44 protein-coding genes, 1 pseudogene and 1 CRISPR repeat array are annotated in these 46,835 nt (G+C 32.5%); of the genes and pseudogenes, 12 read left to right on the top strand and 33 right to left on the bottom strand.

Translation table 11 applies throughout. The features are described 5' to 3' along the window. Positions 1-93: 93 nt before the first annotated feature. The 15 genes from D9R05_RS14890 to D9R05_RS14815 form a co-directional block, all read right to left on the bottom strand. Positions 94-420, bottom strand: coding sequence for a tetratricopeptide repeat protein (locus D9R05_RS14890; protein ID WP_162985016.1), 327 nt, complete (start codon positions 418-420; stop codon positions 94-96). 220 nt (positions 421-640) lie between these two features. Further along, entirely contained in the window at positions 641-1,729 is a 1,089-nt protein-coding gene (locus D9R05_RS14885; protein WP_121668023.1) for a tetratricopeptide repeat protein, read from the bottom strand. Positions 1,730-1,935: 206 nt separating this feature from the next. Then, positions 1,936-2,619: a hypothetical protein gene (locus D9R05_RS14880; protein ID WP_121668022.1), complete on the bottom strand. Its 684-nt coding sequence runs from the start codon at positions 2,617-2,619 to the stop codon at positions 1,936-1,938. Positions 2,620-2,906: 287 nt separating this feature from the next. Then, positions 2,907-3,212, bottom strand: coding sequence for a hypothetical protein (locus D9R05_RS14875; RefSeq protein WP_121668021.1), 306 nt, complete (start codon positions 3,210-3,212; stop codon positions 2,907-2,909). Next, positions 3,205-3,924 carry a hypothetical protein gene (locus tag D9R05_RS14870; protein WP_205589297.1) on the bottom strand — a complete coding sequence of 240 codons (720 nt, stop codon included), beginning with the start codon at positions 3,922-3,924 and terminating at the stop codon, positions 3,205-3,207. Before D9R05_RS14870 ends, D9R05_RS14875 begins: the two co-directional genes overlap by 8 nt. Positions 3,925-4,696: 772 nt before the next feature. Next, positions 4,697-5,512 carry a hypothetical protein gene (locus D9R05_RS14865; RefSeq protein ID WP_162985015.1) on the bottom strand — a complete coding sequence of 272 codons (816 nt, stop codon included), beginning with the start codon at positions 5,510-5,512 and terminating at the stop codon, positions 4,697-4,699. A 298-nt stretch (positions 5,513-5,810) separates the two neighbouring features. Beyond that, positions 5,811-7,916, bottom strand: coding sequence for a WG repeat-containing protein (locus D9R05_RS14860; protein ID WP_121668018.1), 2,106 nt, complete (start codon positions 7,914-7,916; stop codon positions 5,811-5,813). Between the two features lie 406 nt (positions 7,917-8,322). Next, positions 8,323-8,634: a type II toxin-antitoxin system RelE/ParE family toxin gene (locus D9R05_RS14855; protein WP_121668017.1), complete on the bottom strand. Its 312-nt coding sequence runs from the start codon at positions 8,632-8,634 to the stop codon at positions 8,323-8,325. After that, complete coding sequence (locus D9R05_RS14850) at positions 8,616-8,858, bottom strand: hypothetical protein (RefSeq protein ID WP_121668016.1); 243 nt, start codon at positions 8,856-8,858, stop codon at positions 8,616-8,618. The genes D9R05_RS14855 and D9R05_RS14850 overlap by 19 nt, the downstream gene beginning before the upstream one ends. 16 nt (positions 8,859-8,874) lie before the next feature. After that, entirely contained in the window at positions 8,875-9,174 is a 300-nt protein-coding gene (locus D9R05_RS14845) for a hypothetical protein (protein WP_121668015.1), read from the bottom strand. Further along, the gene (locus D9R05_RS14840) at positions 9,149-9,694 is read right to left on the bottom strand and encodes a hypothetical protein (RefSeq protein WP_162985014.1); all 546 of its coding nucleotides are present in this window, start codon (positions 9,692-9,694) and stop codon (positions 9,149-9,151) included. Before D9R05_RS14840 ends, D9R05_RS14845 begins: the two co-directional genes overlap by 26 nt. Positions 9,695-9,791: 97 nt before the next feature. Continuing rightward, complete coding sequence (locus D9R05_RS14835; protein ID WP_121668013.1) at positions 9,792-10,253, bottom strand: hypothetical protein; 462 nt, start codon at positions 10,251-10,253, stop codon at positions 9,792-9,794. 174 nt (positions 10,254-10,427) lie between these two features. Next, positions 10,428-10,955 (bottom strand): tetratricopeptide repeat protein, encoded by a 528-nt coding sequence (locus D9R05_RS14830; protein WP_121668012.1) that lies wholly within the window; start codon positions 10,953-10,955, stop codon positions 10,428-10,430. A 193-nt stretch (positions 10,956-11,148) separates the two neighbouring features. Further along, positions 11,149-11,958 (bottom strand): hypothetical protein, encoded by an 810-nt coding sequence (locus D9R05_RS14825; protein ID WP_121668011.1) that lies wholly within the window; start codon positions 11,956-11,958, stop codon positions 11,149-11,151. Between the two features lie 833 nt (positions 11,959-12,791). Next, entirely contained in the window at positions 12,792-13,511 is a 720-nt protein-coding gene (locus D9R05_RS14815) for a L,D-transpeptidase family protein (protein ID WP_121668009.1), read from the bottom strand. 296 nt (positions 13,512-13,807) lie between these two features. Between D9R05_RS14815 and D9R05_RS14810 the strand changes: the two genes are divergently transcribed. Together D9R05_RS14810 and D9R05_RS14805 are read left to right on the top strand one after the other, a co-directional pair. Then, positions 13,808-14,683, top strand: a complete 876-nt coding sequence (locus D9R05_RS14810; protein WP_394340570.1) for a tyrosine-type recombinase/integrase — start codon at positions 13,808-13,810, stop codon at positions 14,681-14,683. A gap of 6 nt (positions 14,684-14,689) precedes the next feature. Beyond that, positions 14,690-15,833, top strand: a pseudogene (locus tag D9R05_RS14805) (IS91 family transposase). 286 nt (positions 15,834-16,119) lie between these two features. On the opposite strand, the gene D9R05_RS14800 reads toward D9R05_RS14805, so the two are convergent. Next, positions 16,120-16,803, bottom strand: a complete 684-nt coding sequence (locus tag D9R05_RS14800; RefSeq protein WP_162985013.1) for a hypothetical protein — start codon at positions 16,801-16,803, stop codon at positions 16,120-16,122. 601 nt (positions 16,804-17,404) lie between these two features. On the opposite strand from D9R05_RS14800, the gene D9R05_RS14795 reads away from it, so the two are divergent. Beyond that, positions 17,405-19,207 (top strand): hypothetical protein, encoded by a 1,803-nt coding sequence (locus tag D9R05_RS14795; RefSeq protein ID WP_121668006.1) that lies wholly within the window; start codon positions 17,405-17,407, stop codon positions 19,205-19,207. Between the two features lie 21 nt (positions 19,208-19,228). Here D9R05_RS14795 and D9R05_RS14790 read toward each other — a convergent pair whose 3' ends face one another. The 3 genes from D9R05_RS14790 to D9R05_RS14780 all read right to left on the bottom strand — a co-directional run bounded on the left by D9R05_RS14790 (position 19,229) and on the right by D9R05_RS14780 (position 21,112). After that, a complete protein-coding gene (locus D9R05_RS14790; protein ID WP_121668005.1) occupies positions 19,229-19,855 on the bottom strand; it encodes a class I SAM-dependent methyltransferase in 627 nt (208 codons plus the stop codon). Between the two features lie 9 nt (positions 19,856-19,864). After that, on the bottom strand, positions 19,865-20,113 hold the full coding sequence (locus tag D9R05_RS14785; RefSeq protein ID WP_121668004.1) for a hypothetical protein: 249 nt from the start codon (positions 20,111-20,113) through the stop codon (positions 19,865-19,867). A gap of 84 nt (positions 20,114-20,197) precedes the next feature. Beyond that, positions 20,198-21,112 (bottom strand): NAD(P)/FAD-dependent oxidoreductase, encoded by a 915-nt coding sequence (locus tag D9R05_RS14780; protein ID WP_121668003.1) that lies wholly within the window; start codon positions 21,110-21,112, stop codon positions 20,198-20,200. A gap of 91 nt (positions 21,113-21,203) precedes the next feature. On the opposite strand from D9R05_RS14780, the gene D9R05_RS14775 reads away from it, so the two are divergent. Next, on the top strand, positions 21,204-21,584 hold the full coding sequence (locus D9R05_RS14775) for a Fur family transcriptional regulator (protein ID WP_121668002.1): 381 nt from the start codon (positions 21,204-21,206) through the stop codon (positions 21,582-21,584). Positions 21,585-21,593: 9 nt separating this feature from the next. Beyond that, a CRISPR array of direct repeats spans positions 21,594-22,246; the repeat unit is 46 nt; unit sequence GTTGTGAATTGCTTTCAGAATTGTATTTTTAATCATGATTTACAAC. Between the two features lie 115 nt (positions 22,247-22,361). On the opposite strand, the gene cas2 is transcribed toward D9R05_RS14775, so the two are convergent. From cas2 to D9R05_RS14750, 5 genes are all read right to left on the bottom strand, one after another. Beyond that, positions 22,362-22,709, bottom strand: coding sequence for a CRISPR-associated endonuclease Cas2 (gene cas2, locus D9R05_RS14770; RefSeq protein WP_121668001.1), 348 nt, complete (start codon positions 22,707-22,709; stop codon positions 22,362-22,364). A gap of 77 nt (positions 22,710-22,786) precedes the next feature. Next, positions 22,787-23,683, bottom strand: a complete 897-nt coding sequence (gene cas1, locus D9R05_RS14765; protein WP_121668000.1) for a type II CRISPR-associated endonuclease Cas1 — start codon at positions 23,681-23,683, stop codon at positions 22,787-22,789. Between the two features lie 71 nt (positions 23,684-23,754). After that, positions 23,755-24,369, bottom strand: a complete 615-nt coding sequence (locus D9R05_RS14760) for a hypothetical protein (RefSeq protein WP_121667999.1) — start codon at positions 24,367-24,369, stop codon at positions 23,755-23,757. Positions 24,370-24,472: 103 nt separating this feature from the next. Continuing rightward, positions 24,473-28,585 (bottom strand): type II CRISPR RNA-guided endonuclease Cas9, encoded by a 4,113-nt coding sequence (cas9, locus tag D9R05_RS14755; protein WP_121667998.1) that lies wholly within the window; start codon positions 28,583-28,585, stop codon positions 24,473-24,475. A 287-nt stretch (positions 28,586-28,872) separates the two neighbouring features. After that, positions 28,873-29,265 (bottom strand): helix-turn-helix domain-containing protein, encoded by a 393-nt coding sequence (locus tag D9R05_RS14750; RefSeq protein ID WP_121667997.1) that lies wholly within the window; start codon positions 29,263-29,265, stop codon positions 28,873-28,875. Between the two features lie 479 nt (positions 29,266-29,744). Here D9R05_RS14750 and D9R05_RS14740 point away from each other — a divergent pair, with 479 nt between their 5' ends. From D9R05_RS14740 to D9R05_RS14725, 4 genes are all read left to right on the top strand, one after another. Further along, complete coding sequence (locus tag D9R05_RS14740; RefSeq protein ID WP_121667995.1) at positions 29,745-30,068, top strand: hypothetical protein; 324 nt, start codon at positions 29,745-29,747, stop codon at positions 30,066-30,068. A gap of 695 nt (positions 30,069-30,763) precedes the next feature. Continuing rightward, positions 30,764-31,879: a mechanosensitive ion channel family protein gene (locus tag D9R05_RS14735; RefSeq protein WP_121667994.1), complete on the top strand. Its 1,116-nt coding sequence runs from the start codon at positions 30,764-30,766 to the stop codon at positions 31,877-31,879. A gap of 714 nt (positions 31,880-32,593) precedes the next feature. Further along, positions 32,594-32,809: a VF530 family protein gene (locus tag D9R05_RS14730; RefSeq protein ID WP_121667993.1), complete on the top strand. Its 216-nt coding sequence runs from the start codon at positions 32,594-32,596 to the stop codon at positions 32,807-32,809. Positions 32,810-33,137: 328 nt separating this feature from the next. Next, positions 33,138-33,584: a KTSC domain-containing protein gene (locus tag D9R05_RS14725; RefSeq protein ID WP_121667992.1), complete on the top strand. Its 447-nt coding sequence runs from the start codon at positions 33,138-33,140 to the stop codon at positions 33,582-33,584. Between the two features lie 100 nt (positions 33,585-33,684). On the opposite strand, the gene D9R05_RS14720 is transcribed toward D9R05_RS14725, so the two are convergent. The 9 genes from D9R05_RS14720 to D9R05_RS14680 all read right to left on the bottom strand — a co-directional run bounded on the left by D9R05_RS14720 (position 33,685) and on the right by D9R05_RS14680 (position 42,477). Then, complete coding sequence (locus D9R05_RS14720; protein ID WP_121667991.1) at positions 33,685-34,320, bottom strand: thiamine phosphate synthase; 636 nt, start codon at positions 34,318-34,320, stop codon at positions 33,685-33,687. Between the two features lie 40 nt (positions 34,321-34,360). Next, positions 34,361-34,975, bottom strand: a complete 615-nt coding sequence (locus D9R05_RS14715; protein WP_121667990.1) for a DEAD/DEAH box helicase — start codon at positions 34,973-34,975, stop codon at positions 34,361-34,363. 120 nt (positions 34,976-35,095) lie between these two features. Continuing rightward, positions 35,096-36,145 carry a ligand-binding sensor domain-containing protein gene (locus tag D9R05_RS14710; protein ID WP_121667989.1) on the bottom strand — a complete coding sequence of 350 codons (1,050 nt, stop codon included), beginning with the start codon at positions 36,143-36,145 and terminating at the stop codon, positions 35,096-35,098. A 134-nt stretch (positions 36,146-36,279) separates the two neighbouring features. Beyond that, positions 36,280-37,743 carry a S41 family peptidase gene (locus D9R05_RS14705; RefSeq protein WP_121667988.1) on the bottom strand — a complete coding sequence of 488 codons (1,464 nt, stop codon included), beginning with the start codon at positions 37,741-37,743 and terminating at the stop codon, positions 36,280-36,282. 651 nt (positions 37,744-38,394) lie between these two features. Next, complete coding sequence (locus D9R05_RS14700) at positions 38,395-39,126, bottom strand: acetolactate decarboxylase (RefSeq protein WP_121667987.1); 732 nt, start codon at positions 39,124-39,126, stop codon at positions 38,395-38,397. 327 nt (positions 39,127-39,453) lie between these two features. Continuing rightward, on the bottom strand, positions 39,454-40,029 hold the full coding sequence (locus D9R05_RS14695; protein ID WP_121667986.1) for a hypothetical protein: 576 nt from the start codon (positions 40,027-40,029) through the stop codon (positions 39,454-39,456). Between the two features lie 98 nt (positions 40,030-40,127). Then, positions 40,128-40,973 (bottom strand): hypothetical protein, encoded by an 846-nt coding sequence (locus tag D9R05_RS14690; RefSeq protein WP_162985012.1) that lies wholly within the window; start codon positions 40,971-40,973, stop codon positions 40,128-40,130. Positions 40,974-41,017: 44 nt separating this feature from the next. After that, positions 41,018-41,746 carry a DKNYY domain-containing protein gene (locus D9R05_RS14685; RefSeq protein WP_162985011.1) on the bottom strand — a complete coding sequence of 243 codons (729 nt, stop codon included), beginning with the start codon at positions 41,744-41,746 and terminating at the stop codon, positions 41,018-41,020. Between the two features lie 149 nt (positions 41,747-41,895). Next, positions 41,896-42,477, bottom strand: a complete 582-nt coding sequence (locus D9R05_RS14680) for an RDD family protein (RefSeq protein WP_121667983.1) — start codon at positions 42,475-42,477, stop codon at positions 41,896-41,898. 327 nt (positions 42,478-42,804) lie between these two features. Here D9R05_RS14680 and D9R05_RS14675 point away from each other — a divergent pair, with 327 nt between their 5' ends. From D9R05_RS14675 to D9R05_RS14660, 4 genes are all read left to right on the top strand, one after another. Continuing rightward, complete coding sequence (locus D9R05_RS14675; protein ID WP_121667982.1) at positions 42,805-43,134, top strand: phosphotyrosine protein phosphatase; 330 nt, start codon at positions 42,805-42,807, stop codon at positions 43,132-43,134. A 434-nt stretch (positions 43,135-43,568) separates the two neighbouring features. After that, positions 43,569-43,742: a DUF1232 domain-containing protein gene (locus D9R05_RS15770; RefSeq protein WP_121668026.1), complete on the top strand. Its 174-nt coding sequence runs from the start codon at positions 43,569-43,571 to the stop codon at positions 43,740-43,742. 180 nt (positions 43,743-43,922) lie between these two features. After that, positions 43,923-44,243 carry a DUF6660 family protein gene (locus D9R05_RS14665; RefSeq protein WP_121668025.1) on the top strand — a complete coding sequence of 107 codons (321 nt, stop codon included), beginning with the start codon at positions 43,923-43,925 and terminating at the stop codon, positions 44,241-44,243. A 137-nt stretch (positions 44,244-44,380) separates the two neighbouring features. After that, positions 44,381-46,835 (top strand): efflux RND transporter permease subunit (locus D9R05_RS14660; protein WP_162985010.1); only part of this gene is annotated, 2,455 nt, incomplete at its 3' end.

Raw genomic sequence — 46,835 nt, 5'->3', positions numbered from 1 at the left:
TCTACTGCTTTCTGTTTAAACTCTAAAGTGTAATGTTTGGCTTTACGTCTCATAAATGCTAAGTTAACAACTTGCAATAATATTCATTCAACTCTATGTCCTGTCTAATGTAGTAATTCCACCTTTAGTCATATAAGCTTGAAGTAATAAATCCTCACCCTGCTTTAAAACAATATCCGAATGCTTTATAGCTCGTTTATACTCTCCCTTTGAAAAATAGCTTAGAGCAATTTCATAGTTTAATAAAGTGGATTTTGGGTCTATTTTTAAAGCTTTTTCGTAGGATTCGATTGCTTTATCATAGCTTCCTTTATCGTGATATTGAATTCCCTCTTTTGTATAGGTTTCAATTTTAGATTGGGAAAAACTACTAAGAGGTAATATTACCATTAGTATAAATCTGAAAAAATTTTTTTTCATGTTCGTTTGTTTAAAAGGTATGTAACGTGTTTGCATATGACAAGTAGTGTGTAAAAAGGACTAAATTTTTTGGTTGAGCCACAAGACAAATTTTTATTTTTAGTTTGATCTTTTTTGTTCTAAGCATTAAAACAAAAATTGATGACTTTCCATGTATACCAAAATTTTCGTTTTTCAAATAACGTATTTATTTGTTATACACGTTTTTGCTTATAATATTTTATTTATAATCTTTTCTTGAATTAAAGTCCTTTTTTCTTATATCAATTTTTTCTCTATTGAACCAATTAACAAAATCCGAAAATTTTTGCTCATTTTCTGAGTACCAATTTTGATATTCAGTTAAACTGCCTTCTGATAATAGCCAATATGTATAGGCTTCAAAAAAGGTGGCTTCTTGAATTTCTTTTTGTATGGAGAACAATTTATTTGGATATATTTGGTTGAATTTCTTTTCTATAAACCAGTAATTTAAAAAATCTTTTCTTACTTGATATAAAGCTTTAATGTCTAATTGTTCCTTAAACCATCCTGTAGTAGCTACAAGTGAAAGGGCAAAAGTTCCACCAAATGGTAATATTCCTTTTTTACTTTTCTCATCGGCAAGATTAATATTGTGCCCTTTTTCAGTTAGGTGAAATACCACAGTTGAATCTGAAGTCATTTCTCGACTTTTTTTATAATTTTCAAATAATAATTTGCTGATTTCTTCCGTTCGTTTTGTATTTGGCTCGAGCAACATAAAATATTCGCCGTAAATTAATGTCCAAATACGTTCTTTTGTGTAAGAAAATAATTTTGCAAGTCTATAATAATTTGAAGAGTAGTTGGGGTCAACCTTAATCCCTTTTTCCCATAAATCCATTGCTTCGTCATATTTTTTATGAGAAAATTTAATTTGCCCCGCTTCCAAATAAAATTTCCCTGAATCAGGAAATTTTTTCATTCCTATATTATAGGTCTCCAAAGCTTTTTCGGGCTTGTCAATATAATCATAGGAATTTCCAAGAAGTTGATAAATGTAGTCGCTTACATCTTTGTGGTCAGTAATTGTATGTAATATTTTAATTGTTTTTTTGTAGTTTTTCTTTTTGTAATAGGCATAAGCTATTTCATATGGATAATCTATTCTGTCAGGATCTAAATTTTCAGCTTTTTTTAACAATTTAATAGATTTATCCAATTGCCCTTCATCCATCAATTTAATTGCCTTTTGTCCTAAATTAATTGCTTTTTCTTTATCGGTCTGACTAATTGCCAATGAACCGATTAGAAGAAATATAATTAAAGAAATATGATTTTTATCCATGTTTTTTTTTGGTCTTATATTTAGGTCAACTCATAATACCCTAACAAATATATTTATTTATTCTGATTGGTAACGGGACTACATAAGTAATTCAATTTTTATTTATTATAGGAAATCTAAGAATGAAAAAACCTAAACGCGGTTTATATTGATGAAGTATTTTTAAAATTTAGGGTTTAGATAACGATTACCATGATAGCAAAATCTTATTTTATTTTTATTAATTCAAATTGATAGCTTCTGTCCATCCAAGTGGTTTTTAAGAAGACGGATTCACTACTATTAGTTAATATCTCATATTCATATACATCACCCTTTTTACTCAACTCTTTTTTCATTGGGTCATTACTTTCTTTAAAAATTAAATCAAACGCGCAATTTTCTTTCCATTTTATATTCAGAAGAGAGTAGGTTTTTCCATTTTTCATTCGTTCTAAAAACATATCATTTGATATCGTAACGAAAGTTGTGTCCATGATTCCGTTTTCAGGTCTTTCGATCAGGTAATAGAAGTCTCCTTTTTTCAAATCGTTGCAATTCAAATCAGGTTGTTTATCAACTTTTTCTTCATCTACCATAAAGCCAGATGAAAAGTTGTCTAACACATATGGACATTCTTTAATCATTTTAGCACCGATTTTATTTCCGAGTTCTTCCAGATTAATTTCGTCCATTGTTTCAGCTTTGTAATATTCTTTGATTTCCTTCCAATTAGTTATCAGCAAATCTTCAAAACAAGGTTTCATTTCATTAACATTTTTAATTTCGTTTTTTTCAGAACACTTGCATAATCTTTTAGATAGTATATCAATAATATCCTGTGCTGATAGATTATAACTGGTCCCAAATAAAAGGATAGATAGTGTGAGAATACGGTAAGTTTCTTTCATAATGTTTTATGACTGGTTTATCTTAACAAAGATATTAATTTGTAACGGGATAACATAAGTAACTCTATTTTTATCATAAGGTTATGGAATCTAAGAATAAAAAACACCAAAAAGCGGTTTACATTCATGAAGTATTTTTGAAAGTTAGGGCTTGTGCAAGGGTTACCGGTGTTGTGTGTAATTTTTTTCATTAATAATTCATTTAATATTAAGATGATAGGCTTTAAAAAGATTGAGGTTGTCCAAAGCCAATAACCTAATAGATATGCTATTATTTTTCCAGAAAATCATCCTTCATTCTTTATTATTTCATCAATCTGCGTAAGAGAAATAGCCAAAATTGAAGCAATCAAGCTTGTAATTAGAGCTAATTTTGACTTCTTGTTAATGAAAAACAAAAACAAACTTGATAAAAATAGAGGGTTTGCTAACCCAATCAATCCAATCAAGTCGAAATTTAACCATCTTAATAGAAATCCAACTAACCCAAATGAACCGATCGAGGCAACTCCGTCAACAAGATAACATTCCATTATTAAAGATGATATGAAAATTATTCCGGTTCCAACTATTTTTCTTCTTTTATTACTCATAGTCAACCATCCTTATCTCTTCGCAAATTATGTGTGTCGAAACTGTTTTGGATTCTACTTGATTAAACTCCATTACTTTATTCCAAATTCCATTGTCGTTTCTATAAAGTCCTGTAAATCCATTTCCGTTACATCTTCTTTTTTTAAATAAAGAAACTATAGCATATTTTTTATTTTCTGAAAATATTGGTTTGGAAAAATGATAATAAACTGTTTCTTCTGGATTGTATTTATCATCCATCTTCCAACTTTCAATAAATTCCGCGTAAAGTTTTTTATTCTTCCAAATTCTATTTTTATTCCAAAACCATTTCTTTTTTAGTATTAATGTATATGGTTCTTTATTTTCGATTAGGCTGTCGTATTTTTTCTGGGCAATATTGTATTTGATAAACTTTATTTTTTTCGTTTGTGGTGGGGACAAGATGTGATTGTAATTGTATTTGTCAGAAACTAATCTTGATCCACTCAGATTATAATTTTTCCAGTTAACAGTCTCATTAATTGGTTGAGCATTGATGAACTTTTCAGGAAAATCTTTGTCAACCTTTCTCAATTCTCGGATTTGATAATTTTTTAATGAATTTTCTATTTTTTCCTGTTCAAGACTTTTAGGAACTAAAAAATAGTATTCAAAATTTTCAGGGACTTCACCTTTAGCAACTTGATTAATCAAATTTTCTATATCTCTTTTTTGTCCGAATAAATTCATAGTCAAAAAGATTGATATTAAAAATAATTTTTGTTTCATTCAAATTACCTACAACGTGTTTCTTTAATTTGTAATAATAACTTTAAAATAGAAAAAAGGAGATGTTTAACATGTTTTAGCTATACAGCTCCACGATAATTACCAGACCTCTCTTTATATACAGATGCAAAGTACCATTTGGAATATCAGAATTTAATCCCCGATAAAGGAAGTAGTTTTTGAATCTATTTATTCACTCTAATTGTAAAAATATGAAAAACTATTCAGAAGTCGTAGGAATTGATGTTTCAAGCTCAATTATACAAAGAATTCTTCAACGAGATGAGTAGTTATATAAAGCTTGTAAAATGGGTTTAAAAAGTTGTAAAACCCTCCGAAGTATTTTACTGTTTTGAGAATACAGGCTATCCTTCCCTAAAATTAGTATTCTATTTAGATAGTGAAAAAGAGGAGAGTTCTTAAAATCAAGCGATCATCAGGAGTGGTCAAAGAAAAAGCAATCATTTAGATGCCAATTTAATAGCTCGCTATGCTTGGTTGTATAGAGGAGAATTAATTCCAAGTAATATAAAGACTACAGCTCACTTAGAGCTATGCAGTTTACTTACTTTGCGAAATCAATTAGTTGGTAATAATGCCGGACTAAAAAGGAACCTTAAAGGAGATAAAGGTGTTTCTATCCAGTCCAATTAAAGATGTGGGTTTAAACCTAATAATTAAGCGTTCGTGAGCTTGGACGACCTAGTATTTACTACACCGTTTTTTTACTTTTTTATTTGGGAAAAAATCTTTCATGATCATATAATTTTTTTTCAGCAATATAATATTTAATCAAATTAGCTTTTTGTTCGGTCATTAAAGTTTTACCATATTTATTGGTAACAATATTTTCTAGTCTATTTAATTCTATGGTTGGTAAATTTTCATAATAAGAAATAACTAAATCTTTATTTTCAAGTTTATCGATATTGATATCGGGAATATTTTCAGTTGTAATATTTTCATTCTTTTTATCTTTAACGACTTTATTTTTTTGAGGATAACCCTTGGATATACCTTCTAATGTTTTTTTCTTCACGAATTTAGTTTGCTTTTGCGGTTTTGGTGTTTTGCTTTTATCTTTATCATTGAAACCTAGAGTTGGATATAATTTTGAATAATCCATACTATAAACTTTTCTGAAAATTAGACCGATTAAAATTACCACGATAGCTTTTGATAAAAATTGAGGTGTATCATTCTCTATTATAAATGTGATAAGGAATGTAAGTATACCGTAAACTATAAAAGAATATCCTAAAATTTGAAATAGTTTCTTTTCTACAACATCTATTTTTCTAAGACGATTTCCTAATAAAATACAAAGCAGAATAATGGCAATATTTGATATAAATAGAAATATTACTCCTGATATCGAAGAAGTTGCGAAAGCTTTTAAGGCATTAAAACTTTCGGTTTCTTCAAGGGATAAATATAATTTTATGGATTTATAAACTATATTTCCTAATAAAATCACAGTAATTGTCAAAAAAATTAGATAAGCGTTAATCAATAAATTTGCTTTACTGTAATTGAGTATCTTATTCAAAAAACGTTTAAAAATAAATAGTATTACTATCCAAATTAAACTATTTATAACTGCAAATCCATTTGTGGTAAAACCGTGAAACCAAGTTCAGTCAACATAAAAAAATTGATTATAAATTATAAAGGCTATTAATATTGTTGCGTAAATAAAAGTTGTTAGACCAGCAATCTGATAAGTATTTGGAATACTTATTTTTTTATCAGAATGACTCATGAATTATTTTATTTTTAATAAGTTTTTTTATCCTTATTTTTTTATAAATGTTCTATAATAACGGTTAGCATTGTCGCCAGTAGTTTTATTCAATGATTTTTCCTTTAGTATTAATTGTTACCAGCTCTCCTTTATACATGACCCTAACTTTTCCATCTTTGAAACCTTTCATTTTTTTTTGATTATTTGGAACATCATATTTAAAGCGTATTACTGTTTTACCATATTTATTTATAAAACCCCATTTGCCCTTAGATTTTGCAGGTATTAGATTGTTGTCGATATCAATTGCTTTAATTTCACCAAAATCATCAAACTTTGGAGGGATTTTCTTGTAATATAAGGTATTAATCATACCTTTTAATCCAGAATTTAATTCTGTTATAATATATTCTGTATTCTCAATATGTTCCCATTTTTTTATTATAGTTTCTTCTTTTTTTCTTATTTGCGGAAAATGTTTTAATTCAAACCCTAAATAATCTAATAGTGTTTTATGTGAGTCTGGAGTTTTTGGATCATAATAATAAAAAATATAAGTATTGGAATCTCTACTTACTTCATAATCTATGATGTAACCTGTTGCCCCTAAAAGTTTATTTCCCGCAGCACTATTATATAATGAGCTATAGATTACCCCATTTTTTTTAGTGTGATAGGTAATAATTTTATTTAATTTTGGTATAGCGTATGCGCTATCAATTTCAATTTTTGTTTTTAATATTTCTCTGTCATCTAAATCTGTAATATATATTTTTTCTCCTTTTGATTTAGAGATATGCCAGTCTTCACTACCTTTAACAGGCATCTGCCTTTTAATCCTAATAAACTCTTCGTGGTCTTTCTTCTCCTTTTCATAGGCTTCCCGTGCTCTTTTTCTCTCATCAAATATTTTATCTATTTCTTCTTGGACATTGTCGGGTTGATATTCATCTAATTTTCTATTCCAAAATTTAATATTTGTAAATTGTTGGCCATCATCATATAGTTCATAATAATATTCTTTTGATGGATTCTCTCGAAAAAATTCTTTTAGATCTATAATAAAACTAATGTAATTAGGAAAAAATATGGCTATTTCATTAGCTAAATTTTTAGATACATACGAATTACCGTTATATATAAAAGCTTTTTTGTAGTTTCCGTGACATCGATAACATTTTTTAGTCTCATTCCGAACATCCTCAATACCTATTCCATTGCACCCATAACATTTAACATGTTTAGTATCAGTATTCCTCGTAAGTCCTGATAGCGTAGTGATCTTTTCTATGGTATATCCTTTACCGTCGCATACATGGCACAATTTCTTATCAATCATATAGCCAAATTTGCACAAACTGCTTGGACATTGACCGTATTCATAATGCTTAGCAATCTCTTGAACTTGTTCTAATTTAGCACTATCATAAGGAATAGATTTATAATAATTAGCTCTTTCTTCCAGAGTAGCATAGAGTTCCTCTAAATATTTTTCAAAAATTATGAGTGATTTTTTGTTTTCACTGGTTTTGTCATGCATTCTTGCTCCAATAAATTTATCTGCTCTTTTATTGAATAAAGATGTAATATTTCTACTTGCATTGTCTATACTGTTGGTCAATTCTTCTTGCATTTGAGTTTCTGACCTTGGTTGATAATCAGGATAATTTGTATTTCCAGAGTTTGAAGATTGGTTTGAGCGATTAGTAGTATTAGCTCCAGAATAACTGGAATTGGCTACATTTTCGGTTTCGGAACTTAAGTTTGCTAAGCATTGCTTGAATTTGTCTATATATCTATTTAGATAAGCCAAAGAATTTTCAACTGCAGGCGCATTCACATTTCTGTAGCGGCAACCAATGTTATGGTTGGAACAATTTTTTTCTGCGTAATCAGTCAAATCTTTAACATAGCTGTTGTACCGAGCTATATCGCCATTTGGTCTTTTCCACTTTTTCTCTATTTCATAGAGCTCATTCAATCTTGAATTAATATAAGTTTCATCTTTATCTGGGGTACAACTCCAGTGAGATTGACGGTCGTAAACTTCTGTAAAAAGACCTTGTTTTTTAAATTCTAAAACTTTAGTATATAATCGACTGCCTTCTTTTTCTACAGTTGTAGCTTGCTCAACAGAAAGGGCTGAATTGGATTGAGAATAGCAAAAAGAGATTGTGAAAAAACATAAAATTATAAATCTTGCTTTCATAATGATGATTTTTAAAAATTAAAAATATTGAATGTATTCCAATAATTCAGTACCTTTTATTGGGTATATATTATTTTTTTAAACGTCTCGTCCTAAAATAGGGCTATAGGTTAAATTGATTTAAGCGGTTAATTTGTATATCGGGTTTGGGGTCCTAAAGTCTAAAGATAAGCGTATAATTTGAAAGAGCAAAGAAGTGGGAGCAGAGGCCGGATAAGCCGAGTAGATAACAAAACACTAAGTTTTTGTGCATTTAATGCATGCACGTTCAACAATGTGCTGTAGAGAAAATATTCATTAATTGCTGTATGCAACACGCTACTAAAACCAGCTTTTACCATAACGACATCAGTACTAATTTATGATAACTCTCATAGAAGTGTTTTAATAAAAAATTAATGCATTTTCATTTGTTTTTTAATATTTTTAAAAGTTTTTTCGAATTTTGTCTATTATCCCAAAAAGCTGTAATGATAATTTCTGTGTCATTAAATTTATAGTAGATACTAAAATTTCCTAATGATGCAACTCTTGTATCTTTAAAATCTGTTGCTTTGTAAATCAGAGGTTTTTCGGCAATCTGTTTTGTTCTTTCCGAAACCAATTTCAAGAGTTTTTTTGAGTAGTTGTTTGATTTGTTTCTTTTAACCCAATATTCTAAAATACCCACGAACTGAATGTCAGCTGTTCGTGTCCAAATTATATTGCGTTTAGCCATTCTAAATTCCTTTTGTTCATAGCTTCTTGAGAAATCAGTTTTCCTTCCTTTATATCTTGTTCACTCATTTCCAGCAATAACTTCTGCTCTTTGGTCAATTCAACCGTTTCAGATTCCGATGAACTCGATGTAATTATTTTATCAAGAGCTACTAAAAAGTCCTTGTTTTTAATCGACAGTATCTTGTCAATCAATCCATTCCGTATATTATCTACTGTTGCCATTTTGTTCAAAATTATTTTATAAATATCCGAAAAATTGCTCGTTTTTCCTAATGTTGCACAACTCCGAATTACCTTTATGTTTAAAATAGGTCATTCCGTCAATCGATAATTTTGTTTTTGATAAATATTCAATTTTAGTCGTATCCGAACCTCCTAATCCAATAAATTCTATTTTCACAGTATCTTTTGGTTTTATTAAGCTTGCAGCAGATTGACAGGATGTTAATTCAATAGTTTTTTGACTTAAAAAACTATTTTTGTATTTAATGTGTTCCCAAGAGCTTGTGTTGTTATTTTTTATTAATTGTTTGTTCAATTGTCAGATTCAAGATTTTTCCATCTTTTCTAAATTTTATAGTTTTAATAGTCAATTCGGGATATTCATAATCCATAACTAAATGGTCTCCCTCATTTGTGTTTTTAATTTTTTTAAAGGAGTACTGATATATAGAGTCGCTTGAATTTTCTAATGAAACTCCGAAGTCTGTTCCAACTCGACCTAGAAATGAAGTTTTTGAATCGTCCAAAACAATAAATACTTCTTTAAAATCAATAGTTTGATCATACGTAAAGATTGTATCATTTCTTTTTCCTATATAAATTGAATCATAAGCCGAAATGTTCAATTTATAAAAGTCCATTTTATCATATTTAATTCTATTCAGGGTGTCAATCTTAAAATTGAAGTCAACTAGTTTTCCGAATTGATTTTTGGCTTGAGTAAAGCTTTTACTTTTTAAAAAATCAGATTGTGGTAAGTAAACTTTTTTTGATTCAGTTTGTGTTTTACAAGAGGTCAAAATTATGAAAATCACTATGTAAATTGTTTTTCGCATTTGTTTTTTTATAATTACACCCAAAAGCAGCTTATATTAATGAAGTTTTCCTAAAAGTTAGGACTTGTGGAAGGCTTAGCATTATTGTGTGTAGTTTTTAATCATACGTTATGTTTTGTTCAATTAAATACCAATCGTTTTTTAATTTTATTGGTTTTTGAGAATAATCAATGAATTTTTCATAGGTCAAAAGCTCATTGCTTTTATTTAATATTTTAATCAAAAAATATTTATCATCACTATCTAGGAAATTGTCGTAGCTATTATTAATACATTGAAATTTATACACAATTCCTTTGTCTTGATAGTATGAAATTCCGCAAAGTTCTGATTTGTTAACTGCTTTTTGCAAAATTGGAAATTCGTTTGTTTTTTTCATTAATTCTGCAAATGATACCATATCCTTTTTCATTTTATTTTTTAAAATAAAATTGTTTACTTTTTCAAAATCATTAATATAACCTCTGATTTTTAATACTTTAAAGTTCACGAACGGAATAGCTAAAATCAGTAAGACTATTATTACAATAGATAAGTATTTTACATTTCTGTTTTTCATCAATTTACACACAACGTGTTTCTTTAATTTGTAATGAATATCTTTTACAAAAAAGTAGGAGAGTGGTTTTAGGTAAGTGTCAGTAACGGGTTTAAAGTTAATGATTTTTGTTTGATTATAGACGTAAACAATTCCGAGTAGATTTGACTACGTCCGATTCCGCCATAATTGCGGTTATACATTATTTTTCGACGTTTTTATTTCCTTTTCAATTCGGTTTGTTTCCAATTCGACTATTGGTTTTAATTTAAGTTGCTTTAATATTTTAATGTATTCAATCGCTTTATTATGATCTTCTCTCAATAGTTCAATATTAGCCAAATTCAATAATACGATTGATTTATCATTTTCAGTTCTTAAACCTATATCCAATGCTTGAGTCAAGTCAGAATGACTTTTTTCGAATTTCTTTTTCTCTAAGGCAATAATTCCGGTCGTAAAATAGTAATAGCTCTTCTCTCTTTTAGTCAGTTTATTTGGATTTTTGACTTTAGATATCAATTTTTCAGCTTTTTTTATATTGTTTTTTTTTATTTGTTGAAAAGCAGCATAAATAGTTCCATATTTGAAATATCCGTAAATAAAAAGACCACACGCTACCAGCATCATTGACATATTTACATAATCCTTTTTTGAGTAAAAATATATAGCCGCAATTAAGCTTAATATGACAAGTACAATTCTTATAATTGGTGTAAACATATTTTCGAGATAGTTTGATTAAATATTGTACAACAGGTATCTTAAGAAAGATATGAATCTGTAATGAGATCAAATAAGTAAGTCAATTTCTTACTTAATCCTATGGGGTGTAAAAATTAAAACCTTAAAAGCGGTTTATATTGATAATATTACTAAAATTTAGGGTTTGTGCAACGACCACTGTTGTGCATAATTATTTTTTTGTCCCCTCTAATGTATTTTGAAGTTCTGAATTCATTTCCTTATCAATGACATTAATTAATTTTCCGGTTTTAAAATCGTATTTTTTAATTATAATTGGTTCATTATAATTTTCATATCTACCATTTTTATTTTTATCTACACCAAATTCAATTATTAAATCCTTAGAGTTATTCAAAAATTTATAATTGTAGACATCCATATTTTCAATTCCGATTTTTTTTGATTGATTTTGAGTAAATGAATAAAAATAAAGCGATTTAAAATCATCTAAATTTATTACTCCATCTTTATGAGTGTCTTTATCAGATGCTTTAATTAGCAAAAGAATATCATCATCGAAATACTCTGTTTTTATATCATTGAAATTAACTCTTTTATTAAATAACTTTTTCTTTATATTATTTATGGAATTATAAACAATTACATTATTGAATTCTCCGTAAAATGCTCTTGAATATCTATTATCTGTCTTTTCATAATTCGCCGATGAAGTAGCATTTAGAAGTCCATTAATATCTTCTTTTTTCTTTAAATTTCTATATGAAACGGGAATAATGTATTTTGATTTTAAAGTATCAATTAATATTGGTGTTTCGTAAGAAATAATTTGTTCACGTTTATTTTCCTTTTGTAGTTGCTCAATTTTTTCGTCCGATAAGATACCTTTATCATTATTGTTAAATCTTCTATTTTCAATTATTGTTATTGATATAAATGCTATTAAAGCAACGATCAAAAAAACTACTATTAAGGTTCCTAAAATGGCTAGAAGTCTTTGGTTATATTTCTCAATTTTCATTTAGATTATAATTTTTTTTTAAAATGACGTACAACAAATCCTAACAAATATATTTATTTATTCTGAATTTTAACGGAGTAACATAAGTAACTCTATTTTTTACCTAAGGCTACGGAATATAAGAATATAAACTGCTAAAAGCAGCTTATATTGATGAAGTGTTTTTAAAAGTTAGGGCTTATGCAAAGGTTACTGAGGTTGTGCATTATTTTTTAATTATTTCTTCAAACTAAATCTAGAGAAAGAATAGGTTAAACTGTCAGATTTAAAGATATTCGAATGTTTAGGGATATATAAGAAATCTTCTAATACTACTATTTTATATTCATATTCTGCATTAAAGTTGAGTTTAAAAATTTTGTCATCTTCTATTCTGTGTAATTCTGAATTATAAATCCACGGCAGAAAGGATTGTTTTGAAATTTCAATATATCGAGGTGGATTATTTAAATCAATAAAAAATGTAGACCTGGTTGAATCACTTGGATCAGGATAATACGGCTTGAAAACAACATCTTTGACCTCTTGAGGAAGATTAGAATACTTTATCGTTTTATTATTCAAATTTCTAATCTCAGTTGAGTTACAGCTCAGAAAAAGAATCAGGATAAAAGAAATTAATAGAAATTTATTTTTCATCAAAAAATGTCCGGTTGGTATTTTGAAATAATGCACAAATCCATGATATATTAACAAATATATCTATTTACCATAACTTGTAACGGGATAAAATAAGCATCTCTTTTTTTATTTAATGTAGAAAACTAAAAATCAAAAACTACTAAAGCGGATTCTATTGATGATATTACTAAAATTTAGGGTTTGTGCAAGGGTTACCCATTGTTAGGTAGCATTTTTATTTCTTTTTCAATTTGTTTATACAATTCGTTCTCCCATTCTATGCCTGCAATATCAGGGTATTCAGGCTTAGTTCGAAAGTCTCGTGGGCTAATAATAACTTTGACTTTGTTGTTTATTGCCTTTTGTGTTAATACAAATAATTCTTCAATCGCTTCGTCTCCAATTGGGATACATCCAATAGTAGCTGATTTTCCGTGTATAAAAATATCTCCACCCATATCAGCAATATTCGATAGTTCAGTTTTTGATTTGTCAAATTTGTTTGGGTAATTTACTTTTATAGAGAGGTAGAATGAACTATTGGGATTTAGATACTCAACTTCATAAATTCCTTCTGGGATCTGTTTATCGCCCTCTTTTAATTTAGGACCAAGTTCACCGCTAAACGCTGTAAATGAATACTCTTTTATTAACTTAATTCCATTGTAGTCCTTAGAGTACACTTGAAGAACTTGTTCTTCTTTAAAAGCTACGAGAATTATCTTCTTGGGATAGTCCATTTTATAACCTGCCAAATTCAAATTGTTTTCAAGTCGATTCCAAACTTCTGCTTGAATGGCATTAATTCTTGACTCAACAGTCTCGTTTCCGTTTAACTTATTTATCATTGGCATGTAGACTGTTCTACCATATTTTAAAAAGATGATGACAGCAATTATTAAGCCTACAACTAAAAGTATCTTTCTGATCATTCTTTCAAATGCTATCTAACTGTTTATACCCTAACAAATATATTTATTTATTCTGATTGGTAAAGGGAATAAATACGTAACTCAATTTTTACCTAAGGCTACGGAATATAGGAATAAAAACGCCAAAAAGCGGCTAATATTGATGAAGTATTTTTAAAACTTAGGGCTTGTACAACGGTTAGCATTGTTGAACTAAACCTAAAGGTAGCTTTCTAGTGAATGTCCTCACCTTTGGCTACCTTTAAGTATCATTAAATCATATAAATATAAAATTATGAAAAAAAAGTAGTACTCTAATTGAAAAAGCATGTTTTTCTGTTCCAGAATTTAAAAACATCTATTTAAAGTTACAACGTGCAGTCTCTGTTTCAGGAAAGAGTCAAAGCACCCTTACTAATTACGCCCGTTGTCTATCTCACATCACCCTGTACTTTAAATGCAGTCCATTAGATTTGGATGAAGAACAAATTTTAGATTACCTGCACGTTTTAAAATCTAAAAACAAAACCCCTTCTGAGAGCTTTTTTAAACATACGGTTTATGGGCTACGCTACCTGTACCGCATCTACGATCTGGATGTTAAGCGTATTGTGCTTCCAGCGATAAAACGCAGCAAGAGACTTCCCGTAGTATTAAGTCAAAAGGAAGTAAAGCAAGTTTTAAAAACCCCTAAATTACTAAAACATCGGCTCATTTTAGCGCTGTTATATGGCTGTGGTCTTCGCTGTTTCGAACTGCGTAACTTAGAACTAAAAGACCTAGATTTTGATCGTAAGACGCTGCATGTGCGCCAAGGTAAAGGGCGTAAAGATCGTTATGTGCCTTTGTCAATCATTTTAATACGCGGACTAAAACGCTATATTACCGCAGAACACCCTAGGCGGTGGGTTTTTAATGGTAATGACAAAACAGGTAAAGCAGTACCATTATCTACCCGGGGTGTACAATGGGTAGTCCGTGAGGCTCGAAAACATAGTGGTATCCCAAAAGAAATTACCACTCATAGTTTTAGGCATAGTTATGCCACCCATTTACTAGAAATGGGTTTGGATATCATGAGCATTAAAGAGCTATTGGGACATGCCGATATTCAAACAACCTTAGTTTACCTACACGTGGCACAGCTAGGTAGACAAAAGCCCTTTTCTCCTTTAGATAAGCTGTATTCTTAAAGGAAGATGAGAACTGCTACCTACGAAGTAGCTCAGGTTTTACAACAGCATAACAACAATTTAAAGGATTATTGCAGTAATAGCTGGCAATACCGAACCCTACACAACATTCGTAAATGTCGTACGGCAGCTTTGGGCGGCCATATAGACCAATGTGATAATCCCGATTGCCAAAGCTTACACCTGAGCTATAATAGCTGCCGCAACCGGCATTGTCCCAAGTGCCAGGGACATCAAAGAGAACGGTGGATCCAAGCCCGAGAAGCCGAGCTTTTACCTGTACCATATTTTCGTGGTTTTTACACTGCCACACACCCTAAATCGTTTATGCCTATATAAACCAAGAGTACTTTATGGGCTACTGTTTAAAGTGGCTTGGCAGGTCATCCAAGGTTTTGGGAACAACCCCAAGTTTTTGGGAGCACAAACAGGTATGATTGCTATACTGCATACTTGGGGACAGAATTTATCTTTACATCCTCATTTACATTGTATTGTTCCCGGTGGAGGGCTTAGCAAATCTGGTAAATGGCAACCTACCAAACAGCAAGGAAAAACTGGCTGCCGCAGGGCACGCTACCTGTTCCCAGTAAAAGCGATGAGTAAGGTTTTTAGGGCACGTTTTGTTGCAGAATTACGGAAAGTGTTAGAAGATACAACTCCAAATTTTTATAATACACTATTTACCAAAGATTGGGTAGTGTATTGTAAGCGTCCTTTTTTAGGCCCAGAACAAGTGGTGGAATACTTAGGTCGATACACCCATAAAATAGCCATTAGCAACCATCGCTTATTAGCAATAGAGAAAGATAAGGTTAGCTTTTCTGCTAAAGATTATCGGCATGGCGGAAAACCCTATGTGCTAGAATTAAGCCAAGCAGAATTTATAAGACGCTTTGCATTACATATTTTACCAAAGGGTTTTGTGCGCATCCGACATTACGGTTTGTTAAGCAGTTACCATAAGCGCGTAAGTTTAAGCAATTTAAAGGCCACTCTAGCGCCTGTTCGTTTAAAAGAAAGACCACCAATATTACATCGAAAATGTTCAAAATGCAAAAAAGGTAATTTAATAACCCTAAGTATTTTTACCGCTAGAGGACCACCAAAATACTGGTTAGAAAAGTTAGATAAGTCCCAAATAAAGTAACGTTGCTAAGCACGTAACAGGACATTATTTGCTCAAATTTAAGATTGAACCAAAAATTAGCATAAAACCAAAAGAAATAAGTGTTATCGAAAATTAAAATGTAAAAAAAACAACTAAATAAAACTCCATTAGGCTAAAACCAACTTCCAATAGCCTAGTAAAACCATACTCAAAACACTTTATAACCAGACTAATCCCCATAGTAGGCTAACCGACCGGCAACCGGTTCAGTCAACAAGGCGTTCATGTTGGGTCGTACCGACCACACGAACGCTAGTTATTGCCATTAGTTTTTTATTGTATAATATAATTTTAAGCCAAGAGTAAATTCCACTCCAATTTTATTTCCTTCTTTTCTGTAATAAGGTGAGAAATGTTCTTCATTAAATTGTCTTGGCATTAAATTCACAAAATTGTTATAACTATTTATTCTATAATTTATGCCCGCACCAGTATACCAATTCAATCCAATTTTGTTGGATAAATTTACAAACATTCCAAATTTTGGGATTAATCCAAATTTTTGCCTCTTATAATCTGCTTTGTTAAAAGTCAGATATTCGTTTTTTTTAGATATAAATGATTGATCTTTAAATACTTCGTTTTGATTTAAATAAAATAACTCGAAAGAAAAATATTTTAAAGTTTTTCTGTTGGGGTTAAGTATGTGGTAATATTCAGGTCGTATTTCCCAAAGCGAATAATTATCAAATGTTTGAATAAGAGAATTGTTAGCATTTCCGTAACCAATATCTATTCCGACTTTTGTTTTAGTATTCAAGTTTTTAATATATCCAATTCGCCAACGAGGTGTTCCGTTATTACTAAATCCGTTTGTATTTCCCTGAAAATAAAATGGTGAAAATAAATCAGTTGTGATATAACTCTCATTTTTAGGTTCAACATCCTTTTTTGTTTGTGCACAAATTCCGCTTGGCAATAACAATAGTAAAAAGACAAGGTTTTTCATAAATTAATGCCAATTCATAACATCCTAACAAATATATCTATTTCTCATAACTTGTTACGGGATAATGTAAGAAAATATACTGCTAAAAAAAGGGCTTATAAGATACTTCCGGCGGTTGTAGTAAATTCATATTCGCAAATCGAATACATCATGAATAATATCCGCAATAAGTATAGCTTTTATAAGTTTAAACTAAGGACATTTAATATATGGATACTTCCTGGATACGCCCTATTGAATCCATACTGAGTCCACACTGCGCTTAGGGCCTAACTACACTTCACCACAATACCGTGTTTTCACTGTGGACTCACTATTTCTTAGGATTTAATTCAATATATGTTTAATACGGCTTTACTATATACATAGCATCAGTAAGCCTTAAAAGAAAGTACTGCTACGGATTAGAAGTAATAAGCTTTAATGCTAACAGGAAATTGCATTGTACAATTATTATTTCTTTTGAGTTTTCAATACCTCCATAGAAGTTGATTAATAGGCATATGGGCTTATTGAAAAACCGAAATATGATAAATGTCAGTTTTTAAAAGCATAGTAAAGGGCATATTTGCAGCTATTAAATTATTAAAATGCCCACATGATGATTTCATCGCAAGCTGTACACAGTTTTCATATTCCGGTTATGGGTTTAGCCTATACCATCGATAGTCCGATTCGAGTGGCTCACTATGGGATTTCTTCCGTAATCTCCATTATTGACGATGAGCTTATGGAAAAAATGAATGCCTTGTACGCTAAGAAATTCAATCTCCCGTATCAAAAAGTTAGTATAAAAGAACACGACTATCGCGCTAAACGTATTACTTCGTATTTAAACTTGGTAGCAAGCATTGTTAAGCATAAGTTTTCAGCATTTAAAAAAGAACTCATACACAGTACTAAAGCTTTAGAAGGTTTTGTTGCTATGTTGCCCAATAACTCTACGATTAAAGCGAGATTTTCTACATTTTTAAAACAAGGGAATGTACCGAAGGCTACGGTCGAAGCCTATTTAGAAAAGTATTTGGTACCGGGAGCGATTGATGTTAACATTATGACTAAAGTAGATAAAGATAACTTTTCTAAGGGCAAGCAATTGCCGGTAGAGTTTAATGATGCCCATGCCTCCCTTCGTGGATTTGCTAAAAGCAATCTAAGTTCTTCCGTAGTTCTTTCCGCGGGAATGAATCCGCGTTTATATAGTTATTTTGAAAATTTCAATGACTTTTTTCCGGATCGCAATGGACGCCTAAAAAAGAAAATCACGCTAAAAGTAAGTGATTATCGTTCGGCGATTATTCAGGGTAAATTTTTTGCAAAGAAAGGACTTTGGGTTTCCGAATATCGAATTGAATCGGGTTTAAATTGTGGGGGTCATGCGTTTGCAACCGAAGGTTTTTTATTAGGCCTCATTTTAGAAGAGTTTAAAACCAAAAAAGAAGCCTTACTAGAAGAGACACACGAGATTTTGGTAAAAGCTTTGCATCAAAAAGGGCTTCCGGTTCCCAACAAAGTTTTAGCGTTAAAAATAAGTGTTCAAGGAGGGGTGGGCACCGCTTCGGAACATGCATTTTTGCAGGAACACTACCGAGTAGATTCGGTAGGCTGGGGGAGTCCGTTTTTATTGGTTCCCGAGGCTACTTCGGTCGATAAAGAAACTAGAGCCTTACTCGTTAAAGCAAAAGAAAAGGATTTATATTTAAGTGGGATTTCACCTTTAGGCGTGCCTTTTAATACGCTTACAGGAACTACGAATGAGTATTATAAGCAAAAACGCATCGCTGCCCATAAAGCCGGAAGCTCATGTCCTAAAAAATACCTTGCTTTAAGCAAAGAATTTGGACCTGAGGGAGTTTGTACCGCTTCTAAAAAATATCAAACGGCTAAATTACAAGCCTTAGCAGAAAAAAAAGAGCAGGTCTCTGCGGCTCAATATAAAAAAGAGCAAACAAAAATAAACGAAAAAGCCTGTTTATGTGTCGGTTTAGCCAATGCCTCTTATATGGAACACGACCTCCCGATTAAAGGTCAAGCTCAGGGAGTGGTTATTTGTCCCGGACCTAATATGGCTTATTTTGATAAGGAAGTCTCGTTGGTTAAGATGATACAGCATATTTACGGCAATGCTTCTGTGCTCAGTCCGACAGCTCGTTCTCATATGTTTATCAGTGAATTGAAAATGTATGTAAACTACCTCCGTACTGAAATCGAAACGACTTCAGAAGAAATCAGTGCCCAACAGCTTAAGAAATGGGAGCGGTTTAAAGCCAATTTAATGGATGGAATTGCCTATTATCAACAACTGTTTCAACCCGCTCAATCCTCAGCCTATAAACAGATTCAAAAAGAACTGTTAGAGTATAAAGAAGAACTCATGTCTATAGCTATTCCTGTATTGCGTTAGCGAGTAGAGAAGAGGGAGCGCTTATTTTTTGCAGCTTATTAACCATAATGATTGAAAACGCGTAGGAGTTGTATTTTTAATCGGTTCTAGAATTTCTTTAGCACCTGTTAATCCAAAATCGCCAAAGGCTTCCTGCACAGCAGTTCTATCATGAAAATACAATTTCACCTGATGTTTTGATAAAAACCGGTTGGGCGAAATTTCTAGCCCTTTCCCAAATTGATGATCGTTGCTGGCAAGTGTCACAAAAACCATGCTTACTCCTTGACGGAGCCGGGAGTAGCAATTTTTAATAAGTTTTATTCTTTCCGCGCTATTTAACAGGTGAAGTAAGGAATAACAAAAGATTCCCTCATAGCTTTTCTCGTCAAAAGGCATTTTAGTCACATCGCCTTTGTAGATCTTCAGCTTATCCGGTATTTGTTTAGTGGCCATTTTAATAGCGGTTTCAGAAATCTCAATTCCGGTTACATTCATTCCCAGGTCAATAAAAGGGAGGGTATTTCTTCCATAACCACAACCCGGTATTAAAATTTCACGGTATCCTTTCTGCATAAAATCATTCGCTACCATCGCTGCGGATACAGCGGGTTCTTCTCCCCACATCTTGTGGTTTTTCTGAAAACTTTCTTCCCAAAAATTAGTCATGGTATCTTCTTATGAATGACAGACTTTATCTTCTAACACATCACATTGATAGCCTTCCTTCAATACGACTTGTCGAATACTATTGGAAGACGTGTATTTGCCTTCAAATCGCAAAATACTGTGGGTACAGGGGTAATTCTTTATTTCTTCTTCTATATCCACATGAATTTTTGAATCAGGAAATTCAGTTTTTAGTTTTTTAATTACAATCCTTGCTTTTTTCGGTGTTGGAATAGTGGTAGTAAATACTTCTATCATAGGTGTTTTGAGTTTAAAATTTCAGTGTTATTTTTTAAAGCTTTGTCCATTTTAGCAGCTTAGCCCAGCGCTAAACGCCCCTTGCTATAAGCTAAAGTGTTCCTGTGCCAATGCAGCATTCACCATTGCACCGGCAACATTCCCACTCTGTACAGCCTGAGCTAGTGAACGCATCATAGACGAATTATCTCCACATGCATAAACCCCTTCTACAGTAGTTTTTTGAAATGCGTCGACTTCTATATGCCCTTTTTCGGTAAACTTGCAGCCTAATTCTTCAGGGATATAAGAATGCTGTTTAAAGGCTAAAGGTGCGTATAGCGCTTCAAATGTGTGTTTGGTTCCATCTGCAAATACTATATTTTGCAAATGACCATGCTGATGCTCTATCGCTGAAATCTCAGTATGCATAACTTGAATGTCATATTTATTAAGTAGTTGTATTTCTTCCATATTAGCTTCCGCTTGATCAGGAATAATTAAGCTTAAATCATCCGTAAGGTTTTTCACTAAAGGTGCAAGATGCAATGCAGTAGGAGTATCTGCATAGACCGCTGTTTTCTTATTTCTAATTTCGTAGCCGTGACAATAGGGACAATGCACAATGGATATCCCCCAACAAGCTGAAAATCCTTTTATTGACGGCATAATATCGGTAATACCGGTAGCCAGAATTAACTTTTTTGAAGAAAACTCTTTGCCGGATTTTGTGTGAACGCTAAATCCTGAATCGGATTTATGAGCACTAAGCGCCAGGTCTTCTATATAGCTTATCGTATTATAGTGGAGAACCTGTTCTTTAGCTAATTCACTAATTTCATGCGGTGTTGCCCCATCTTGTGTGATAAAATTATGCGAATGCGGCGTTTGCTTGTTACAGGGGCTAGCGCTATCGATAATTAATACCTGTCGCATAGACCTCCCCAAGGCCAATGCAGCCGAAAGCCCCGCATAACTTCCCCCCATGATGATGACGTCCACTATTGTGTTATTTTTCATAGCCTTATATTTATAGTGCGATTAAGTCGCATTAGTTACTTGACAAATGTACTATAATTTTGTAATATTGCAACTTTGTCGCAATAAAATTATGAAACGAAGAAGCACCGCCTCTAAAGAGGAAATATTAGAAGTACTTGCCGCATCGGGCAATGCCTTAAGTCATGAGATGATTCAGGATCGGGTTAGTTCTGCTATGGACAGGGCTACTATTTATCGAGTTTTAAATAGGTTTTGTGAAGATGGCAAAGTACATAAAGTAGTAGGAGATAATGGAAAACAATATTTTGCCATGTGTGCTAACTGTGATGAAAAAAAGCAGCTCCACTCGCATAATCATATTCATTTTAGGTGTTTACAATGCGGAACGGTAGAGTGTTTAAAACAAGCGCTTTCGGTACCCCTGCCGGAAGGTTATGTCGCTAAGGTGCATAATTTGGTTATTTCCGGCTTTTGTAAAGCTTGTTCTTAAGTGGTGTGATTATTTAATTTTTTTCAGAATTGTATTTTTAATCATGATTTACAGCCTTTTGTTGGTTATTATCAAGAAGGTGCTGGTTGTGAATTGCTTTCAGAATTGTATTTTTAATCATGATTTACAACACAATCCTGTAGGCTTTAAAAAAGCAATGCGTTGTGAATTGCTTTCAGAATTGTATTTTTAATCATGATTTACAACTTGCTACTTGCGCCAACACTCAAAACCTCCGTTGTGAATTGCTTTCAGAATTGTATTTTTAATCATGATTTACAACGAATGTGTTTTTTGTTCCCGTGCTTTGTGGTTGTGAATTGCTTTCAGAATTGTATTTTTAATCATGATTTACAACGAAACATAGTAAGAATCATTGGCTTCCACTGTTGTGAATTGCTTTCAGAATTGTATTTTTAATCATGATTTACAACCTTACTATGCTTACGCTCGTTATTTGCTTCGTTGTGAATTGCTTTCAGAATTGTATTTTTAATCATGATTTACAACATAAAGGCACGCGAGGGTAATATTTGCGTAGTTGTGAATTGCTTTCAGAATTGTATTTTTAATCATGATTTACAACTATAGGATTGGCGTTTAATGCTGCATTCCAGTTGTGAATTGCTTTCAGAATTGTATTTTTAATCATGATTTACAACATACCAGTCGTAACCGTCTGGTATGTTGTTTTTTAAGGCTGTTTTTAGGAATAAAAAATGTGCGTTGAAAATTAGGTATTTACTCTGCTTTGCCTAACATTTTTGATTCTATTTATTAGAAGAGTTCTAATTGTTGATCTGGTGTTTCAGGTTCAACTTCTTTTTTTCCATGAAATAATTCAATCATCCCAAATTGCTTGTCGGTTATTTGCATCACCGCTACTTTTCCTTTTTTAGGTAAATTATTTTTAGTTCGTTTAATGTGTACCGCTGCATTTTCACGACTGGCACAAAACCGACTGTAAATAGAAAATTGAAACATCCCAAAACCATCGTCTATTAATTGTTTTCGAAATCGAGTGGCTGCTTTCCGTTCAACTCTGGTTTCGGTTGGTAAATCAAAAAATACAAGTACCCACATGCTTCTATACTGGTTTAATCGGGAAAAATGTGAATTTTCCATAGTAATTTATTTATTTGTTCATAGTCGCGACTTTTGATATAAGTATCTTACTTATCTAGTTATTCAATCAATCATTACTACCCAAATTCAGGGTATAATATTTTTCGGCTACTGCCATAAAAACATTCATACAAACTATTCGTGGTTCTGCTCATGGCATTCATTAGCGGACTCTTTTTTCCATCAATTTCTACATCCATTGCCGGAATTTGCAAGAGTTCTACTTTGATGTTGGTGTTTAGTTCTTCTATATTACAGCCACTTTCAACTATATTAAAAACCAAAGCATCTACAAAAGGTCGGTAAGGTTCCATGATGTCATCGGCTAAAGAAAATGCATTGTATTTATTGTGGTGAAATATACCCACCGAAGGAAGCATGCCGCTACTTACAATAGCACGGGCGGTAATTGCCCGTAAAATTGCATAGCCGTAATTTAATAAATTGTTGGGAGGAATGCCTTTTTGATTGCGACTGAAATTTTCAATAGTAAACAAATTCTGAAAGTAATGTGCTGCGGCAATGGCTTCGTGATTTTGGGTGTCGCCACTTTTAACTTCGCCAGCCCAGCGTTCTAACTTTAGGCTATACTTATCTAAACGTTTTAAATGCTGGGCTTGATTGCTTATTTTAGCCATTACGGTTTGTTGCCAGAGCTGCTTTTTTAGGGGTACACTGGCATCGAGCTGATGCCGATAGCGTACGGTTTGTTCGGTATGCCCCACTAAGGGTTGCAAAAGAGAGCAGGGGAGGTGCTGTTGATCGCAGGTAATTACAGCTGTTTTGTTTTGAACCAATTTCATTAACAGCGCATTGGTTAAGGTGATTTGTTGATTTTCTAAAATAACAAAACCTAAATCTTCAATTGGGACAGTTTTTTCTTTCTTACTTTCCTCTGGAAAGTTAACTACCAATTGCTCGTTTCGTGTACTTAAGTAGGCTGGATTAGTAAAAAAAAGACTGCGTTTTATCATAATTTAATTTTTAGTAGTTAGCTTTTTTAAAGATTAAAACTTTAAAAAAGCTTAATAGCGATAGTGTAAACTCACTCTATTCCTGTTAACTTAGGAGGTTCTTGATGACAGTGAATAAAGTTTTTAAGATCGTTAAAATAGCTGATGCTTTCTTCTCTTTCTAACTTTGTTTTGCCTTTGGAAATAATTGTGCGATAAGATGAATATTTCCAGTTTTTCGTAAATTGAACCAATCCTGCTTCTATAGGATTGTAATGAATATAATGCATAACTTTTCTGAAATAATCTTGATCAGTTATTATCTTTCTTTTGAAAGTATGCATAAATAGGCTTCCCTTTCTGTGTTGTTGTTTGTTAAAGGCTTTAGAATATGCATTAAAGAAATTACTGAATTGGTGGGATATTAAACCTTCAAGGTTTTCAAAACCTTGAAGGTTTGCTTTCTTATTCTTATGCTTGTAAAACTCAAGTAGTTTGTTTTTCTCTTTAATCCTCAATAAAAAATGAAAATGATTGGGCATCAGACAATAACAAAACGTATCGGCTATTGGACTAATATACGTGGTGTATTTTTTAAGGAAGAACCGATAGTTTTCATCTGATAGAAACAAGCGCTCATTCCCGTTTGCTCTATTGTAGATATGGTAGGTGTTTCCTGGGATTAATATAGCTTGTTTGTCTTGCATTTTTAACTTTTAGTTGTTGAATTGAGCCCTAGCAGGGTTTGAAAACCTGCAAGGGCTGTGAATTATTTTTTACTGAGGTAAATTTTATCATTTTATTACTTTTTTAATATTCTCCAACTTCAACAATATCACCCAAATGATTCAATCTCAGTTTTTGAATATTTTTAATACCTGATAACCCTGTTCTGACCCAAGATAATTTATGTGTTTCTTTTGTATTATCGACGTTAGTTTCTAAATGATGTCTAAAAAAATAATCTTTATGAGTAAACTTTTGCACCCGAAACAAATTCTCACTGATTAAAGCTTTATTATTAGGATTCAATAAGTCTATTTCACTAGGATTGAAGGCTTTTTCTTCGTTTGGAAATACAAACATTTCGTTTTGTTTCATGGTAAATAAAAACTCCCAGCCTTTTTCATGTTCTTTATTGATGATGGGTAAATCAGCATTTTTTCTTGCTACTGCTTCGTAAAATGAAACTACTTCTTCTTGTAAATTTCCTTTTTCATCTTTATAAATAGCCACATGATGATTATTACCCGTACTCACATAATCAGTAGGAATATTATTATTGTTTTTACCCAAGACTTCTTCTCCAAAATGATTTTTAGCATGTTGAAGCGGTTCTGCATTAGAAATTCCTGTTATTTTAACTCGCTTAACTTTTATTCCTTTTTCTTTATTAAGCCAGATGGGATTTTTGTCTAAGTCTGCAAATGCTTCTTTGGGTTTGTTATTAAAGTTTTTCAGTCTTTTTCGGAGAATTTTCTTGACCCCTTCATCTACAACCTTATCAATTTTTATGTCGGGTGTTATTTCTTTTCTTATCGTAAACCTATCTTCTAACCAAGCTAACTTTACTTTTTCAGGAACTGTTTCTTGAGTTCCATTTAAAAATATTGGGTTTTTAGCCAATGCGTTTTTACCAGTGAATGCTTTTTTAGGGGTATTTTCAAACTCTTCAAGTCTTTTTAGCAATGCATTTCTGTGACTTTTTTTTGCCACAAAATTAATATGCTCTTTATTAAATTTACCACCAATTTTCTCTGTTTTAGTCTCATAATATTTTGACTTACCGTATACGGTTTCTTTATGAAGCTGACCTCTTGGAGTTTCAACAGTTTGGTATTTGAATGAGTTTTTACCTTTTAAGTTTATCTTGTTTTTATTCTTTGTTGTAACTTTATTTTTTGCTTTATGGGAAATTAAAATTTGAGATAAATTTTCTTTTGAAGTTTTTCTAATATGAGGGAATGGTGCAATAAACTTACGCTTGCCTTTCTCATCTTTATAAGTATACTTGTTTTCAAGTTTAAAAATTTCTTTATTAGTTTTTGCGTTTAAATTGTTTAAATACTGAATCATTCCCGGTTTGGTGAAAGCTACAGTAATAGCATCCATAGCGTGATGCCTGTGGTCGTTACGCTTTGTCCAGTTTTTGATTCTGGGTAACCTCTTGCCTTCTTTGTTTTCTTTGTAATATGTTAATCCAACTTTTTCATATTTATCCCAATTTAACTCTTGCATCACTTTTATTAAGCCCCAATCATCTCTTAATTTGCTTGTTATTTTTCCAGAAGTTAAGCTTACCCGTTTAGTGACATCAAGTAAAATTTCAGCTGCTTTTTTGGCAATATAGGCAGAAGTACCTAAATCTCGATTTAGAAAATCTTCAGGAATATCCTTTATAGACATTAAGAGTTTCCTATGTTTTGAGCCTTTAATTTTTCCTGCTTTATAAAGTTCTTCTACACGATTTATATATTTTTCTAAGTCTTCTTTTCCAAACTTTCTTTCTATAAAATCTAAGGCCGTTTCATCTCCTTTGTCTAAGTTACTTTCTTTTGTTTCCAGCGTTTTGTTTGAATATGAATCATCAAATAGCCTTGATTTAGGAATGATATGTTCAATATCATATTTTTTAGAAAACAAGTCTTCGGGTTTGATATAGGTGTTTGTGTAAAGAGTTCTATGTCCGTTGGATTCTAATTCTTTATACAATTTATACCTGATTAAATCATTTCTGCTTACGTGTGGTAACCCAAATTTAGATTTAATCTCATCGCGATATTTTTCGTGATCTCGAGTAGCTTTGCCAATAGCTTTGGTTATTTGATCTCGCTGTTCTTTTGTGTTTTTGAGTTCTCGGGCCAGTTCTATTCTTATTTCATCTGGACGCCCCATTTTGGGGTCTTCAATAATAGCATTAACCACGTTAATACATTGATTTAATATTTTTTCTACAACAGGATTTCGTAAACTATTCTTCTTAAGAATATCAAGTTTGGGTTTTAATTTTCGATCTTCATTTTGCTTTTTGGTTACTGAATTTGAGTGGTTATAACCAGCCAATTCACAAGCATCAGAATAGATTTTGCCCTCTTGAAGGTGAGGCATGATTTTACGAATAGCTCTGGCACTTAAATTACCATAATCATCTTGAAAACGTATGTTTATTAAATAAGGTAAATGTTCATCCTTAAAACCAAAATTAGATTTTAACTTGTTTTCTAAAGATTTTGTTCCTGTACGAGAAAAATCATCTTCGTAGGAATACAGCAAATGCCATAACTCATAGGATTTTTGTTTTGCAAATTTATTTCCGCTTAGAGTGGCATCAAATTCAAGTATATTTTTATCGATGCCAATTTCATTAAAACATTGTTCTAGCGTTTGTTGCAATACATCAGGTTCAATTTTTGAGAAATTGATATTATCGTAGCCTTCGATTTTTAAAATTTCTTTATACGTTTCCAGAAGATTATGGTTGGTTTTGTTGCCTTCAATTTTCTGAAAATTTATTTTCCAATCTTCTGGTTTTAAACCAAACTCTTTTAAAACTTGTTTATCAGTTAATTGAGCTGTCCAGTTTAGTTTTTGAAACAGTTCAACATTGGAATCTTCTTCAATATGAAAGACTTCATTGGTCTTTATATTTGTTACTCTGATGGAGTTTAAGTTTTGCCAAACTTTAAATTCTTGAAATAAAGGGGAGGATTTTGGTATAACGCGGTGACCAACAGTTTTTCGCTTTTTCTCTCTATCAATACTAACTTCCTGTTCCCAGCTTTCAAACTCACAATAGCTGATGAGCCCTTTTTGTGATTTTAATCTTCTTTGATAGAAAATAATTTCATTCTGAATTTTATCTTTTACTTTGTTAGTTAATTCAGGATAAAATTCTACTTGTTTATTCCATATTTTTTGAAATTCATTTAAATAATCCTGGCGGTAAAAAACTTGGTTTTTTAAACTTGTATGTGGGTTTTTAGAAATTTGATCGTAGAGATACTGACCGACTGTTAAATCTTTAAAATGTAATTCTTTACTTCGGTCGCTAATTTCGCTTAAATAACCACTTGATTGATTAATTTCGTTATTGATTTCTTGTAATACAATAGCTAAGTATTCTAAATCAATTTTTTCAGTTAACGCTATTTTTCGAAGTCTAAATTTTTCTAATTTTTTTTCATCTCTATTGCCTTCGAGTTTTATTCCTTGTATTTTAAAAGGCTGTTCGCAAATTTTCCAAGTTTGATTTTTGTTTTTATCTGCTAATTCAGTAAATAAATTTTCGTCTAAAATTTCACTGTAAAACTCCTTTTGTTTTTTCCAAATACGACTAAACTCATTTTCCAAATCAGAGCGATAGTAGTCGGGTAAGGATTTTTTGCCACTTTTTAAAAGCTGATAAGAAAATTCACCTGGAGTTAGATTATTCTCATAGAGTTTTTTTGTGATTCCCATAGAATCAATGAGTTCTCCTTCTTCGTTATTATTTGCTTTTCGACTACTTTTATACCCCCTTTTTTTATTGATAGATAGAAGGATGCGTGCAAACTCTTCTTTTTCCACTTTATCGGATACAGCTTTATTTCTCAACTTCAGGAGTTCGTGCGTAGAGCCATTTCCAGTTTCAGTCAGTTTTGTTTTATCATCAATAAAACCTATGCTTTTTAACTCATTGATCAACGCTTTTCTTCTCAGTTGGTATCTAAACTTATTTCGTCTTGCACCTCTTTTTAATGTTCTATCTGCATTAATAGTGATGCTGTTTCCTTTTTTAAAATCATTTTCTTCATCAGTTGAAAGTGGAACAACTCTAACCCCGCTTTTAATAATTGATGACTCTTCATTTTCGTTTTCGGCTTCATTTACGTATGCCCAACCAATGGATGTAGTCCCCAAATCCAGTCCTAATATTTTTTTCATTCGAATAAATTTTAGTCAGTTCTTAAATATATGTAAAAAAAGTTAAAATAGTAACGGGCTTGAGTATGCTTGTTTTAAAAAAAACATGTATATTGGATTATAATTCTGAAGCAATTCACAATAAGGATTATTCCGTTGTGAAAACATTTAAGGTGGCAGATCTAATTCTGTCACCTTTTTTTATTTAAAATTTAAAAGCTTGGTTAATTAATACGTATATCTTAACTAAAAAAAGCCATTAACGTTGAACAGCTAATGGCTTTTTTATTAAAGTATGAAAACTAATTTTATTTTTTATCAAATAACTTCTCCAAATAAGCAACTTTTTGTTTTTCAGCTTCTAATAGACGTTCATATAATTCAGCTACCTTATCTATAGGATTAAAAGTTGGTTGTAAATTTATAGCATTCAGGGTAGAAGTATCATTGCTATTAAAAGTATTTGAGATTATATTCAAAATATTATCTTCCGAAAAATTCTTAATTGCCTCAGGAGTGACGCCTAAAACCTTTGCTACTTGTTCCAGCTTTTCATCTTCTAAGGTTTCACTTTGTTCTATATGAGAAACGCTTTGTTGGCTTATCCCTAGTTCTATCGCTAGCGCTTCTTGCTTCATTCCGCGTAACTCTCTAATGCGGCTAATTTTTCTTCCGATATGTGGTGTGGCTGTTGTACTCATATTCCAAAGATACTAACTTTTATGAATTTATGGATTGGTAAAGTACAATTTCATTTTGGTTTTATACTACCCGTTTGGGTTCGGTACACGAGTTTATGAGCGTTCCTTTAGCCTACATAATTTTTAAAGTAAAATTTTATGAGACCGGTAGTAAAACACATACTGCAAAACCTTAAGGAGATTCTTTCGGTAAAAGCCATCTATTTAATTCCCTTTATAAAGGAAACAAAAAAACAACTGTTTTTAATTTTTACTGAGAGTGGAGTTCTTATTAAACAAATTTTCCTACTCAAAGTATTTAATGAACATCCGCAAATTTCCCATCATAGAACTTTTCAAAAAAGAATAGAATTTGGCTTCGTATTGCCGGCCATCAACTCAATGTGTAAACCACCTTAGAACATATTATCCAATATTACCTTTAGATAAATTAGAAACCCTTGAATAAATTATAAAAGAACATTACAAAAAACAAGATGATGATGAAAAAAATTAACGACAAACAGTTGAGACAGCTAAAATTATCTGCTAACAGTAAACTGAACGCTTTACGCAAAACACAAGGAGATAGATTTAAACCTACAAACTTAGATTTAAAGGGGTATTGGGAGTTGTTAATTGTTATAGATTCTTTACTTGCAGTTTGTATTTTAGCGAGTCAACAGGAGGAATATGATCGTGCTAAACTAGTACCAAAAGAGCATATTGGAAAATGCTTAGAATTGGCCAGAGACCTTTTACCCTTTGAAGAAGGGGAGTTTTTAGATGAAGCTTATCAATTGTTTCAGAAAACTTCCGAATAATTTCTGATCTTAACCCAAAATTTTTTACAGTTAAAACATTTTAATTGCTCAGCGTTAACGTGCCACTTTTGTTATCAGTTACGTGGTAGAGGCATAGCGTATATTTTAAATTTCCATCTTTAATTAACTGGTATATGATTAGGAAGAAACCGGCCTATCGAGAAAAGGATTAAAAATCAAGGAAGCAGCGAGGATATGGGATGAAAATCTGTTTGAGACCGACCGAAAGAGAGGTTGAGTTATTTTCATTCGTGGCGGTGGGTTCCGTAGTATTTTCTTATGCTTTTCTCGTCAGCCTAGACTTTTGCTTCTTTTCGGCAATGGAAAAGAAGGGATGATATATATTGAAGTTGAAAAGATTTCTCCTTTCGTCGAAATGACAAGGTGAAGTAGGAAGTAGTAGATAGGGAATAGGATAATAGTAATTGATGATTTTAAACTTGAAGTCGAAATTGAAAATACAGCTTATTGAACACTGTAAATTAAATGATTTCTCGATACAATTTCACCTTCACTACCGCTCAGCTAAAACCACTCGAAGTGACAGGTATGCATTCAATTTAGAGTTTTACTATCGCTTAACCTCAATTTTTTCAGAAATTATATATAGGTAATGCTATTCTCCGGGAAGGGCTGGTTATCTTTGCAAAAACTAATTTGAATATCAAAATTCGCTTTATCAAGATAAAATTATGATGACCAACTTTTGGAATACGTATAGCGATGCAATTATATACGCTCTTATAGTAATAGGCGTTGTGCTGTTGCTGTTGCTTTTTACTAAATTGCTATACAGGTGGCTGGTAAAAAAAGCAGCAAAAAAATATCCAAACGAGAAACCTACTACAATAAGATTGGTCAAACGTATACTCAATACCTTATGGGTTATTCTAGGTTTAGCAGCTTTAAGTTTTGTATTTATTTCTAAAGATAAATATGCTGTCGCCACCAAAAATTTTGAACTTATAGTCTATGTTGGTTTTGTATTAGTTTTTACCATTATTGGCGCAAGTATTGTAGAAACTTTATTTTCACGAATCATAAAGAAAACGATAGCCGCTGACGGTGATCCCACCAGCTATAAGTTTTTACGCTACTTAAGTGTATTTGGCGTTTATTTTTTTGGAGCTATTCTAGCTACCTTAGCCTTTCCTGCCTTACGAGGAGTGGCACAAACGGCGCTTGGAGGAGCGGGAATCTTAGCCGTTGTGATTGGGATTGCTTCTCAAGAAGCGCTGGCAAATATTATAGGAGGTATATTCATCATTTCATTTAAGCCTTTTCGGGTAGGGAATGTGATTAAAATTACAGATACTTTAGTAGGTACGGTTACCGATATTACGCTTCGGCATACGGTAATTAGAAATTACCAGAACAAAATGATTGTTATTCCAAATGCAATTATTAATAAGGAGAAGGTTACGAATTATGATCTGGAAGAGAAAAAGATTTGTCAGTGGATAGAACTAGGGATCTCCTACGATAGCGATATCGATCTGGCTAAGCGTATTATGAAAGAAGAGTGCGAAGCACACCCCAACCTTTTTGATAATCGCACCCATCAAGAACTTAAAAATGGAGTTCCGTTGGTAATTGTTCGCGTTATTAATTTGGGGGATTCTTCGGTGACTATTCGTGCTTGGGCTTGGGCCTGGGATTATGCTTCTGCCTTTGTGATGAAATGTGAGCTTTACGAAAGTATAAAAAAACGATTTGATGCGGAAGGGGTGGAAATTCCTTTCCCACACCGAACCTTAGTATTTAAGCAAGATCAGTTGGATCAATTTAGAAATTCGGAATCAATTGATTAACGTATACGTTTTTACTATAATCTAAAAGCAAATTGAACTAGAACTGGAAAAATTCTGTTTACTGAATACTTTAAACTAAACGACTTCTCGATACAATTTCACCCTCACTACCGCTTATTTAAAATCACGCAAAGTTACATCTGTTCTTTGTTTTGCCTTTTTGCCAGTTCGAAATAATATCTTTTACAATACTATTAATTTGATGAGATCCCGGATCAAGCCCGGAATGACAAGCAAATTTATTTTTAACCCTGGCCTATCGAAAAAAGGATTAAAACTCAAGGAAGCAGCGAGGGTATGGGATGAAAATTTGTTTGAGACCGACCGAAAGAGAGGTTGAGTTATTTTCATTCGTGGCGGTGGGTTCCGTAGTATTTTCTTATGCTTTTTTCGTCAGCCTAGACTTTTGCTTCTTTTCGGCAGGCAGGTTTACTTCTTTTCGGCAATGGAAAAGAAGGGGTGATCTTTATTAAAGTTGAAAAGATTTCTCCTTTCGTCGAAATGACACTGTAAACTAAACGACTTCTCGATACAATTTTAGCCTTGCTGTCGCTCTGTTAAAATCACTCGAAGTGACAGTACTGCATGACATTTCGATTATGGCTTGCTTGCCAATAATAAATACCTGGCTTCACTATGGTATTCTGCATAAAAGTCTCATTATCTTTGCCAAAAACTTATTTATGTCAACATTATTTTACTTACATCAATTCCATGGCACAACCTAACAATCCACTACACGGTGTTAAACTCGCCGATATGCTGAACTATTTGCAAGATTATTATGGCTGGGAAGGTTTGGCAGCACATATCAACATCAATTGCTTTAAATCTAATCCTTCCATAAAATCCAGCCTTAAGTTTTTACGGAGAACCGATTGGGCAAGGACCAAAGTAGAAGAGCTTTATTTAAAAACCATTAAGCGATAAGTCGGTTTTAACGCGCTTGGGGAGGCTAAAAATGATATTAATATAAATATCAAACTAGTTTTGTGAATGCTATGGAAATAAGGCTTATACCAATTTAACCATCAAATGACACCATATAGCTCATTCATTTTTCCATATATTTCCTTATTCACAATTTCCTTAGCGCAGCTATGCAAATTATTCATAGCGTCATCTATAAAAAAAGCAATTTCGTTCTTTTAACGACTTTAATAGTTAAATTAGTATTACTTTCGCGCCTTGATTTAAAATAAACTACCTGGGAGGAAAGCTTCGGGGTATTAAACCCTTTGGTGGCACCAATAAAGATATGAAACGTATTCATGAATATAAAAAGCTGTTTGGAGTGGATCAAGCTATTGAGCTCAAAGCTTTAAAAAAGAGTTACCGTAATTTGGTAAAAGAATGGCATCCCGATAAATTTCAGCAAGGAGATGCACAACAAGCCGAAGCGGAAATTCAAAGTCGTAAGATTATTGATGGGTATCACTTTTTAGTAAGTATTGCTCCCGAAACCAAAGCTGCCAATTTACCGGAATATACCGCCGCCATTGCCTCGGGTATTGCCGATTATCAGCATAGAGGTTTATTGTTAGAAGTGACTTACTTAGATGGTTCTACCTACGAATTTTTTGGAGTGACCAAACCTATCTATCTAAAGATGATCCAAAGCAATAAATTAAACCGTTTTGCAAAACGTGCTATTTATCCGAATTATTTATACCGAAAATCTAAACGTACACAGGAACAAGCATAAGAATTGGATTTCGGGGTTATCAAGCTAAACAGCCTGCGAGATCGTTTAGAACCCCTCGAAGTTTCTTCATTGGTTTTTATTAGAAGGAGGTCGAAGTTCTTTAAAAGCTATGTCGCTGTTCTTGGGTAGAAGAGGCTTGCAGCAGTTCGTGAAAAGTCCGAATCGAATTAAAATCGTTGGTAATCGCTTTGTCTATTGCAAGTCCTGATATTCCGGTGGCTAAAATTTCGTTGACGTCTTCCAGCTGAATTTCTCCAAAAGAAAATAGGGGCGTGGCGGTAGATAAAGCTTCTAGAATCAAGGTATAGCCTTTGAGGGCTAAAGGTTTTACCGGACTATCGTGATTCGTATTTTTAAACGGACCTATATACAAGTAATCCAATTCTTGAGTCAGTAAATTTTCGACATCCGCTAGTTGGTGTGCCGTAGCGCCCATCAATTGCCAAGGATATAAGTGTTTTCTTACCGAACTTGGGCTAGCGATGGTATTTTCTAAATGCACCCCATCGGCTTTGATTTGCTTGGCGATTTTATAATGATCTTGTAGAATAAGCCGCGTTTGAAAATGTGCGGTAATTTCTCGAGCTTCTTCGGCATACTTCAATACTTTTTTATCACTAAAGCGGTTCAAGCGCAATTGTATCCATTCCGCTCCCGAAGTACAAGCTTTTTGTAGGTGGTCGAGATGTTCTTGTGGAGCATTTCCTTGGGTTAAATAATGTAATTTAGCGATCATACCAGCAACATATCTTATAATTTATCCAGTTCCTAAAGGATTAGGAAAGACTGATTTTTTTAGAATATTCCATAAAATAGCGGTCATAACGCTTTAATCTCGCATTCATTTCTTCGGCATAAATTACATATTGACATTTCATCATACTTTGAGTTATTGATAATAAAGCCGCGTAAGCCGATTGCTGACTTAAAAAATCGGCATCATCAATGCTGAAGATTTTTACTTGTGCGGTATGTACTCCGTTTAATAAAAATAACCTATTTAGATTTTTAGGGGTCGAAATAAGAATATCTATGCCTTCTAAAATTTCCGATTTCTGCAAATCGATATGCATTTTTTCGTAAGCTACATATGTTCGGATGGAAGTATGCCGCGTATAGACCGTAAACCGATCCTGAATTTCTAGGGCTTTCTCTTTGTTTTCTACTAAAACAATTGCTCGCGGGGCATCACCAACCGCTTCACATTTCAATTTATGTAAGGTGGTTAAAATAAGCGTGGTGGTTTTTCCGGCATCTTTAGGCGCTGTGCAATATAGATTCATTCCGCTTTTAATCACCGGAATACTTTTGCGTTGTAGTGGAATAGGGGTTTCCATATCCAGCTGCGCTAATTTTTCTGTTAATTCGGGGTGTAACTTTTTAAAAGGCATTTGGCAAAGGTAGGCATTTCTTTAGCTGTTTTTATCATTTGAAAGCTTGAAATCTTAGGAGAAATCACTCAAGAACACCAATTGAAATGATAACTTTTCCTTTTACATACCTACTATTTTTTATTTCCACGGGCCATTTGTCGTTACGTTGATTGTTTTTCCTTGTTTGTCAATTTTATAGAGTCCGCCAGCACAGCCCAACCATATATTCCCTGTTCTATCTTTCAAAAAACTCATTGTAGAAGTTGGAACCTCAAAATTTACGAACTTGTTGTTTTTATAATTATAAACCCCGTTGCTTGTTGTACTAATCCATAATTGGTTTGAACTGTCTTTGTAAATTGTGTAAACGTCATTTTCACTCAGGCCGCTAATTTCAGAGAAATGAACGATGGTATTGCTTTCAATTTTATTCAATCCTCCTTTTCCAATTCGGTTCTCAGTATTAGCGTTGTCTTTCTCTGCCACTCTGGTTCCAATCCAAATATTTCCTTCTTTATCTTCTGCAATGGATTGAACATTATTTGAATTCAAACCCTCTTTTATAGTGAAATGAACAAATGAGTTTCCGTCAAATTTACTCGCTCCGTAACCATCCCTTCCAAACCAAATGTTCCCTTTCGTATCTTCAGCGATAGATGTTATCCAATCTTTGGTGTCAGGATTGATTTTTGTTTCTATTTTTGGATAAGGAATTAGGAATTCTTCAAATAGAGTTCCATCAAACTTGCAAACTCCGCTCCAGGTTCCAATCCAAAAGATTCCTTTACTATCGATAAATAAATTACTTACCATATCGCTACAAAGTCCGTCTGTTTCAGAATAATTGGTGAACGTTTTTCCGTCAAATTTTGATATTCCTGAACCTGTTCCAAACCATAAGTTTCCTTCCTTATCTTCAATAATGTTTGTGATTCGGTTACTTGGCAATCCGTCTTTTGTTGTTAAATAAGTCAATTTATTATTATCATATTTCGCAACCCCTTTTTCTAACGTTCCAAACCACAGATTTCCTTTCGAGTCTTGAAATGTTTCGACTACATATTGTCCGATTTGCGAAGTGTTCTCTTGTTCTTTTACATTTTCAATTTCAACCTTTTCTGCTTTCTTTAATTGTGAATTACAAGAAATGGTTAAAATAGTCAATAATGTTAAAAGTAAATTCTTCATTTTCGGTTCAGTTTTATATGACGATTAGAGAAGAATTACGAATTATTCTTTCATAATATGACTTACTAAATATACTTGAATTTTCAGTTTAAAGCAGAAGCAGTTATTTATTATATAAATTGTTAGCAACTGACTTAATTATGTTTCTGTTGTGAACTAACGTTTTTAAGTAATTGAGTCATATGTTTTATCGCATAAGCCAGTACATCTTCTTTCTCACTTACATAAACATCCGGTGCAATACCGTAAGGATCAATAGGATTTTCTTTAATATCGGGTGCGCGGTAGGAGGTAGGGTAAACTGCTGTAAAACAACCTAAGTCTAAATGAAAGCCGTTAAATCCATCTACAACACCGGCAGTATTTTGTCCATAAACGACAACTTTGTCACTTTGATTTACACGATATACAAAAGTTTCACCAGAGCTATATACCTCTTCATCAATTAGCACAATCACTTTTTTAGGACCGTTGTAAATGGTATCTGTGGTAAAAGTCCAGGTTCCTGTTCCTTTAAAATAAGCGGTCCCCTTATTTTTTATAAACATCTCATATTCTTCTTTTTCTTGTACCGCGTATTCTTCCACAGTCAACTCATTAGAGGCTGCAAATGCATTTATTAGATATTCGGTGTTTTCCTCACTAAGCCAAAACCCGTTGAAAGGTAAGGTGATAGGTCCCATTAAAAGGTAAGGAAGAACCGGGAAATACGTTGCATCGCTTCCACCGGTATTTCCACGTATATCGACCACCATAAAATCAGATTTCAAAATTCTGTCGTGATTTGCTTTCATTATACTATCTACGTAAGCTGGTTCTACAGAATAAAAATCCGGTAATCTCAGATAGGGTATCTCATCGATGTAACTGAGATGAAACTGATCGAATTTACGTTCTATTTCACTAGGCTTCTTCTTTTTAACTTCAGGCCAAAGTTTTTCCCATTCACCTATTTTTTCGATATTAAGTATACCTATACTTGTTTGATTTCCAGAAGTTTTTTGAATGCTGTGATTACCCATCATATAATTTATTTGATAGGAGGTACCAAAATTTGAATAAAGTTCTAATTTAACTTGTCCTTTTTGCCAATTTGTATTGCTGCTTTCTAATACAACTCCAACAAAATCTCTTTTCGGTTTACTATTATTATTACTTGGCATAATTGCAATCGTATAGCTACCTCTTTTCCAAATCCCCAAAAGCGGATTGAGATTATACGACTCTTTTTTATAATTTTTTTTGAATTGCTTTTCAGTTAGCTCTACATTCTCAATATAGGGGTCAATGGCTTGGTTGCCAGAATCAATAATATAGTTATGCTCATCTCTGAAGAATTGAAGATACTGCTCAAGAACCGCTTTACAATCTCTTAAATTTGTGGTTTCATTTGCCTTGTCTCGAAGTAAAGTCTTGTGTGCCTCATATAGATCTCTGTTTTCGGTTGTTACTTTGTAAATAAACAATGAATAATTTTCTTCATATGCATTTACCGCTTTTTCATAAGCTTCAATACACTGGCAATCTTGAGCCTGTAAGGGACTTATTATTGCAATAGCCAAATAAATAGTAAATAGGGATTTTAGAATGATGTACATCTTGGTAGTTTGTTTTAGTCTTCTATTAATGCTTGTCATCTAGCTTCTTGCAACGGCTTGAATAACTCAATTTGCTGGCATGTAAACTCGAATCTGTCCGTTAATTACTTTACTTTAACGGTATTCAAAAATACCGTTTTTGAAAGATATTCCGCAATTTGTGTTATTTATTGTTGCCTGCTGACTTTTATTATTTTTGGAAATCGTCAGTAATAATACTTTTTAATCGAATCTTTTGACTATATAGGTTTTCAATTCAATTCTCTCTGGTTCGCCTGTCAGAATTGAATCTGTGAGAATATATTTTCCATAGTGTTTTTTAAAAGTGCTTTTACCTCCATAGTCACTTATGTAATTTTCTATTCTAATAAGTTCTTCATTATTTAATAGAATAATTTCTCGATAATTATAAAAACCATTACTATTGAAGGAAATAGAGTCAATTTCTTTAACAAGACTTTCTTTTAATTCAGTCGTTTATGCATTAACACTATTAAAGCTAATTACAAAAATCAATATGATTATCAGGTTTTTCATCCAATTTACACTAACGTTATAACATAACATATTATTTCGTTGCGTACCTAAGCACTAAAGTTCGTAAATAGGCTAGAATTAGCAATTAATTTTATACGCTGTTGGTGGTAGTTTTTATTTTTTTGGTAGATATAATTTCATTTTTCCGATTTCTAACTTGTCTAAATGTACCATTTTACTTTCGTCTTTTGTAATCAAGTGCATATGTAAAAATGAGTCGTGATGGGTGAAAATTCCTTTATGTTCAGTTGAGAAAAATCCGATTATTTCAGCGTCTTTATTTTGAATATTGTAATTTGTCTGTCCTTGATGTGCTTCATCAGGCGAAGATATTTTTGTTCCTGCTGGCAAATTCTGAATATGAATAATCGCACTTGAAACTTGTCCTATTAATTTAAAGGCGAAAGGTCTTTTGAATGTAGATGTTTTTTGGACAATATATTTCTCCAAATCCTGAATAGTATTTAGCTCAGATGGTAGATCAACTTCATTCCATTGAGTTACGTTTCCATAAACAAGGAATGGTGCTGATGTCTTAAATGTTTTTTCAACGGTCATTGTTGTGTCTGAAGTCACTTTAGACACATAGCTTTTTCCGTTATTAATTAGTAATTCGCCTGTTAAATAGCTTACAGGTCCAAGCCCATAAAGTCCGTTTTTGTTCGAAATTGTGTCAAGCTCAATACTACTACCTAACTCGCCTTTCCACATCACATTTTTCATTGCTCCGACAATATTAATGTCAGGATAAGTTTCTGTTTTATCCGTGTTTTTTTCTTTCGGTGTCGAATTACAACTTATCAGTGCAATTGCCAAAAGTCCGAATGCTAAATGTTTGATATTCATATTGATTTTATCGTTTTTCTTAAATTAACGCCAACTGGTTATATGCTAACAAATATATAGATTTACCAAAAATTGTAACGGGGTAAAATGAGAAAGTACATATTTATATAGCTGCTACTTTTAACAAAAACAGCTATTAGTAAATTTCACATTTTAGTTCGTTAATCATTTTATCTGTCTTACCTAAATTGTATTTTTGGGGTATTTCAAGTTTTAGACTTATTGTAAATCAGGATTACTTTATAATGATTCTCATAGAAGTACTTTCATAAAAAATAATGAGTTTTTAATCACTTTTAGCATAGTACTGTGTTGGTAAAAGTTATTTTATTCAGTTCGATATGGACAAGAAGTCCAAGGATATGCACATTGGTCTTTACGCTGAAGCCATCCAACTATTTTATTTCCATTAATTATAAAAGACACTTTAGCCCAAAGACCGTTTGTTTCGATTAATTCAGTTTCTAAAAATTTACCAGATTGATATGCTAACTCAGAATTTAAATCAGGTTTTTTAAAGAACTTAACTCCGTTTTTTGATTCAACATCCAAATCCGAAATATTGATTTTCATTTTATTAGCTAAAATCCATTTTCCTTTATATAATTCAAAGTTTTTATTTAATGTATTTTCTCTACAACTCGGTAAAATTGTAATATTTTCGATTTTGAGCCAACCATTTTTTGATTCCAAAATCGAGAATTTATACCAACAATTTGATTCTTTTAAAGTTTCCAATTCCGCTATTACTTTTCCATTCAGATTTTCATAAATTAGAATAGGTTCAGTTTCTTTTTCGGAATAATAACATTCAACAAAGTTTCCAAATAAAGATTTGGTGTTTTTTTGTGCCGAAAGATTAACTGAAATCGATAATATTAATATAAAAATGCGTTTTGTCATATGTTGCCAAAAGTTTTTGAGTTGACTTGATTACATGTTCTAAACACTTAAATTATCAATATCCGAGAAATTAATTATAAAGTTGTTGTAAAGTCTATTTATTTAATTCCAATTACTATCGGAATTTGTGATTTAACTTCTTTTTCATTTACACACGCCGGATACCACTCGGTTAACTCAATCAGAATTTTCTTGACTTGATTTTGTGTTTCGTTATTCAATTTTCCGAATTCTCCAAAAAACCTAAATTGTTCTTTTTCGATTTTCCCTTTTTCATTGATTATAACGAAAGCTCTTATTTTTTCAGGTTTGTAGCCTTGATTTTTTTTTATTTTTTCGGTCAGAATTTTATGGTCAGATTTTAATGAAGGCATTTTATCTGGATACAAGTAAACTCCGTTTTCATTTGTTATTCCGTAAAATACTTTGTTTTGTTCTAATGTCCATAAATAATCAGATGATGATTTATCAATTCCTTTGAAATATTTGAATTTACCTTTAAATGTTATTTTCTCTAATAATTCTCCATCTGAACTAAACTTTTCAACTTGCATTGTATATCGTCCACGTAAACCGTTTATTTTTTCAAATGGATTTTGATTCAATTTCAAATCGATACTATCAACTTTGTATTCTATTCCAATTTCCGCAACGTCTGTCCAATATTCGTAGTTTGCTTTTACTATATTTAATTTTTTGTCGATTATTATTGATATTGTATATCCAGTAAATCCTGTACTATATTTATTTAGAATCTTAATATTTAATTTGTCAATTAAATCTATATCTAAACTTTTATAGTTTTTAAGTTCGTTAGCTATATTGTCAAATCGATTGAATTCATCTTTAATTTCATATTGTACAATATCTAGATCAATCCCAACTTTTTCTTGTCCGAAAGCAAAATTTGCGATTAAAATCAATATGATAATTTGAATTCTCAATGTTCGCTTATTTTATTATGGTGTTGTGTCTAGTTATTTTAAGTTCAATTTATTCGACCAAATTTGTCCTTACAAATATAGTTTTCAACTGTAAATGTTTTAATATCAATAGTATCTTTGACCATAATTCCTTTTTCTTTTATCAATACCATTCGCTCATTAGGTAAAATATATTTTTGATCTTTATAATAGACAAATTCAGTGTCCTTTGAAATCCCATTACTTCCTTTAAACAGTACTATGTTTTTGTAATCTTCTGAAGGCACTTTATAATTATTAAAATAATAATAACATCCGTCAGTACTCCAACGTTCTAAAAAACTTTTCTCGTCTTTATATACAAAGGTAAAGTCATTTACAGAACACACATCTAAAGATTTATCTGTGTAAAATACGTTTTTCCAATCTTTAGAAAAATACCCATCAATAATTTCGAATTCTTTAGGACTAGAATTAGCAATAGAGTCATTATAGTAATAAGCGCGGTTTATGTCAACGGCATAACCTCTTTTTAAATGCTTAAATGTATTTGGGTCAGCTCCTGGAATAATCACGTTTTCATAATAAACATTAGATTTATCTTTTCCATAAAGGTTATCTTCTGAATTAATTTGACAGAACGATTTTAAGTCGGCATTTTCTACAACTTTCTCATTCCAGCCTCCTTGCCCAAAACTCCAAAATCTATAATAAACTTTGTTTTCTCGCTTTTCATATTCTGAACTACAAGAAGAAAGATTTAATAATATTAATATGATAAGTATTTTTTTCAAAATATTTTATAACCTATTTTTGTAAGCGTCATTAACAGGAAAGTGCGCGAATACTTTTCGCTGACGCAACCAAGATAGCAAAACGAGCTGAATTTCCGATTAGGAAATTCAGCCGTTATTGCGCTTACACGGTGTTGGCAAACGTTTTTTTAGTTCATATTCGGCAATATCAGACTTAAACCATAAAAGTAAATTCCGCCGATTATTAAAATTCCGATAAAGTTTATTTTCAGCGTTGTACTTTTTAAATCAGTCCATATTGACTTTAATTTTTCTTTTTCCGATTCGACGACTTTAGTATTTGCAATAAAATCTCCAATTCGCCTTTCGGGATTTATAAATCCGATAACAACTTCTAAAGGCCAAGCAACACAAATAGTCAAATTTCTCACGAAACATTGTAATTCAGTAGCTGGCTTTTCCGTTTTACAATTAATAACTTGAAAGCCCAAAATCCGTTTCGCTGGACTTTTGCCTTTAAAAAGGTCTTTGTTTAAATAGACAAAAACAAATAGGAAAAAAACGAAGAATCCCATTCCGTCATTCATTCTTTGTCCGAGTTTTTCAGATATTATAGTCATTATTATGGCAGGTGGAACAATTAATATGCACATAATAAAATGGTCTAATAACATACTCGCAATTCTCCGAAGTCTATAGTTTCCATCAACTGTTTTTTTTAATACTCCAACTGCTGAAATTTCGTTAGAATTTTGATTGTTGTCGGTCATTTCTTAAATGTTTGTCAACTCGTTATAGACTAACAAATATATAGATTTACCACAAGTTATTACGGAATAATGTAAGAAAGTGAAATTTATATGGCTGTTTGTTTTAGCGAAATTAGTGGCTACTGGTAAGTGTAAAAGTTCAGTTCTTCTATCATTTTATCTGTTATAGCTAAACTATATTTTTGAGTTATGTAAGGGTTAGGAGGGAACCGGCCTATCCAAAAAAAGGATTAAAATCAAGGAAGCAACTCGAAGTGATGAATTTTTTCTAAATACATACAGATTGATGTATATTTCATGAATTATTAATTTGCTCAAGATTAACGAATGAAGCATATCCTTTTTGTTTGTTCAGCGAATAAAGATCGTTCCAGAACCGCTGAAGATTTTTTTAGTCAGTGCTATCCGGATTTTTGTTTTGATTCAGCAGGCACCAATCCAAAGATTTGTCGGCAGTTAGGAACCACTTATATCCAAGAAACCCAATTAGCCTTAGCAGATCGAGTATTTGTGATGGAAAATAAACACCGACAAGCCCTCCTCAAAACTTTCGGAACAAGCTATGCTCACAAAATAACCGTACTTCATATTCGTGATGTTTATCCCTATGGTGCTAAAGCACTTATAGAAGTTTTAAAAGAAAAGGTAACTTTATAAGGGTGCTTTAGTCTTTTTTATCTCTATCACTTATGAAAGCCTGTCGCTTTTAACATTCAGCAATAAAAAAAGCCAATAATCTAAATGATTACTGGCTTTATTGTTGTCGGGGTGGCAGAACTAAATTACCACTAGACAATATTTTAATAACCAGACACTTACACTGTTTCAATAAAATCAGGTAACCGGATAGGTAACCTTTGCACCGATTTTATTCGTAAATGCAAAGATATATGATTATCTTAAACTAAAAGACAATAAATAGAATCAAATTCTATTTGGCTCCCCCTTTGTGCAACAATTCTTAAGTATTTTGAACAGGCCTAATGTATTATTGAAAATCTAAAAACCTGGGGAAGAACCTAAAGCAGCGAATAGTGATGCTCCATTTGACTTCGAAAGAAAAGCGAACTCCCTGGTAAGCCGAACTTTCGATTTTTATAATTATCGGTTATGCGTTAAGTCCAATTGACATTATTCCTGACTTCATCCCGATAATTGGATATCTTGACAGCCTAATCTTAATACCGGTTGGGATTTATTTCATCGGAAGGCTTGTTCCTGAAGATGTAAAAGCGGAGTGTTTGATAAAAGCAAAGAACTACTAATGGAACAAAAATAACAATTGGATGATCGGGAACATAATTATTGTATTTTGGCTGTTCATTGTGGTATAGATTTTCGCGATTATTTCAAGATTTGAAATAATTGAATATACTTTAAAAACGTACTCATTATATCATTGCACAATCTGTGCATTGATTTTTTTTTATCTTTGTAGTGTGAAAATGATCGCTATCATATTATCTCTATATATATTCGGGCTTAACTTATTAGCCTGTAATGATAGTGATACTTCACAAGTGATTTCTGATTCAGAAGTAACAATGGTTGCTACCCAGGATTTAGATATCGACCATTCACATGATAAAGTAGCAGATTTATGCCCTCCTTTTTGTAGTTGTCATTGCTGCCATGTGCATACAGTAGATTTCGGTTCTTCAAATTTCAAGGCTTTGATTATTGAAATTCCATCAAAAGCCTTTGTCCATTTTGACAGCTCAGTGGAAGAACCTATTCTTTCCTTTTTAGATCCCCCTAAAGTTTAATTCAGTTTTTAGAAGGATAGCTATGTCCTTTTTTGACCAAATCCTAGTTCTCATACTAGATCCTTGGTCCTATTGGTAGATTTTGTTAGGCACAAAATTATTATCAAGAATTTTAACTGAATTAAATCTTTATTTATATGATTAATAAGATAATCGCATTTTCCATTAATAATAAATTTATTATTGGACTACTTACCTTAGCACTAATAGGGACGGGTATTTGGTCCATGTCCACCGTTAACCTGGGATCGGTACCAGATATTACTAATAATCAGGTTCAGGTGATCACCCAGTCACCTAATCTCGCCACAGAAGATATTGAGCAATTTGTAACCTATCCCGTAGAACTTTCGATGGGTAATTTACCCGGGGTTACAGAAATTCGCTCTATCTCACGCTTTGGCCTTTCGGTAGTTACTATTGTTTTTAAAGATGATATGGGAACTTATCTCCCTCGTCAACTTGTACAGGAAAAACTAAATGAATTGGGGGAGACCATTCCCGATAAATTTGGAAGTCCTGCTATGGGACCTATTTCAACCGGATTGGGTCAAATTTATGAATATACCATAAAGCCAAAGGAGGGATATGAAACCGAATATTCCCCCATGGAACTACGAACTATTCAGGACTGGATAGTCAAGCGACAACTTACCTTATTGGAAGGTGTGGTGGAAGTAAACTCTTTTGGAGGTTCCATAAAACAATATGAGGTAGCAGTCAACCCGGATAAATTAAACAGTATGGGTATAAGTATCTCTGAGGTTTATGAGGCGCTGGCCCGAAACAATGTGAATACCGGTGGAGCTTATATCGAGAAAAATAAAATGTCAAATTTTATTAGAGGTGAGGGCTTAATCCGTTCTCTGGAGGACATAAAGAAAATCGCTATTACCACAGAAAATGCAATCCCGATAACGATTGGTGATGTTGCAGAAAATGTTCAATTTGGAAATCAGGTACGATACGGAGCTTTTACTCAGGATGGGGAAGAAGCCGTTGGAGGAATTATCATGATGCTGAAAGGAGCTAATCCTAACGCGGTCATTCAGGATGTGAAAGATCGTATGGCTGAAGTCGAGAAGTCTCTACCTGAAGGTTTGACTATAGCACCAATAATTGATCGAAGTGAGTTAATAGCACGAACAACCGACACTGTAAAAACAAATTTACTGGAAGGTGCCTTAATAGTGATTTTTGCCTTAGTAATATTATTAGGTAGTCTGAGAGGCGGTCTTATAACTGCTACTACCATTCCATTATCACTTCTTTTTGCTTTTATATTGATGAAGCAATTCAATGTCTGGGCAAATCTAATGAGTTTGGGAGCAATCGACTTCGGAATTATTATAGACGGTGCAGTGATCATCATTGAGGGTACTGTATATGAAATACAAAAACGGATTAGATCTGGTAAAATAAAATTCAACCAGGCGAAAATGGATGAGGTAGCCTATGATGCTGGAAGTACGATGATGGGCTCTGCATTTTTTGGACAAATTATCATTCTTATCGTATTTACACCCATTCTTTTTCTTACCGGGGTAGAAGGCAAAATGTTTAAGCCGATGGCTTACACTTTCGGTTTTGCCATGATAGGTGCTATCTTCTTGTGTCTTACCTACGTACCTATGATGTCGGCCTTATTCATGAAACCAATTCAGAATAAAAAGAACTGGTTTGGAAAATTTGAACGTTGGCTGGAAAAAATCAGTGATAAGATAATTGGCGGAATACAAAGAGTATATATGCCCTTATTAAAAGGAGCCTTAAAACTGAAATTAATTGTTATAGGATCTGCAGTGGTACTGCTTGTGTTAGCCGGTTTTCTTTTTTCGAGAATGGGAGGAGAATTTGTGCCTCAATTAGATGAAGGGGATATCGCGATGCAGGCTTTAATAAGACCAGGAAGTTCATTAACAGAGTCTATTGATGTTTCAAAAAAAATAGAGAATATCCTTTTAGAAAATTTTCCTGAAATTAAAACGGCAACAGCAAGAATTGGAGTGGCCGACATCCCAACAGATCCCATGCCGATGGATATAGCAGATATGTACCTGATTCTTGAAAAAGATAAGGATAAATGGACAACTGCTGAAACTAAAGAAGGACTTATAGCGCAGATCAAGGAAAAACTCAATAAAGAACTTACTGGGGTAAACCTTGTGTTTACGCAACCTGTAGAATTAAGGTTCAACGAATTATTAGAAGGGGTTAGAGAAGATATTGCGGTTAAACTATATGGAGAGGACCTGGAGGTGTTATCGGAAAAAGTGCAGGAAATGGCCAATATTATCCAAACTGTACCTGGAGCTGGTGATGTAAACGCGGAGCGAACATCAGGCCTTCCGCAAATGACCGTTAAATTTAACCGTGATAAAATTGCCCAATATGGTCTGGATATTCAGAAAGTCAATGATTATATAAGTACTGCTTTTGCTGGAGGAACTGCTGGGGTCATCTTTGAAGGTGAAAAACGATTTGATCTGGTAGTAAGATTTGATGAAGATCATAGAAAGAATATTGATGATTTGCGTGGTATGTATATCGATCTTCCAGACGGAACTCAGGTGCCTATAAAAGAAATAGCAG

Source organism: Mesonia aquimarina, assembly GCF_003667275.1.
Classification (GTDB): domain Bacteria; phylum Bacteroidota; class Bacteroidia; order Flavobacteriales; family Flavobacteriaceae; genus Mesonia; species Mesonia aquimarina.
This window is presented reverse-complemented; position numbering and strand designations above follow the sequence as displayed.

Bases quoted from the DNA above. Each gene is read 5' to 3' on its own strand.
- D9R05_RS14890 (WP_162985016.1), bottom strand. From the start codon at position 420: ATGAAAAAAAATTTTTTCAGATTTATACTAATGGTAATATTACCTCTT.
- D9R05_RS14885 (WP_121668023.1), bottom strand. From the start codon at position 1,729: ATGGATAAAAATCATATTTCTTTAATTATATTTCTTCTAATCGGTTCA.
- D9R05_RS14880 (WP_121668022.1), bottom strand. From the start codon at position 2,619: ATGAAAGAAACTTACCGTATTCTCACACTATCTATCCTTTTATTTGGG.
- D9R05_RS14875 (WP_121668021.1), bottom strand. From the start codon at position 3,212: ATGAGTAATAAAAGAAGAAAAATAGTTGGAACCGGAATAATTTTCATA.
- D9R05_RS14870 (WP_205589297.1), bottom strand. From the start codon at position 3,924: ATGAATTTATTCGGACAAAAAAGAGATATAGAAAATTTGATTAATCAA.
- D9R05_RS14860 (WP_121668018.1), bottom strand. From the start codon at position 7,916: ATGAAAGCAAGATTTATAATTTTATGTTTTTTCACAATCTCTTTTTGC.
- D9R05_RS14855 (WP_121668017.1), bottom strand. From the start codon at position 8,634: ATGGCTAAACGCAATATAATTTGGACACGAACAGCTGACATTCAGTTC.
- D9R05_RS14850 (WP_121668016.1), bottom strand. From the start codon at position 8,858: ATGGCAACAGTAGATAATATACGGAATGGATTGATTGACAAGATACTG.
- D9R05_RS14840 (WP_162985014.1), bottom strand. From the start codon at position 9,694: ATGCGAAAAACAATTTACATAGTGATTTTCATAATTTTGACCTCTTGT.
- D9R05_RS14835 (WP_121668013.1), bottom strand. From the start codon at position 10,253: ATGAAAAACAGAAATGTAAAATACTTATCTATTGTAATAATAGTCTTA.
- D9R05_RS14830 (WP_121668012.1), bottom strand. From the start codon at position 10,955: ATGTTTACACCAATTATAAGAATTGTACTTGTCATATTAAGCTTAATT.
- D9R05_RS14825 (WP_121668011.1), bottom strand. From the start codon at position 11,958: ATGAAAATTGAGAAATATAACCAAAGACTTCTAGCCATTTTAGGAACC.
- D9R05_RS14815 (WP_121668009.1), bottom strand. From the start codon at position 13,511: ATGATCAGAAAGATACTTTTAGTTGTAGGCTTAATAATTGCTGTCATC.
- D9R05_RS14800 (WP_162985013.1), bottom strand. From the start codon at position 16,803: ATGAAAAACCTTGTCTTTTTACTATTGTTATTGCCAAGCGGAATTTGT.
- D9R05_RS14795 (WP_121668006.1), top strand. From the start codon at position 17,405: ATGATTTCATCGCAAGCTGTACACAGTTTTCATATTCCGGTTATGGGT.
- D9R05_RS14790 (WP_121668005.1), bottom strand. From the start codon at position 19,855: ATGACTAATTTTTGGGAAGAAAGTTTTCAGAAAAACCACAAGATGTGG.
- D9R05_RS14785 (WP_121668004.1), bottom strand. From the start codon at position 20,113: ATGATAGAAGTATTTACTACCACTATTCCAACACCGAAAAAAGCAAGG.
- D9R05_RS14780 (WP_121668003.1), bottom strand. From the start codon at position 21,112: ATGAAAAATAACACAATAGTGGACGTCATCATCATGGGGGGAAGTTAT.
- D9R05_RS14775 (WP_121668002.1), top strand. From the start codon at position 21,204: ATGAAACGAAGAAGCACCGCCTCTAAAGAGGAAATATTAGAAGTACTT.
- cas2 (WP_121668001.1), bottom strand. From the start codon at position 22,709: ATGGAAAATTCACATTTTTCCCGATTAAACCAGTATAGAAGCATGTGG.
- cas1 (WP_121668000.1), bottom strand. From the start codon at position 23,683: ATGATAAAACGCAGTCTTTTTTTTACTAATCCAGCCTACTTAAGTACA.
- D9R05_RS14760 (WP_121667999.1), bottom strand. From the start codon at position 24,369: ATGCAAGACAAACAAGCTATATTAATCCCAGGAAACACCTACCATATC.
- cas9 (WP_121667998.1), bottom strand. From the start codon at position 28,585: ATGAAAAAAATATTAGGACTGGATTTGGGGACTACATCCATTGGTTGG.
- D9R05_RS14750 (WP_121667997.1), bottom strand. From the start codon at position 29,265: ATGAGTACAACAGCCACACCACATATCGGAAGAAAAATTAGCCGCATT.
- D9R05_RS14740 (WP_121667995.1), top strand. From the start codon at position 29,745: ATGATGAAAAAAATTAACGACAAACAGTTGAGACAGCTAAAATTATCT.
- D9R05_RS14735 (WP_121667994.1), top strand. From the start codon at position 30,764: ATGACCAACTTTTGGAATACGTATAGCGATGCAATTATATACGCTCTT.
- D9R05_RS14730 (WP_121667993.1), top strand. From the start codon at position 32,594: ATGGCACAACCTAACAATCCACTACACGGTGTTAAACTCGCCGATATG.
- D9R05_RS14725 (WP_121667992.1), top strand. From the start codon at position 33,138: ATGAAACGTATTCATGAATATAAAAAGCTGTTTGGAGTGGATCAAGCT.
- D9R05_RS14720 (WP_121667991.1), bottom strand. From the start codon at position 34,320: ATGATCGCTAAATTACATTATTTAACCCAAGGAAATGCTCCACAAGAA.
- D9R05_RS14715 (WP_121667990.1), bottom strand. From the start codon at position 34,975: ATGCCTTTTAAAAAGTTACACCCCGAATTAACAGAAAAATTAGCGCAG.
- D9R05_RS14710 (WP_121667989.1), bottom strand. From the start codon at position 36,145: ATGAAGAATTTACTTTTAACATTATTGACTATTTTAACCATTTCTTGT.
- D9R05_RS14705 (WP_121667988.1), bottom strand. From the start codon at position 37,743: ATGTACATCATTCTAAAATCCCTATTTACTATTTATTTGGCTATTGCA.
- D9R05_RS14700 (WP_121667987.1), bottom strand. From the start codon at position 39,126: ATGAATATCAAACATTTAGCATTCGGACTTTTGGCAATTGCACTGATA.
- D9R05_RS14695 (WP_121667986.1), bottom strand. From the start codon at position 40,029: ATGACAAAACGCATTTTTATATTAATATTATCGATTTCAGTTAATCTT.
- D9R05_RS14680 (WP_121667983.1), bottom strand. From the start codon at position 42,477: ATGACCGACAACAATCAAAATTCTAACGAAATTTCAGCAGTTGGAGTA.
- D9R05_RS14675 (WP_121667982.1), top strand. From the start codon at position 42,805: ATGAAGCATATCCTTTTTGTTTGTTCAGCGAATAAAGATCGTTCCAGA.
- D9R05_RS14665 (WP_121668025.1), top strand. From the start codon at position 43,923: ATGATCGCTATCATATTATCTCTATATATATTCGGGCTTAACTTATTA.